The following is a 56,701-nucleotide window of genomic DNA, read 5'->3' as shown; positions in this document are numbered from 1 at the left end:
GGGCCGTGGCGCAGTTCGCCTACCGGCACTCGGTCATCGGCGTACTGATCTCGCTCGTGCTCCTGACGCTGCTGCTGCGCCACCGGCGTGAGTTCGCGGCGCTGCCCGACCCGCGCAGCCGCTGGCGTGCCCTGGCCAACTTCGTGCTCCTGGGAGCCGGTTCCATCCTCCTGGGCCTGATGATCGTCAGCGTCCATCCGCGCAGGGTCATCGGGGACCCGAGCATCACGGACCGCCTCGCCCACGTCCTGTACGGCCTGTTCGGCCTCGAAGGCCCGGTCGACTACTACGGGCGGACGTCCTGGACGGTCGCCTACTCCCTGGGCGCCCTCGGCCTGCTCACCGCGATCACCACCATCTACCTGGCCTTCCGCCCCGAACACCCGGCCGCGCGGCTCACCGAGGACGACGAGACGAAGCTGCGCGCCCTGCTCGACAAGCACGGCGCACGCGACTCGCTCGGCCACTTCGCGCTCCGCCGCGACAAGGGCGCGGTCTTCTCCCCCAGCGGCAAGGCGGCGGTCACCTACCGCGTCGTCTCCGGAGTGATGCTCGCGAGCGGCGACCCGATCGGCGACGTGGAGGCGTGGCCCGGCGCGATCGAGCGCTTCATGGACGAGGCGAAGGCGCACTCCTGGACGCCCGCCGTCATGGGCTGCTCCGAGACCGGCGGCGAGGTCTGGACCCGCGAGACGGGCCTCGACGCCCTCGAACTGGGCGACGAGGCGGTGGTGGATGTCGCGGATTTCTCCCTGTCCGGGCGTGCGATGCGCAACGTACGCCAGATGGTCAAGCGGATCGAGCGGGGTGGATACGAGACGCGCGTACGGCGCGTGCGTGACCTCGGGGAGCGCGAGCTGGAGCGGATCCAGCGCGCCGCCGACGACTGGCGCGGCACCGACACCGAACGCGGCTTCTCCATGGCGCTCGGCCGCATAGGGGACCCGGACGACGGCGACTGTCTGATCGCGACCGCCCACAAGGCAGACGACGAACCGGGCCCCTACGGAGACCTCAAGGCCGTCCTCCACTTCGTCCCCTGGGGCAAGGACGGCGTCTCCCTGGACCTCATGCGCCGCGACCGCGCCGCCGACCCCGGCATGAACGAGCTGCTCATCGTGGCCGCTCTCCAGGCCGCCCCGAAGCTCGGCATCGCGCGCGTGTCCCTCAATTTCGCGATGTTCCGCGCGGCACTCGCACGCGGCGAGAAGATCGGCGCGGGGCCGGTGCTGCGCGCCTGGCGCGGACTGCTCGTCTTCCTGTCGCGCTGGTTCCAGATCGAGTCCCTGTACAAGTTCAACGCGAAGTTCCGCCCCCGCTGGGAGCCCCGCTTCGTCGTCTACCGCTCCTCCAAGGAGCTCCCCCGCATCGGCTTCGCGGCCATGCAGGCAGAGGGCTTCGTGACCTTCGCGCCACCCCGCTTCCTGCGCCGGGGGAGCGCACAGCGCCGCCCCTGCCCCCACCGCACGGCGGAGCGCGAGGTCCGGGCGGCGTAGACCCCGCCCGCACGGGCCTAGGCTGGAGGCATGAGTACGTTGCGCGGGCGGGGAACGGTCGAGGGGCTGCCGGAGTGGGGCCGCTGCGCGGTCATGGGGGTCGTGAACGTGACCCCGGACTCCTTCTCCGACGGGGGCCGCTGGTTCGACACCACGGCCGCCGTCAAGCACGGCATCGACCTGGTCGCACAGGATGCCGACCTGGTGGACGTGGGCGGTGAGTCGACCCGTCCCGGCGCCCCGCGCGTCGACGAGGACGAGGAGCTGCGGCGTGTGATCCCCGTCGTGCGGGGCCTCGCGTCCGAGGGCGTGACGGTGTCCGTGGACACGATGCGCGCCACCGTCGCCGAGCAGGCGCTCGCCGCGGGCGCCGTCCTGGTGAACGACGTCAGCGGCGGCCTCGCCGACGCGCGCATGGTCCCCGCGGTCGCCGCCGCCGGGGCGCCCTTCGTGGTCATGCACTGGCGCGGCTTCCTCACCGACATCCACGCCAAGCCCGTCTACGAGGACGTGGTCTCCGAAGTCGTCGCCGAGCTCCACGCGCGCGTGCAGGCCGCCATCGAGGGCGGCATCGCCCCCGAGCGCATCGTCATCGACCCGGGCCTCGGCTTCTCCAAGGACGTCGAGCACGACCTCGCGCTCCTCGGCCGCCTCGACAGCCTGCGTGAGCTCGGCCACCCGATCCTGGTCGCCGCCTCCCGCAAGCGCTTCCTCGGACGCGTCCTGGCGGGCCCCGAGGGCGCGCCGCCGCCCGCCCGCGAGCGCGACGCGGCCACCGCCGCCGTCTCCGCCATCGCCGCCCACCAGGGCGCCTGGGCGGTCCGCGTGCACGAGGTGCGGGCCACCGCCGACGCCGTCCGTGTCGCACACGCCGTGACGAGCGCGGCGGGCGGTCCTCAGTGACCGGGGCCAGGACCGACGCGGAACAGGTCGAGGCGGCCAACACGGCTTTCTACGAAGCTCTGGAGCGCGGCGATTTCGACGAGCTCTCCGACCTCTGGATGGACGGGGACGTGCCCCTGGAGCCCGAGGACCCCGACGGCCGGGACGACGAGGACATCGCGCAGGACGGCGACGAAGCCGCGATCTCCTGCGTCCACCCCGGCTGGCCGGTCCTGACGGGCCGCGGCGAGGTCTTGAGGTCGTACGCGCTGATCATGGCGAACACCGAGTACATCCAGTTCTTCCTCACCGACGTGCACGTCGGGGTCGCCGGTGACACCGCCCTGGTGACCTGCACCGAGAACATCCTCAGCGGCGGCCCGCCCCCCGAGGGCGGCGGCGAACTCGGCCCGCTCGTCGGCCAGCTCGTCGTCGCCACGAATGTGTTCCGGCGCACAGTGGACGGATGGAAGCTCTGGTCGCACCACGCCTCACCCGTACTCGCCGAAACCGACGACGAAGAGGGCGAGGAGTCACCCTCCTGAGTGGGTAGGGGCGGTTGCAGGAGCCCCCACGGGCAAGGACTGTCAGTGCGCGCAGGTAGATTCGGTCGAGGCTGGTGTGCCGACCGCATTCGGTGCAGGCCTGCCGATACCGACGATTGCAGGAGTGATTCGCGTGGATCGTGTCGCGCTGCGCGGCCTCAAGGCCCGTGGGCACCACGGTGTCTTTCCGCGGGAACGCGAAGAGGGCCAGACCTTCATCGTGGACCTGGTAATTGGCCTGGACACCCGTGCGGCCGCCGCCGACGACGACCTGGCGAAGACCGTGCACTACGGCATCGTGGCCGAGGAGGTCGTGGCCGCCGTCGAAGGTGATCCCGTCGACCTCATCGAAACGCTTGCCGAGCGCATCGCCCAGACGTGTCTGAAGCACGACGGAGTCCTGGAGGTCGAGGTGTGCGTCCACAAACCGGACGCCCCGATCACCGTCCCCTTCGACGATGTGACCGTCACCATCACCCGGAGCCGAGTATGACCGCGTTTTCCACGCAAGGGCAGAGCGATCCGACCGTCCAGCCGGTGCCCACCGCCGTGGTGGAACAGGTCGACGCAGCCGACACCACGCTCTCCAACCCCAAACGCGCCGTGATCTCCCTCGGCAGCAATCTCGGCAACCGCCTGGAGACGCTGCAGGGCGCGATCGACGCCCTGGAGGACACCCCCGGCCTGCGCGTCAAGGCCGTCTCTCCCGTGTACGAGACGGAGCCCTGGGGCGTCGAGCCGGACACCCAGCCGTCGTACTTCAACGCGGTCGTCGTGGTGAAGACCACCCTGCCGCCCTCCTCGCTCCTTGAGCGGGCGCACGCCATCGAGGAGGCCTTCCACCGCGTACGGGACGAGCGCTGGGCCGCCCGCACGATCGACGTCGACATCGTGGCGTACGCCGACGTCGTCTCGGACGACCCGGTCCTCACGCTCCCCCACCCGCGTGCGCACGAGCGCGCCTTCGTCCTCGCCCCCTGGCACGACGTGGAGCCCGAGGCGCAGCTCGCCGGGCGCGGCGCGGTCGCCGACCTGCTCGCCAAGGTCACCCGTGACGGGGTCGCACCCCGTGTCGACCTGGAACTCCGGCTGCCCGAATAGTCGTTAGGGTCTATCGGACCCGCACGACGAAAACGGGTCCGTACGACGACGAAGGCGACGAAGGGTCATCGTGGATCAGCTGCGCATCAGGACGCTGGCCGGCGTCTTCGTGGTGGCCGGAGTGCTGTCCTGGGCGGGCGCCCGGCTGTGGGACTCCGTGGGCACACTGCCGCGGGTCCCGCTGGCCGCGCCCATCGTGCTCGCGGTGATCGCCGCTGTGCTGCTCGCCACGGCGCTCTCGCTGCGCGCCCGACTGCGCGCGCAGCGCGAGCGGCGTCCCGGGGCGAAGGGCGTCGAGCCGATGATGGCCGCACGTGCGGTGGTCTTCGGTCAGGCGAGCGCCCTGGTCGCAGCCCTGGTCGCCGGGATGTACGGCGGCACGGGCGCCTTCCTCCTGGAGTACCTGGACGTCCCGTCCCGCCGCGACCAGGCGATCTACGCCGGCCTCTCGCTCCTGGCGGGCATCGCGGTGATAGCGGCGGCCTTCTTCCTGGAGCGGGTCTGCAGACTCCCGGAGGACGACGACGAACACGGTGGAACGGCCGCGGCGGCGTAGTGCCGACCCGCCCCGTAAGGGGCGCGGGGAACTGCGCGACCACCCCCCACCGGCCCGCAGCCCCATCACCGCACCCCCAGCGGAGCGTCACCGCGCCATGATCAGACTCATCGCCTCATTGCGCGTCGCGGGGTCACGGAGCTGACCCCGTACCGCCGACGTGATCGTCTTCGCGCCCGGCTTCCGCACCCCGCGCATGGTCATGCACATGTGCTCGCACTCGACGACCACGATGACGCCGCGCGGCTCCAGGATCTCCATCAGCGAGTCCGCGACCTGCGTGGTCAGCCGCTCCTGGACCTGCGGGCGGCGCGCGTACACGTCCACGAGGCGGGCGAGCTTGGACAGGCCGGTGATCTTGCCGTCGGTCGACGGGATGTAGCCGACGTGCGCGACGCCGTGGAACGGCACCAGGTGGTGCTCGCAGGAGCTCTGCACCTCGATGTCCTTCACCAGGACCATCTCGTCGTGACCGAGGTCGAACGTCGTCGTCAGGACGTCCTCGGGCTTGAGCCACAGACCGCCGAATATCTCCTTGTACGCGCGGGCCACGCGCCCGGGGGTCTCCCGCAGGCCCTCACGGTCCGGGTCCTCGCCGACCGCGATGAGCAGCTCACGCACGGCGTTCTCGGCCCGCTTCTCGTCGAACACGCCGATCGTGCCCTCGCCGTCCAGCGTCACGGGATCGGTCATGTGTGCCTCGTTCCTAGCGTTCCACGCATCAGCGCGTCTGTGCGTACGAAAAAACTGCGCCCCCCAGGCTAGAACCAGGGGGGCGCAGCTTCCATTCCGGGCCTGCTGAGGCGCCGGGGATCAGCTCCGGGAATCAGCTCTCGGGGCGATCTTCCTTCGTCACGTCGACGGGCGTTTCCGTCGGGCCTGCGGTCACCGCGGGCGTGGCGCCGTTCGCACCGTTCGTCAGCGACAGCTCCCGGGGGGAGAGCACCGGCGGGCGGGTCGAGGGCGTACGCCGCGAGGAACCGGTCCACGCCGGGCGCGCCGGACGCTTCACGATGCCTGCGAAGACCTCGGCGATCTGCTCCTTGTTGAGCGTCTCCTTCTCGAGGAGCTGGAGGACCAGGTTGTCGAGAACGTCGCGGTTCTCGACGAGGATCTCCCAGGCCTCGTTGTGCGCGGTCTCGATGAGCTTCTTGACCTCTTCGTCGACCAGCGCCGCGACCTCTTCGGAGTAGTCGCGCGGGTGACCCATCTCGCGGCCCAGGAACGGCTCGGTGTTGTCACCGCCGAACTTGATCGCGCCGAGCCGCTCGGTCATGCCGTACTGCGTGACCATGGCCCGTGCGGTCGCGGTGGCCTTCTCGATGTCGTTCGCCGCGCCCGTCGTCGGGTCGTGGAAGACGAGCTCCTCGGCCGCGCGCCCGCCCAGCATGTAAGCGAGCTGGTCGAGCATTTCGTTGCGCGTGGTCGAGTACTTGTCCTCGTCCGGCAGGACCATCGTGTAACCGAGGGCCCGGCCGCGCGACAGGATCGTGATCTTGTGGACCGGGTCCGAGTTCGGAGACGCCGCCGCGACCAGGGCGTGACCGCCCTCGTGATACGCGGTGATCTTCTTTTCCTTGTCGGACATGATCCGCGTCCGCTTCTGCGGACCGGCCACGACACGGTCGATCGCCTCGTCGAGCGAGTGGTTGTCGATCAGCTTCTTGTCGCCGCGCGCCGTGAGGAGCGCCGCTTCGTTCAGCACGTTCGACAGGTCGGCACCGGTGAAGCCCGGCGTACGCCGCGCCACCGCGCCGAGGTCGACGTCCGGGGCGACCGGCTTGCCCTTCTGGTGAACCTTGAGGATCTCCAGACGGCCCTGCATGTCCGGACGGTCGACCGCGATCTGACGGTCGAAACGGCCGGGACGCAGGAGCGCGGGGTCGAGGATGTCGGGGCGGTTCGTGGCGGCGATCAGGATGACGCCGCCCTTCACGTCGAAGCCGTCCATCTCGACGAGCAGCTGGTTCAGCGTCTGCTCGCGCTCGTCGTGACCGCCGCCCATGCCGGCGCCGCGGTGGCGGCCGACGGCGTCGATCTCGTCGACGAAGACGATCGCCGGGGCGTTCGCCTTGGCCTGCTCGAAGAGGTCACGCACACGCGACGCACCGACACCGACGAACATCTCGACGAAGTCGGAACCGGAGATCGAGTAGAAGGGGACGCCGGCCTCGCCCGCGACAGCGCGCGCGAGCAGCGTCTTACCCGTACCGGGAGGCCCGTAGAGGAGCACGCCCTTGGGGATCTTGGCTCCGACGGCCTGGAACTTCGCCGGCTCCTGGAGGAACTCCTTGATCTCGTGGAGTTCCTCGACGGCCTCGTCCGAACCGGCCACATCCGAGAACGTCGTCTTCGGAGTGTCCTTGGTGATCAGCTTGGCCTTGGACTTCCCGAACTGCATGACCCGGGAGCCGCCGCCCTGCATCTGATTCATCAGGAACAGGAAGACGACGACGATCAGTACGAAGGGGAGCAGGGAAAGCAGGATGCCGACGAACGGGTTCTGCTTCGACGGCGAGACGGTATAACCGTCCGGGATCTTCTTGTCCTGGTACTTGTTCTGCAAGGTCTTGGCGATGTCGACACCCTGGTTGCCGATGTAGCTCGCCTGGATCTTGCTGCTGTCCTTGACCTTCTGGCCATCCTTGAGTTCGACCTTGATGGTCGACTCGTCACCGGTGGTGAGCTTGGCGGATTCGACCTTGTCGTCGTTGATCGCCTGCACAACCTGGCCGGTGTCCACCGTCTTGTAGCCACCGGACGAACCGACGACCTGCATCAACACGACCACGGCAAGGACGGCCAGCACGATCCACATGACTGGCCCACGGAAGTATCGCTTCACGTCCATCCATACGGAGCGATGACGCCCCGTCCCTCCTGCCATAGTGAGTTTGATAAAGACTGTTCTTCGGACGGTACCCCAGCATTGTCACCCGAAGCCGCACGGGACGGCTGACAAACCCGTCTTCGCATGCTCCAACGCCGGGAAACGGGTGAGGGTTCCCGGCCGCCTCCGAGGAGTTGGCCGGGGAGCCGTCGGGGAGCCGGGTCTCAGCCGCCGTAGACGTGCGGAGCGAGGGTGCCGACGAACGGCAGGTTGCGGTACTTCTCCGCGTAGTCCAGGCCGTACCCGATGACGAACTCGTTCGGGATGTCGAAGCCGACCCACTCCACGTCGATCGCGACCTTGGCGGCCTCGGGCTTGCGAAGCAGCGTGCACACCTTCAGCGACGCGGGCTCGCGCGAGCCGAGGTTGGAGAGCAGCCAGGACAGCGTCAGACCGGAGTCGATGATGTCCTCGACGATCAGGACGTGCTTGCCCTTGATGTCGGTGTCCAGGTCCTTCAGGATCCGCACGACCCCGGAGGACTGGGTGCCCGCGCCGTACGACGACACGGCCATCCAGTCCATGGTGAGCGGGGTGGACAGCGCACGCGCCAGGTCCGCCATGACCATCACCGCGCCCTTGAGCACGCCGACGATCAGCAGGTCCTTGCCCGCGTACTCCGCGTCGATCTTCGCCGCCAGCTCAGCCAGCTTCGCGTCGATCTCTTCCTTGGTGATGAGCACCGACTGAAGATCGGTGCCCATGTCTTTCGCGTCCACCCGCATCACTTTCGGTCGTCCGTCACACCGGCTGCGCAGAGCCCGGGGGCCCCTCGGTCAACAGCCTTGCCGGATCACCAGTCTGCCACCCTGGCGCTGGGCGACGACTTTGCCCGGGAGATTGATGGCTCCCTGGCCGCGCCAGCCCGTGATCAGCCGGTCGACCTCTTCGAGGTGCCTGGCGAACAGCGCACCGGCCGGGGCGCCCGCATCAATGGCGGCGCGGCGCACGATCCGGCGGCGGACGGCAGGCGGGAGCGCGTAGAGCTTGGCGCACTCCAGGAGTCCCGCTGCGTCGCGCACGGAAGCTTCCGCCTGTGCGGCCCAGTGGTCCAGGGCGTCGGCGTCATCCCGGGACAACTGGGCCGTACGGGCGAGTGCTTCCACGACGCCCTTGCCGAGCGCCTTCTCCAGGGCGGGCAGACCTTCGTGCCGCAGCCGTGAGCGCGTGTAGGCGGGGTCGGTGTTGTGGGGGTCGTCCCAGACGGGCAGCGACTGGACCATGCAGGCCTTGCGGGCCGTCTGCCGGTCGATGTGGAGGAAGGGGCGGCGGTAGCGGCGGTCGGCGCCGGGGCCGCCGGAGACGGCGGCCATCCCGGACAGGGAACGGATGCCGGAGCCGCGGGCGAGACCGAGCAGGACGGTCTCCGCCTGGTCGTCGCGGGTGTGGCCGAGCAGGATCGCGGCGGCGCCGTGCCGGTCGGCGACGGCGTCGAGCGCGCCGTACCTCGCGTCGCGGGCCGCGGCTTCGGGGCCGCCGTCCCGTCCGACGTCGACGGCGACGGAGTCGATCGGGGCGAGGCCGAGCGCGGTGAGCCGCGCGACGACCTCGGCGGCGCGCAGATCGGACCCGTCCTGCAGTCCGTGGTCGACGGTGACGCCGCCGGCCCGGATGCCGAGTTTGGGGGCCTCGAAGGCGAGGGCGGAGGCGAGCGCCATGGAGTCGGCCCCGCCGGAGCACGCGACAAGGACGAGTGGCGACGTGGCCGGCTCGCGTGGAGGGTGGGGGTGAGCAGGGCTCGGGGGGACGTGCTCGGGGATGCGCTGTGCTTCGGGGCGCAGGGCGTCGGAGCGCCGCAGATCGGCGCTCGGGGCTTCGGTGCGCTGTACGTCGGTCAGTACGTCGTGGAGTACGCGGCGGACCGCCAGGCGTATCGCCGCGACCGCAGGATGGGGACCCATGTCCGGTTCCCTTCATGAAGTTCGGGGGTGAGCCTCGGACCTGTCACTCAGGACCACACTCAGGAGATCGGGCCTCAGACAGATCCCACGAGATTAGTCACTCAGAGTGTGTCGATGGTGACAGAGCCGAGCCGTTCCCCGAGCATTGCACGCCTACCCATGGCTCACGGTCCCTCGGACGGGTGATTGCGGAGGCGTTCTCCTGCCATCGGCCGCAACTCGCTCCTTTACTGCGCTCACTCCCCCTTACGGTGCACCCGCGCGACCCAGTCCGCCGGTTTGGCGATCTCCGACTTGGTGGGCAGCGTGTTCGGCGAAGTCCAGACCCGGTTGAAGCCGTCCATTCCGACCTCGCCGACGACCGCGCGTACGAAACGCTCGCCGTCGCGGTATTGGCGCAATTTCGCATCGAGGCCGAGCAGCTTGCGCAGGGCCTGGTCGAGGCGGCTCGCGCCGCGCGCCCTGCGCTGCTGAAACTTCTCCCGGATCTCGCCGACGGAGGGCACCACGTCGGGACCGACTCCGTCCATCACGAAGTCCGCGTGTCCTTCGAGGAGCGACATGACGGCCGTGAGGCGGGCGAGGATCTCGCGCTGGGCGGGGGTCTGCACCAGCTCCACCAGGGAGCGGCCCCCGTCGTCCTCCTCGGCCTCGGGGCGGCCGCCGGCGAGCGACTGGGCCGTTTCCCTGATGCGCTCCAGGACCGTCATCGGGTCGACCTCGGTCTCGGAGAGGAACGACTGGATCTCCCCTTCGAGGTGGTCACGCAGCCAGGGCACGGCCGAGAACTGGGTGCGGTGCGTCTCCTCGTGCAGGCAGACCCAGAGCCTGAAGTCATGGGGGTCCACGTCGAGTTCGCGCTCGACGTGCACGATGTTCGGTGCCACGAGGAGGAGCCTGCCGCCGCCGCCTTCCCCTGCCGGGAGGTCGCGGGTGGCCGGGGCGAACGTTTCGTACTGGCCGAGGACGCGCGAGGCGAGGAAGGAGAGCAGCATTCCCAGCTCGACGCCGGTCACCTTGCCGCCGACCGCGCCGAGCACCGCGCCGCCGGGGCCGCTGCGGCGGTCCTGCATCTTGTCCAGGAGGGGCTTGAGGATCTCCCGGAACCCGGCGACGTTCGCCTTGATCCACCCGGCCCGGTCGACGACGAGCACCGGGGTGTCGTGGATGTCGTCCGTGCCCATCCGCGTGAAGGAACGGACGTGTTCCTCCGAGGACTTCGCATGCTTCCGGAGCTCGGCGACGATGGCCCGCGCCTCGTCCCGGCTCACTTCTGGACCCGGCCGGACGAGCCGGGTCGCGGTCGCCACCGCGAGATTCCAGTCGACCATCTCCGCACCACCGATGCTCGTCATGCGTCAACGGTACGTGGTCGACCCCACCTACGGAGGGGGTTGACCCCCGAGATTGCCCTACTCCGGGCCCGTAGGGGTCTGCGGGGCCCCGTGGGACGCCGTGGGGCGCGGTGGAGTCCCGTGGGGATCAGCGGTGGGCTTCAGGGGTCAGCGGCAGCCGCACTTCGCTACCGCCGACGCCATTCCGTCGAGTGCCGACTGGGCCGCCTTGGGGTCCGTGGTGCCCGTGGTCATGAAGGCGAAGACCAGGAGTCGGCCGTCCGTGTCGACGACTGTGCCCGCGAGGGTGTTCACGCCCGTCAGGGTGCCGGTCTTGGCGCGTACGACGCCGGTGCCCGGTGAATCCTTGGGATAGCGGTCGACCAGGGTGCCGGTGAAACCGGCCACGGGCAGGCCCGTCACCACTGAGCGCAGCTCGGGATGGGCGGGGTCGGCGGCGCGGGCCAGGAGCGCGGCGAGCAGCTCGGCGGAGCTGCGGTCGGCCCGGTCCAGGCCGCTTCCGTCGGCGAACTTCGTCCCGGCGAGCGGCACCTCCGCCTTCTTCAGCTGGGCGTCGATCGCCCGGCCCGCGCCGTCGAAGCTCACCGGCTTCTTCGAGGCGAGCGCCGTCTGGCGGGCCAGCGCCTCGGCGATGTCGTTGTCGCTGTGCGTCATCATCCGCTCGACTAGAGCCGACAGCGGCGGCGACTCGACCTTGGCGAGGGACTCGGCCCGGTCGCTCGCCTTGGACGGGCCGGGTTCCGGATCCGCGTCCTTCTTGTCTCCCTCGCCCCCCTTGCCCTTCTTCCCGTCCTTGCCCGCCCCGATGTCGATGCCCTCGTCCTTGAGGAAGCCCGCGAACTTCTTCGCCGCGTCCGCCGCCGGATCGGCCGAGCGCGGCGCGGGACCGCTGGAGGAGTCGTCGAGGCGCCCCTCGTCGGCCATCAGCGCGCTGACCAGCGTGAGGTTCTCGTTCGGGCCGATGGGGTGCTGCTGCTCCCCCGAGTACAGCGAGGTGTCGTACGACAGGTTCACCTCGTCGGCGCCGCGGTCCTTCAGGGCGCGCGCGGTGTCCTTGGCCAGGTCACGCAGGCTCGCGGCGCTCGAAGAGTAGGGGCCGTCCTTGCGGGCGGTGAGCGTGGGGTCGCCGCCTCCCACCAGTACGACGTCGTTCGAGTCCGGCTCGACGACCGTCTTCGTGGCGATGCGGTGGTCGGCCCCCGCCGAGGTCAGCGCCGCGACCGCCGTGGCGATCTTGGTGGTGGACGCAGGCGTCAGGGCGTCACCGCCGCCCTTGCCGTAGACCCGCCGCCCGCTGCCCGCGTCGATGACGACCGCCGAGCGCTCGGGACCCAGCGCCTTGTCCTTCAGGAGCGGATCGAGGATGCCCGCGAGCGCCTTGGTGTCCGGAGCGGGCGCGGAGCCGCCGTGCGAGGACCCCGCGGGCACGCCGAGCCCCCTGAGCACGGAAGGGGCGCTCGGGGCGGCCTCCGGCTCCCCGCCGGACGCGCCGCCGCCGTGATCTGTGCCACCCCCGGCCTCCTGAGAGGCCGCCCAGTCCCGCTCGGCCGTACGCTGACCGGAGGAGTCCCAGGGGCCGGCCGCGGCCGCCGCACCGGCCGCGATCGCGAGTCCGACGGTGGCGGCACCCGCCGTGAGCTGCCAGGTCTTGAGTTTCGCAGGAGCCTTGAGAGCGGCAGGGATCTTGGGAGCCGGAGGCTTGGGAAGCTGCCGCAGCAGCTTCCCGACTTGCTGCCGGGTCTGCTGCCAAGGCTTGAGCTCAGGCACGACGACCAGCCCCTTTCGCGATCACACATCTGCGTGAGGGACACTTAACCACCCGAAGTATGTGCTGATCATGGAGGAGCCACCCGTGGAGTTCGACGTCACCATCGAGATTCCGAAGGGTTCGCGGAACAAGTACGAGGTGGACCACGAGACCGGCCGGATCCGCCTGGACCGTCGCCTCTTCACGTCGACCAGCTACCCCGCGGACTACGGATTCGTCGAGAACACCCTCGGCGAGGACGGTGACCCGCTGGACGCCCTCGTCATCCTGGACGAGCCGACCTTCCCGGGCTGCCTCATCAAGTGCCGCGCGATCGGCATGTTCCGGATGACCGACGAGGCGGGCGGCGACGACAAGCTGCTCTGCGTCCCGGCGTCCGACCCCCGCGTGGAGCACCTGCGCGACATCCACCACGTCTCCGAGTTCGACCGCCTGGAGATCCAGCACTTCTTCGAGGTCTACAAGGACCTGGAGCCCGGCAAGTCCGTCGAGGGCGCCGACTGGGTCGGCCGCGCGGACGCCGAGGCCGAGATCGAGAAGTCCTACAAGCGCGCGGAGGCGCAGGGCCACTGAGTGCACCTGCTGCACCCCTGACGGGCCGCGCGATCTTCACGGAGACCGCGCGGCCCGTTCGCGTATCTGTGCGCATACTGTTCGTACTGGAGGTGCACAAGGTACGTATGTATGTGGGAGCGAGGCAGTGAAAGTGGCTGACCAGGAGGCCGAAGACCGTAAACCGCAGTCGGACGAGGCACGGAGTGCGTTCACTCAGCCCACCGGCGTGCTGCCGCAGCCACCGGCACCCGAGGACGAGTCGCAGACGACGTCCGAATTCGCGATCCCGACCGGTCTGCCGAACCTCGCGACGCTGCCGGCCTCCTCGACCACTCAGGAGACCGAGAAGTCGGCGTTCACGACGCCGCACACGTACAGCGCCCGCAACGCGCCGCCCGCCTTCACTCCCCCGCAGGGCATCCCGCTGGTGAAGCTCACCAAGGAGACGCCCTGGCAGGACCAGATGCGCACGATGCTGCGCATGCCGGTGACGGAGCGGCCCACTCCGGAGGCCACGCAGAAGCACGAGGACGACGCCGGGCCCGCCGTGCCGCGCGTGCTCGACATGACGCTGCGTATCGGCGAGCTGCTGCTCGCGGGCGGCGAGGGCGCCGAGGACGTGGAGGCGGCGATGTTCGCCGTCTGCCGCAGCTACGGCCTGGACCGCTGCGAGCCGACAGTAACGTTTACTCTGCTCTCGATCTCGCACCAGCCGTCCCTCGTGGACGACCCGGTCACGGCCTCCAGGACGGTGCGCCGCCGGGGCACCGACTACACCCGTCTCGCGTCCGTCTTCCAGCTGGTGGACGACATCAGCGACACGGACATCGAGGTCTCCCTGGAGGAGGCCTACCGCCGGCTGGCGGCGATTCGCCGTAACCGCCACCCCTACCCCGGCTGGGCGCTCACGGCGGCCGGCGGCCTGCTCGCGGGCTCGGCGTCCGTGCTCGTCGGCGGTGGCGCCCTGGTCTTCCTGGTCGCGGCGTTCGGCGCCATGCTCGGCGACCGTCTCGCCTGGCTCTGCGCGGGCCGCGGACTGCCCGAGTTCTACCAGTTCGTGGGCGCCGCGATGCCGCCCGCCGCGATGGGCGTCACGCTCAGCCTCGTGCACTCCCAGGAGGTCAACGCGTCCGCGGTGATCACGGGTGGTCTCTTCGCGCTGATCCCGGGAAGAGCCCTGGTGGCAGGCGTGCAGGACGGTCTGACCGGCTACTACATCACGGCGGCGGCCCGTCTCCTGGAGGTCTGCTACCTCGTCGTGGGCATCGTCTGCGGCGTGCTGCTCGTCCTGTCGCTCGGCGTGATGCTGGACGCGACGAGCCTGCAGCCGGAGACGACGTTCGTGGCGGTCGACTCGCGCCCGGTGATCCAGATCCTGGCGTCGATGGCGCTGAGCCTCGCCTTCGCGATACTGCTCCAGCAGGAACGTCACACCGTGCTGATCGTGACCCTGAACGGCGGAATCGCCTGGGTCATGTACGGCGCCCTCGCGCAGACGTCCATCGAGCTCTCGCCGGTCGCGGCGACGGCCATCGCGGCCGGGCTCGTGGGCCTGTTCGGGCAGCTCTTCTCGCGCTACCGCTTCGCCTCTTCGCTGCCGTACGTCACGGCGGCCATCGGCCCGCTGCTGCCCGGTAGCGCGACGTACTTCGGACTGCTGGCCCTGGCCCAGAACGACATGACCACGGGCCTGAACTCGCTCACCAAGGCGGCGGCGACGGCGCTGGCCATCGCGATCGGCGTGAACCTCGGAAGCGAGGTCTCGCGCCTGATCCTCAAGGTGCCGGGCGCCACCACGGCGGCGAACCGCCGCGCGGCCAAGCGGACGCGCGGCTTCTGACGCCGTACGGGCTCTACGGGCTGTACGGGCCGAAAGGCTGACTACCGCTTGGCATGGCGGCCGCGCGACGACGGGGTCGCTCCGGGGGCCTCGCCCTCGGCCGCTGCCGCCTTCTTGGACTTGCTGCGCGCCCGCAGGAACTCGATCGCGATCGGGACCACCGAGATCAGGACGATCAGGATGAGGATCGCCTCGATGTTCTTGTGCACGAAGTCGATGTTGCCCAGCCACGCGCCGAGCATCGTCACACCGGCACCCCAGAGGATGCCGCCGATGATGTTGAACGTGATGAACGAGCGGTACCGCATGCCGCTGACGCCGGCGATGATCGGCGTGAACGTCCGCACGATGGGCACGAAGCGGGCCAGGACCAGGGACTTCGGGCCGTACTTCTCGAAGAACTCGTGCGCCTTGACCACGTTCTCCTGCTTGAACAGCTTGGAGTCCGGGCGGTTGAAGAGCGAGGGGCCGACCTTCTTGCCGAAGAGATAGCCCGCCTGGTCGCCGAGGATCGCGGCGATGCAGATGAGGACGACACAGAGCCAGAGCGGGAAGTCCAGCTGATTGGTCGTGATCAGCAGACCCGTCGTGAACAGCAGCGAGTCGCCCGGCAGGAAGAAGCCGATGAGCAGGCCCGACTCGGCGAAGACGATCGCGAGCAGACCCCAGACCCCGAACGTGTTCAGGAGGTAATCCGGGTCCAGCCAGCTTGGTCCGAGCGCAAGCGTCGTCACGGTTCCGGGCTCCTGAGGGTGAGGGGGCGATGCGGCGGGGACGGCCGCCCAAAGCTATCAACGCGAGGTGACGCGCCCAGGTTCCAGTGTTCTTCCCAGAGTGCACTGTGCGTGACCTGAGACATAGCTGTGTGCCGGGGGCATCGAAGAACTGGGCGGCCGGGAGTTCGCGTACACGGGAGTTCGCGTACAACAGGTTATCGGTGCGGACCCGGGCGCCGTGATCGCCCGGCACCGCACCGGCAGCAGTGGCCCGATCAGCTGTTGCGCACCGCGTTCGCCAGGATCGCGTCCCGCATGTAGACGGCGAGCCCGGGCCGGATGGCCTCGTAGACGGCCGTGAACCGCTCGTCCGCGACGTACATCTCGCCGAGGCAGGAGTGCAGCTCGTGCGAGCACTCGTAGTGGGAGCGCGTGATGGAGCGGCGGTGTTCCTCCGCGACGTCCATCGCCTCCCCGGAGTCGGCGGGCAGGCCGGCGGCGAGCAGGTCGGCCATGCGCGCGTGCACCGCGTTGAACTCGTCGTTGATCCGCTGCCAGTCCTCCTTGGTGTACGAGGCGGCCTTGCGCTGCGACTCCTTGTAGGCGTCGGTGTCGCCCCAGCGCCGCTCGACCTCCTCCGCGTACTGCTCGGGGTCGTGGTCCCCGAAGACCTCGAACTTCTCCTCGGGCGTGAGGTTGATGCCCATCTTCTTCGCCTCCATGGCGGTCTCGATGGCGGCGGCCATCTCCTGGAGCCTGGTGATCCGGTCGTTGAGGAGCGCGTGCTGACGGCGCAGATGTTCGCGCGGGTCCGCGTCCGGGTCGTCCAGGAGGGCCGCCACCTCGTCGAGCGGGAAGCCCAGCTCCCGGTAGAACAGGATCTGCTGCAGCCGGTCCAGGTCTCCGTCGCTGTAGCGCCGGTGGCCCGCGTGGCTGCGCCCGCCGGGCACGAGCAGGCCGATCTCGTCGTAGTGGTGCAGGGTGCGCACCGTCACCCCGGCGAAACCGGCGATCTGTCCTACGGAGTAGCCCATGTTTCCCGCCTCTCTCGGTACGCATCTCAGCCTGAGTCCTCACGTCACGTGAGGTGCAAGTGCAGACCCCGCCCGTCGGCCATATTCTCGCCAGCAGGTGACAAACAGGGACACCAGACCTCAGCCCGAGGAGACCGCCCATGCCGCGCCAGCACCCGGGCCCCGGCCCCGAGCAGCCCGCCAAGCGCACCCTCTCGGTGAACCCCTTCTACGGAGAGGCCAACCCGGTCAGCGGAATGTCCGAGGCGCCGCCCAAGCACCGCCTCCCGGACAATCCCCTGCCGCCCGCGACCGCCTACCAGCTGGTGCACGACGAGCTGATGCTGGACGGCAACTCACGCCTCAACCTCGCCACCTTCGTCACGACGTGGATGGAGCCGCAGGCCGGCGTCCTGATGGGCGAGTGCCGGGACAAGAACATGATCGACAAGGACGAGTACCCGCACACCGCCGAGCTGGAGCGGCGCTGCGTGGCCATGCTCGCCGATCTGTGGCACGCGCCGGACCCCTCGCTGGCCGTCGGCTGCTCGACGACCGGGTCGAGCGAGGCGTGCATGCTCGCCGGGATGGCGCTCAAGCGCCGCTGGGCCAACGCCAAGCGGAACATCGACCGCTATCCGTCCCCCACCGCACGCCCGAACCTCGTCATGGGCGTCAACGTCCAGGTCTGCTGGGAGAAGTTCTGCAACTTCTGGGAGGTCGAAGCGCGCCTGGTCCCCATGGAGGGCGACCGTTTCCACCTCGACCCGGAGGCCGCCGCCGAGCTCTGCGACGAGAACACCATCGGCGTCGTGGCCGTGCTCGGCTCCACCTTCGACGGGTCGTACGAGCCCGTGGCCGAGCTCTGCGCGGCCCTGGACGACGTGCAGGAGCGCACCGGGCTCGACATCCCCGTGCACGTCGACGGCGCGTCCGGCGCGATGGTGGCACCCTTCCTGGACGAGGACCTGGAGTGGGACTTCCGGCTTCCGCGAGTGGCGTCGATCAACACGTCGGGCCACAAGTACGGCCTGGTCTATCCGGGCGTCGGCTGGGCGCTGTGGCGGGACGCGGAGGCGCTGCCGGAGGAGCTGGTCTTCCGGGTGAACTACCTCGGCGGTGACATGCCGACGTTCGCGCTGAACTTCTCCCGCCCCGGCGCGCAGGTCGTCGCGCAGTACTACACGTTCCTGCGCCTGGGCCGCGAGGGCTACCGCGCCGTCCAGCAGGCGGCGCGGACCGTCGCCACCGGCCTCGCGGAACGCATCGAGGCGCTCGGCGACTTCCGGCTGATCACCCGGGGCGACCAGCTGCCGGTGTTCGCCTTCACGACGCTGGAGGACGTGAAGGCGTACGACGTCTTCGACGTGTCCCGGCGGCTTCGCGAGCGCGGCTGGCTGGTGCCCGCGTACACCTTCCCGGCCCACCGCGAGGATCTGGCGGTGCTCCGCGTGGTCTGCCGCAACGGCTTCACGGCCGACCTCGCGGAGCTCTTCCTGACGGACCTGAGCAGCCTGGTGCCCGAACTGCGCCACCAGCCGCACCCCTTGACGCGGGACAAGGACGCGGCCACGGGGTTCCACCACTAGCCGCATCCGGCGCCAGTACTTACTGAGCGCGCCGAACCTTACTTACTGAGCCCGCCGAACCTCCGTACCGCCAGCGGCATGAACACCCCGACGAGCACGACGGGCCACACCACGGCAAGCAGGCCCGCGTGCTCGGCGGCCCACGAAGTGCCCACCACTCCGGGGTCGTTGCCGAACAGATCGCGGACCGCTGTGGCCGTCGCCGACATCGGGTTCCACTCGACGGTGGCGCCGAGCCAGCCCGGCATGTTCTGCGGGACCGTGAAGGCGTTGGAGAGGAAGCCCACCGGCCAGACCAGGATCTGCACGGCCACGACCAGCTCCGGCTTGCCCGCGACCATCGCCAGGTGGATGCCGATCCACAGCATCGCGAACCGCAGCAGGAGCAGCAGACCGACCGCTCCGAGCGCCGCGCCGAACGAGCCGTGCCAGCGCCACCCGATCGCGAGGCCGACGCCGATCATGACGAGCAGCGAGGCGAGCGACTGGAGCATGTCCGCCACCGAACGCCCGACCAGGACCGCCCCGTTGGTCATCGGCATGGACCGGAAGCGGTCGATCACCCCCTTGTTGAGGTCCTGCGTGACCGCGACCATCGTCGCGTCCAGGCCGAAGGCCATGGTCAGCGCGAACATGCCGGGCACCAGGAACTCGGCGTAGTCGCCCGCGATGCCCTTTCCGCCGCCGATGAGGTAGTTGAACATCAGCAGCAGCATCACCGGGAAGACCAGGCCGACGAGCACCTGCACGGGCTGCCGGGCCCAGTGCGCCAGCTCGCGCCGCGTCATGGTCCAGGAGTCGACGGCGGCCCACTTGGCGGGCGTGCCGCCCGACACCGGTGTGCGGCTCGTCAAAGGCGTACGGCTGGTCGTCGTCGTACTCACACGGCCTCCTTCAGGCGTTCCTCGTCCTCCGTGCCGCCCGTCAGGCGCAGGAACACCTCGTCCAGGGTCGGCCTGCGCACCGCGATGTCCTCCGCGTCCACACCGGCGTCCCGCAGGGCCTGTACGACCCCGGTGAGCGCCTCCATGCGGTCCGCCACCGGCGCGCTCGCGAGGCGGCGGTCGGCGTCGAGGGTGGCGTCGCCCGGCAGCAGGCGTGCGGCGGTCTCCAGCTGGGCCGCGTCCCGCACCACCACGTCGATCCGGTCGCCGCCGGTCTTGGACTTCAGCTCGTCCGCCGTGCCGTCCGCGATGACCCGGCCCCGGTCGATCACCGAGATGCGGTGGGCGAGCTGGTCCGCCTCTTCGAGGTACTGCGTGGTGAGCAGCACCGTCGTGCCGCCGTCGACCAGCGAGCGCACCGCCTCCCAGACCTCCGTGCGGCCCCGCGGGTCGAGGCCCGTGGTGGGCTCGTCCAGGAACAGCACGTCGGGCTCCGTGATGAGCGAGGCCGCGAGGTCCAGGCGGCGCCGCATGCCGCCGCTGTACTGCTTGACCGCCTTGCGCCCCGTGTCCCCGAGCCCGAAGCGCTCCAGGAGCTCATCGGCCCGCACGCGCGCGTGCCGGGCGCCCAGGTGGTGCAGGCGCCCGAACATGTCCAGGTTCTGCCGACCGCTCAACTCCTCGTCGAGGGCGGCGTGCTGGCCGAGCAGGCCGATGCGCCTGCGCACCTCGTCCGGCTGCCGCCGCACGTCGAACCCGGCGACCTCCACCCGGCCCTCGTCCGCCCGCAACAGTGTGGCGAGCACCCGTACCGCCGTGGTCTTGCCCGCGCCGTTCGGGCCGAGCACGCCGTGCACCGTGCCGCGCCCGACCCTCAGGTCGAGGCCGTCCAGCGCCCACTTCTCCCCGTACCGCTTCCTTGCACCTTCGACGACGATCGCGTCCGTCATCCGTCTCCCTCCGAGCCCCTGCCGCCCCGTAGTCAAACTTGACTACGAGCTCGACGCGAAGGAAGGTATCCCCGAATCCGGGATTAGTCAAACTTGATCAGCCACCTGGATCTCTGGGTTCAGCGGTCGTCCCCCGCGTGCGTCTCGCCGGTTGCGTACGGGTTCTCCTCACCCTCGGCGAGGACACCCACGAAGGGCTCGCCCTCCCCCGCGAACGTGTACGCGCCGCCCTCGATCCGCTTGATCAGACCGCGCGTCCACTCCATGCCCCCGTCGGCCGTGTGGACCCAGAGGTTCATGATCTCGCCGATGTGCCCGAGCTGCTCGGGGCCCTCTTCGGGGGTGTAGTACTCGGTGACGGACCTGCGCCACTCCTCGATGCCCGCCACCCGCCGCTTCAGCAGCTCGACCGCCTCGCCGCGCGGCAGGTCGACCATGAAGCCGAGGGCCGCCGAGAGCATGTCGGGGCGCTGGTCGTACGAGACCAGGTTGGACCGGAGCAGGTTCAGGAACTCCTCGGTGCCGGCCTCGGTGATCTCGTACTCCGTGCGCGGCGGGCCGCCCGCCGTCGACGGGGCGATCTCGTGCGCGAGCAGCAGGCCTTGCTTGGCCATCTGCTTCAGCGCGTGATAGATCGAGCCGGGCTTGGCGTTGGACCACTCATGGGCGCCCCAGTACTCCAGGTCGTTGCGCACCTGATAGCCGTGGGCCCGCCCGTGCTGGCGGACGGCGCCGAGGACAAGGAGTCGGATCGCCGACATCAAAGCCACCTCCTTCTAATCAACTTTGATTAGAGTAGCGGTATGGCCGAGACAATGATCCCCTTGTTCCCCTGCCACGCACTCGACGAGACCCTGGACTTCTACAAAGCCATGGGCTTCGAGGTGACCTTCTACCAAAAGGCGCCCAATCCGTACGCCGTGGTCCGGCGCGGAGACATGGAGCTCCAGTTCTTCCAGCTCAAGGGATACGACCCGCAGGCCTCCTACAGCACCTGCTACGTCGTCACCGACGACGTGGACACCCTCCACGAGGCCTTCCGGACCGGCCTCAAGCAGACCCTCGGGCGGATACCGACCCGCGGCCTGCCCCGGATAGGCGCCGTGAAGGACATGAGTTACGGGGTGCGGCAGTTCCTGATGACGGATCCGGCGGGCAACTGCGTCCGGGTCGGGCAGCCCATCGCCGACTCCTTCGAGCACGCCCCGGTGCCGAGGGAGCGGTACGCGCGCGCCCTGCACCAGGCCACCCTCCTCGGCGAGTCCAAGCAGGACCACGCGGCCGCCCTGCGCATCATCGACCGCGCCCTCGCGGCCGACGGCACCCCCACCCCCGAACAGCTGCGGGAGCTGCACGCCCTGCGGGCGGAGATGGCCGCGCAACTCGAACCCGGAGAGGATGCCTGAACCCCCGGCCCTGGCCCCGACCCTGCTCTGGCCCTAGCCCCAGCTCTCCCCGCGCTCCAGGGCCACCAGCTCGAACGCCGTCTTGCCGTCGAGGGATTCGCGGATGATGTCGGCGTGGCCCGAGTGCCGGGCCATCTCGCTGATCAGGCGGAGCAGCACCCAGCGCATCGACACGTCCTCCTTCGGGAACCACGGCTCGTCGGGGAGCGCGAAGGTCTGGTCGAGGGTGGGCAGGGAGCGGATGAACTCCGTCGTACGGTCGGCCACCCGGCCCCAGTACGCGAGGACCGACTCGACCGTCTCGCCCTCGATCAGGCGGAAGCACTCGTCCCAGTTCGCCTCTGTGCGCTCGACCGCCGGGGCGACGCCCTTCGCCCGCGAGATCCAGCCCTCCTCGACCTCCGCGACATGCTTGAGCAGCCCGGAGAGCGACAGCTCGCTGGCGCTGGGCTTGGTGCCCGCCTGCTCGTCCGTCAGGCCGAGCAGAGCCCGCCGGATGCCGCCGCGTTCGGCGTCGAGGAAGGCGAGCAGGGCGCCGCGCTCGTCGCCGGGGGTCTCTGCGTTGACGTGAACGACCATGGTGTCCGCCTCTGGGAGCCTGTGGAGCCTGCCGGGCTTTCCGACACCACTGACGTTACGGACCCTTGCGGTCAGGTTCTGTCCGCAAGGGTCCGGAAGTTCTCGGCGCCGTTCATGGCGCACGCAGAAACGGGCTCAGAAGGGGAACTGGGTCCGGCCGTGCTGCACCGAGATCCACTTCTGTGTGGTGAACGCGTCCACCGTCGAGTCGCCGTTCAGGCGCCCGACGCCGGAGTGCTTCTCGCCGCCGAAGGGCACGATCGGCTCGTCGTGCACGGTGCCGTCGTTCACGTGGAACATGCCGCTGTCGATCCGCCGCGCGAACCGCACGCCGCGCTCGATGTCGGCGGTGTGGACGGCGCCGCTGAGACCGTACTGGGTGTCGTTGGCGATGCGTACGGCCTCTTCCTCGCCGTCGAAGGGCACGAGGAGCGCCACGGGACCGAAGATCTCCTGCTGGAGGGCCGGGGAGTCGGCGGGCAGGTCCGTCAGGACGGAGGGAGCGACCAGGTTGCCCTTGGTGCGGCCGTGCAGCAGGGCCTTCGCGCCCGCGGCCACCGTCTGGTCGACGAGCTTCGTCACCGCGTCGGCCTGCGAGGAGTTGATCAGCGGGCCGATGTGGGTCGCCGGGTCCGCCGGGTCGCCGACGTTCAGGGACGCGACCTTGGCGACGAACTTCTCGGTGAACTCCGCCTGCACCGACTGGTCCACGAGGATGCGGTTGGCGGCCATGCAGACCTGCCCCTGGTGCACGAAGCGGCTGAAGACCGCGGCGTTCACGGCGTAGTCCACGTCCGCGTCGTCCAGGACGACCAGCGCGCTGTTGCCGCCGAGCTCCAGGATCGACCGCTTGAAGTGCGAGGCGCAGACCGTGGCGACATGGCGTCCCACGCGGTCCGAGCCGGTGAAGGAGATGACCTTCGGCACCGGGTGCTCGATGAACGCGTCGTTGATCTCGGCGATGTCGGTGATCACCACGTTCAGCACACCGGCCGGCAGACCCGCGTCCTCGAAGACCTTCGCGAGGATGCCGCCGCCCGTCACCGGCGCGTTCTGATGGGGCTTGAGCACCACCGCGTTGCCCAGGGCGATCGCCGGGGCGATCGTCTTGGTGGACAGGAGCAGCGGGAAGTTGAAGGGGCTGATGACCCCGACCACGCCCACCGGCTCGCGGTAGAGGCGGTTCTCCTTGTCGTCGCCGGGCGACGGCAGGATGCGGCCCTCGGGCAGCAGCGCGACGTTCACGGCCTCGCGCAGGAACTCCTTGGTGAGGTGGAGCTCGAAGCCCGCCTTGAGCCGGGTACCGCCCAGCTCGGCGACGATGGCCTCGGATATCTCTTCCTCACGGTCCTCGATGATGCGCAGGGCACGCTCGAAGACGGCACGCCGGGCGTAGGGGCTCGTCCGGCCCCACTCCTTCTGCGCGCGGTCGGCCGCTCGGTAGGCCTGGTCCACCTCGTCGGCCGTCGCCACGGTTATCGACGCCAGCTTCTCCCCGTTGTACGGATTGAAGTTGATGATGTCCCAGGAGCCGGAACCGGCCTTCCACTCACCGTCGATGTACTGGTGAGCCAGGTCAGTGAAGAAGGACATGAGACCCCTAGCCGCAGACTGTGGTTACAACTGTGGTGACACCTGAGTTCACGTCATCCTACTGACGAGTTAGATGAGTTGGAGCAGACCACGGAGAAGGTCGCGACTATCGGCCGGATTAGGGCTGTCGCGCTGCAGTTCGCTGACCACCCGCTCGTACTGGCCGACTTCCTCGGCCTTGTCGAGGTACAGGGCTCCTGTCAGCTGCTCCACGTACACGACGTCCGAGAGGTCCGATTCCGGGAAGCGCAGCATGGTGAACGCTCCGCTCTCGCCCGAGTGCCCACCGAAACTGAACGGCATGACCTGGAGGGTGACATTCGGCCGTTCGGAGATCTCGATCAGATGCTGGAGCTGACCCCGCATCACATCCCGGTCTCCGTAAGGGCGTCGCAGCGCGGCCTCGTCGAGTACGCAGTGGAAGCGGGGAGCGCGCTCGGAGATGAGCAGCTTCTGGCGTTCCAGGCGCAGGGCGACACGGCGGTCGATGTCGGCCGCGCTCGCGTCCTGCATGCCGCGGGCGACGACCGCGTGCGCGTACGCCTCGGTCTGCAACAGGCCGTTGACGAACTGGACTTCGTAGGTCCGGATCAGCGAGGCGGCACCTTCGAGCCCCACGTATGTTTGGAACCAGCCAGGCAGGACATCCGAGTAACTGTGCCACCAGCCCGCGAGGTTGGCCTCTTTGGCGAGCGAGAGCAGCGCGACGCGCTCGGCCTCGTCGGTGACGCCGTACAGCGTCAACAGGTCCTCGACATCTCTGGACTTGAAGCTCACCCGTCCCAACTCCATGCGGCTGATCTTCGATTCGGAGGCTCGGATCGAGTAGCCGGCCGCTTCCCGGGTGATGCCGCGCGATTCCCTCAGGCGCCTGAGTTGCGAGCCAAGGAGCATGCGCCGTACGACCGAGCCGCTCGACTCCCCTGCGGTCACTTCGCTCAACCCTCCCCATCACTTGGAAGCCAGCAGTCTGCCATTAAACGCTTCAAGGCGTACTCGTTCGGTTACAGAAACGGAAAGCCTTCGACAGGTCTCCACAAGAAGTCGTAGGAAGAAATGGGCAAGAAGTGGCACGGGAACCATCAAGTCCGGCGCGTGCACGTGCATCTGCCCTTGCATCTGCTGTACGCATTCGGAACCATGGTCCGCACGACACTGCACTACCGCACCACAGCACCACCGCTCCATCGCTATGTACCGCGAAACCGGGGAGTGCCTCGCATGGGGACGAATGGATCGACCATGCTCGAGCCGTTACGGCAGGGGCTTCCCCCACTCGACCCCTCAGCCGTCTCCAGCGCCGCGTCCTGCTCCCTGCCCGCCCGCTACGAAGCAGTGGGCAGCGCACGGCAGTTCACCCGCACGACGCTGAGCCAGTGGGGCCTTGACGAACGTTTCGACGACGTCGCCCTCGTCGTCTCCGAGCTTGTCACCAACGCCCTGCGGCATGCCCTGCCGTCGGACACCCCGCGCGACCAGGGGCCGCCGGTGCGGCTGCACTTGATGCGCTGGACCTCGCGCCTGGTGTGCGCGGTGCGCGACCCCAGCGACGAGAGTCCGGTCGCGCGCGAGACGGACGACGACTTCTCCGCCGAGTCGGGCCGCGGCCTGTTCCTGGTGGACTCGTTCAGCGACAGCTGGGGCTGGCACCCGCTCGCGGGCGCGCTACGGGGCAAGGTCGTGTGGGCACTGTTCCAGCTGGCCCAGCCGGCGTAGCTCCCAGTCGGCATAGCTGACCCAGTCGGCACAGCCGGCTCGGAACGCACCGGCCCGGAGTCGGTGCGAACCCGGCCCGGAAGGGGTCCGACCGGCCCGGAAGGGGACTAACCGCCGATCAGGTGGTCGAACTCCCCGTCCTTCATCCCGAGCAGCATCGCCTCTATCTCGGCGCGCGTGTAGACCAGCGCCGGACCGTCGGGAAAACGCGAGTTGCGCATGGCGACATCGCCGCCCGGCAGCTTCGCGAACTCCACGCAGGCACCCTGCGAATTGCTGTGCCTGCTCTTCTGCCAGACCACCCCGTGTAGCTCCGTGGCGGCCATGCCGTTAAACACGTCGTGCACAGTCGCTCCCCGGTGGTGCAGTGCCTGGTGTGGCTCTAGACGGCTCTAGATGCAGTGGTCAACTGTCCCGGATCATAGCTGTGTTCACATGCCGATGCATGGGCAGATGCACGTGCACGCGGGGTGTTGCCTTGATTACAGCTTTGTCAGCACCTGCCCAACTCCCCGCATGCCATGCGAATGCCTTCCAGGTCGAAGCGTGCCCGCTTGTTCGCGTACGTGTTTGTGTACGTGCTCGCGTACGCGCTCGCGCCTTGTTCGTGTACTAGATAGAGACGCACAGGAAGCCGTTGGTGTTCCAACGTTTACGCGATGGCCTGATGGCGAGGTGATGGCCGAAAGACGGCCACCCGGTTCAGCGGGCCGAGCCGTACGGCAGCAGCGCCATCTCCCGCGCGTTCTTGATCGCGCGGGGAGCAGCCGCTGCTGCTGGGCGCTGACCCTGGTGACGCGCCGGGAGCGGATCTTCCCCCGGTCCGAGATGAACTTGCGGAGCAACTCCGTGTCCTTGTAGTCGATGTACGTGACTTTCGCCTGGTCAAGAGGGTTGGGGCGCGGCTTCTGGTCGCGCGCGGACGGCTTGCGGGGGGACAATTCAGACCTCCAGGAGGTTGTTGAAGGCGGGCGGCAGTTGCTTCCAGGCGTCACGCCCGGCGGCGTACTCCTCGTCGGTCAGCAGGCAGGACTCCAGAACCTCTTCGAGACCGTCGCGGTCGAGGCCCGGCGAGATGAAGACCAGGTGCTGGCAGCAGTCGCCGTGCTCCGGATGCCAGTCGAGCGCCGCCGCGGCACGCCGCACCGGCGGCACCATCTCCCATGCGGCGTCCGGCAGCGAGACCAGCCAGGGCCCCGCACTCTCCACGCAGAGCGCACCCCCCGCCGCGTCCCAGCCGAGCAGCGTGTCCGGATGGTCGGCCAGCCAGAACCGGCCCCGGCTGCGGGCAGCCGCGCAGGTCAGGTCCTCCAGGGCCTGATAGAGCCGCTCCGGGTGGAAGGGCCGGTCCCGGTGCCATACGAGGGTGGCGACCCCCGCCTCGTCCGCGTCGGTCGGCAGCAGCGCGCAGGACGGATGCTGGGCCGCGGCGGCCGCATCGACGTCGAATCCGCCGAGCGCGGCGCCCGCCAGGTCACCGTGACCGCTGATCGGGACCTGGCGGGCAGTCGGGTGGAGCTGGGCGAGGAGCGCGCGGTCCTCGTCGTCGGCCTCGGGAGAGTCCGCGACGGCGAGCACCGGGGCGTACTCGAGCTGGCGGGCCCACGTGTCGGCGACCGTGCGCTGATCCGTGGCGGCAGCGGCGAGACCGGCCTCCATCAGGTCGTCGCCGTTGCCGAGGTACGGCAGGAGGAGCGCCGGATCGACGGCCGTGATCACGCCGCTCAGCCGCAGCCCTTCGCGTACATGCGCCGTGATCACCTCGGCCATCGCCTTGGGCTCCACGGAGTCCCACAACTCGACGACCGCGAGCCGCGTGAGACCGGAGTCCGCGAGCCGTTCCAGCTCGGGCACCAGATCCTCGCGCAGGGCACAGCACGCGCAGTCGTTGACCAGCGGCGCCTCACCGGTGGAGAGCACCCCGGTGGCATCGCGCACCGTACGTACGACTGTGCCGTGCGCGGCCGTCGCCAGGTCGTGATGGAGCGCCACGCTGCCGGGGACGGTGGCGAGGAGCCGCTCGACTGCCTGCCTGCGGGCGTCGGAGTGCAGCCCGCCGACGATCGCGATGTCCATCGATCGTGTCGATTCCATTGAGCTCATCGCTGGCCGTAGCGGCGCTCGAAGCGCTCCACGCGGCCCGCGGTGTCCAGGACCTTGGCCGTGCCCGTGTAGAAGGGGTGGCTCGCGGAGGAGACCTCGACGTCGATGACGGGGTAGGTGCGCCCGTCCTCCCAGTCGACCGTCTTCTCGCTGGTCATGGTGGACCGGGTGAGGAAGGCGAAGCCGGCGGACTTGTCGCGGAAGACGACGGGCCCGTACGGCGGGTGGATGTCCTTGCGCATGGTGATCAGCGCTCCTCTCGGAAATCGACGTGCCGACCGACGACCGGGTCGTACTTGCGCAGCGTCATGCGGTCGGGGTCGTTACGGCGGTTCTTGCGGGTCACGTACGTGTAGCCGGTTCCGGCAGTGGACCGGAGCTTGATGACCGGGCGGATTTCGTTGCGAGCCATGGCGCTAGTGTATGAAAATGAATCCCGTTTTCAAAACGGTTCCGCAGGGGACCCCGTCCCCACGACCGAGAGGTGCGTCACCATGTCCGCCCACTGCCAGCTGACCGGCGCCACGCCGGGCTTCGGCAACCAGATCTCCCATTCGCACCGGCGCACGTCACGCCGGTTCGACGTCAATGTCCAGCGCAAGCGCTACTGGCTGCCGAGCGAGGGCCGCTTCGTGCGGCTGCGGCTCAGCGCCAAGGGCATCAAGACCGTCGACTCCATCGGCGTCGAGGCGGCCGTCGCCAGGATCCGTGCGCGTGGGGTGAGGGTCTGATGGCCAAGAAGAGCAAGATCGCGAAGAACGAGAAGCGACGCGAGACCGTCGCGCGGTACGCCGCGCGACGGGCCGAGCTGAAGGAGATCATCCGCAGGCCCGGCACCGGGGACGCCGAACGGAGCTCTGCTCAGGCCGAGTTGGCCCGCCAGCCGCGGGACGCGAGTGCGACGCGCGTACGCAACCGGGACAGCGTCGACGGTCGTCCGCGCGGATACGTGGGGAAGTTCGGCCTCTCCAGGGTCAAGCTGCGTGACCAAGCGCACGCCGGATTTCTCCCCGGGGTGCGCAAGTCGTCCTGGTAGCTTGGCGCGCGATTCACTGACCTCGTTCGAGTGTCGTATATGTGTTGAGCAAGCGTCGTGTAGGGGGACTTCAGTGCGGATGCGCGTCCGGAACGTACGTATCGGTGCCGCGGCGGCGGGCCTTGTCGCCGCCCTCGTCCTGACCGGTTGCAGCAGTGGCGGCGGCGACGGTGATGACGAGGGCAAGGACAAGGGCTCGGCGGGATCCTCCGCCGGGGCCGAGGGTTCCGGCGGGTCCGAGACGCCGGACGAAGGCGACTCCGGCTCGGACTCCGGTGCGGAAGGCGGCAGCTCCGAGGGCAGCTGGGTCGCCACCTCCGGCGGGAATCCGCTCGCGCTCGTCATCGCGGGGAATCAGGCGACGCTGCTCGGCGAGAACGTCCTGTGCAGCGGTACCGCCGGGGGCGACAAGATCGCGCTCAAGTGCGCCAAGGGTGAATCCGATCGCACCAACGGCACGGTCGAGTCGGTCAACGGTACGTCGATGACGGTGTCCTGGCAGGGCGCGGGCAAGGACCAGTTCACGAAGACCGAGGGCGGGAAGCTGCCGGAGGGGCTGCCTACGGCGGGGCTTCCGCAGTCCTGAATCTCCCTTCCCGGCTGTGCCGGGTGGTGTTGTGCGGCTAGCGGGCCGCGGGGCCTTGTTCGGGGTCCTGCGGCCCGCCTTCCTTTTCCTTTTCCTTTTGGGGGCCGGTTTCCGGTTCCTTTTGGGGGCCGGTTTCCGGTTGGGCGCCCGTTTTCGGTTGCGCGCCTGTTTCCGAGCCGTCCACCAGCATCGGCGGGGGTGCCGTGTCCAGGGCGTCCGAGAGTTCCTCCAGGGTCGTGAGGAGGAGGCCCGCTCCTCGACGTACGACCCGGTCGGGGACACCCTCGCCGTCCCACTCGTCCAGTGCCTTGCGTACGGCTTCCCACTTCGGGACGCGGCGTTCGCGTACGGCCTTCGCGCCGTCCTCGGTCGACTTGCGCAGGGCCTCCGCTAGGCGGGCGGCAGCGGGGACAGGGGTCGCGTCGCGGTCCGGCAGGTGGGCCTCCATCAGCATGGCCACGCGGCCCAGTTGGGCGAGGGCGTCCTCGGCGTCGGCGGCCGAGGCGCGGGAGAGGCCGCGGTGGCGCACCGGTTCGTGCTTGGCGCGGGCGGCGGCTTCCTGCCAGGCGATACGGGCGTCGCGGGCGGCGAGGAGCGCGCCGCGGACGTCCGGGCAGGAGCTGCCCTCGGGGTCGGCGTAGCGGCTGACGACGGCTGCGGCGTAGCGGCCGTCCGCGACCAGCCAGTCGGCGAGGCGGTTGCGCAGGCGCGGGGTCTCCCAGGCCGGGTACACGGCGTACGCGATCATCGCGAGGATGCCGCCGAGGAGGGTCAGGACGACACGCTCCGGCACCGTCTGCGTCCACTGCTCGCCGCCCATGCCGAGCAGGAACACGACGTACGCGGCGACGCAGGCCTGGGCGGCGACCTGGCCCGTGCGCATCAGCAGGTACATCATTCCGGCGCAGAGCACGGCGAGCGCCGCGGAGAGCCCGGTGCCGGGGCTCGCCAACTGCACCAGGCCCGTGGCAAGGGCGACACCCACGAGGGTGCCGCCGAAGCGTGCGACCGCTCGCGAGTACGTCTGCGAGAAGTCCGGGCGCATGATCATGACGGAGGCCATGGGGGCCCAGTAGCCGTGGCCGAGGGGTAGCCAGGTGCCCAGGAGATAGCCCGCCGCGGCCACCGCGGTGACGCGGATCGCGTGGCGGGTGACGGGCGATTCGTGGCGGCGGCGGAGTTCGGTACTCATGGCGCGGATGGCCATGGGGAGCAGGGCGGGGAAGGTGGGGCGGAGGAGGGGGGAGGGAGTGGGGGTGGGGGTGGGGGTGCTGGAGGAAGTGGAGGGGGTGGAGGGGGCTGTGGTGGCTCCGGTTTCTGGTGTGGCGGTGAGGGCGGCGGCCTTGTCGGGGGGTTTGCCGGCGGTTTCGACTACGTCGCGCAGCAGCGCCGCCAGGCGTTTCGCCGCTCTCTGGGCCGGGCCCGTGAGGATCGCCCCGGTGTCCGGGCTCTGCAGGGTGGCCACGGCCGCGGGCGGGATCTTCAGCGGTTCGCCCTGCCGGATCGCCCTGGCGGCCGCGTCCAGGATCGTGCCCGCCGCGGCCAGGATCTCGCGTACGCGGTCGCGTTCTTCGCCCTCTTCCGGTACGCCCACCGCCGGGTCGGCCAGGGAGGCGAGCACCGGGCGGATGCGTTCGGCCAGGCCGCGGGTGCCGCGGAGTTCGGCGGGGCGCGTGCGGGCCTGGCGCGGGGTGATGGTCGCCGCGTCGCGGGCCGCCATCAGGGGTTCCGGGTCGAAGTCGGCGTGGGGGTCGTGGCGCAGGCGGCGGGCGTAGTCGGCCTCGGCGGCGAGCGCGTCGGCGAGGGCGTCCCGGTGGGCGCCCCATCTGCGTACGGGGAAAAGGACCACGAGGGCGGCCTGGACCGCGCCGCCCACCACCATCATCGCGGCGTGCCCCGCGGCGGCGGCCAGGGAGCCGGGGAGGGTGACCGTGACCAGCATGATCGCGACGTTGGACGAGGCGATGATGCCGATGGTCGGGCCCGCGGCCCAGCTCAGGCCCGAGAGGAAGGTCCAGAGGGCGAGGAGGGCGAGGAAGAGGAGGGTGTGGGAGCCGGTGAGGTAGCCGAGGAAGGTGGAGACGGCGAGGCTCGTGCCGGAGGCGAGGGCGAGTTCCGGGCGGGGGCGCCAGCTGCGCTGGAAGGTGGCGATGGCTGCCTGGAAGGCGCCGAACGCCGAGCTGGCGGCTACGGCGGGGCCGAAGAGGGTGAGGCTGACGCCGATGATGATGGCGAGGCCGGCGGCGCCGCGGAGAGCGATAAGGGGTTCGAGCCGCTTCCGCTCGACGGTCAACCCCGAGCGGGTGGTCTCCTTCAGCGCCCGAAGCCAGGTCACTCTGTGATGATACGGGGCATATCGGACTGCGCCGGGGTGGGGGGCGGGGCTGTTGCGGGGCAATCGGGCGGGTGGGCGGGAGAGCTCGTTCGGTCAGGGGGACGCGGGGCAATCGGGTGGGTGGGCGGGAGAGCTTGTTCGGTCAGGGGGGATGCGGGGTGATCGGGCGGGTGGGTGGGAGAGGCCTGTTCGGCCGGGGTGGATGCGGGGCAGTCGGGCAAGCAGGCCCAGGGGCCCGCTACCGCTGACGGAGGCGAGGCCGACCGGGGCCCACGTTCGCCTCGTCCGCCGCCGCAGCGCCCTGCGCCCAGCCCTCGTAATCCGTCACACCCCGCACCCGCGTAGTAGACGTCTCCGGAAACATCCGCTCCGTGTGGGACGTGACGGCCACGTCACGCGCGGCCAGGACCGGCAGCAGCTCCCCCGCATCAGGGGACCCCGCGGTGACATCCTCCGCCGCCACGGCAAGCCGCGCGCCGATGCGGTTGGCGTACGCGAGGAGGAACGCCTGACGGAACGTCTTCGTACGCTTCCGGCCGCCCGCCCGCTGCCCCGCCTCCGCCTTCGTCATCGCCGCCGTGCCCTGCACGAGGAGGGAGGTGTGGAGGAGTTCGACCACTTCCAGGTCGGGCTCGAAGCCGACGACGGTCGAGAAGCCGTACGTCTCGTTCCACACCGCACGGCAGCGGTTCGCGGTGGCCACCGCGTCCAGGAGGATCGCCTTCGCCGTCTCGTACGGGGCGTCCACGCCGATACGGCAGGCACCGGGGGTGTCCTTGGCGTGGCTGCGCGAAGCGAGCAGCGCCTCGTCGATGGTGTGCCTGGCCATCAGCTCCTGCGCCTTGGCGGTGAGCGCCTCCGCCTCCTCGGGGAATCCGGTGGCCTCGGCCTTGGCAAGCAGGGCGCGGATACGGGTGAGGATGCGGGGCTCTTCGTGGCCGGGAGGCGGCGGCGTGTGGAGCGGAGAGCCGGGAGCGGGGCCCACCGGCTCGACCGCGGGCAGCCGCAGGAGGAGGCGGTAGAGGGCGAGGACGGTCGTGGCCCGCGAGAAACGGTCCGGCTTCGGGCCCCCGGCCTGCGGGGCAAGTTCGGCCGGCTCGGCCAGCTCGGCGAGCTGCGCCTGCCAGCGGGGCGGAAGGGTGTCCCCGTACCGCCTGGTCTCTGTGGTGATCAGCTCGGCGGCCAGTTGTGTCTGCTGGGCGCGGTCGGTCCCGTGGGTGATGTCGTCCCGGGCGCGGCCGACCATCCGTATGACGTCCGCGGGCTGCCACCCCCGCCCCCAGGCGCGGCACACCAGCTCCTCGCCCCTGCGCCACAACTCCGCGTCGGCCTCCGGCGCGGCCGCGAGGAGGGACGCGCCGGTGTCGAGGCCCTCGTCGCCGTCCGCGTACAGCGCCGCCGCGAACGCCTTGTCGATCACCTCGGTCACCGGATCCATACGTCAAGGGTATGGCTGGCCATACCCCTGGAACTCCCTCCAATGGTCGTGCCCGGCGCGGACCCGTGCGGTTTGATCGAGACATGACCTCAACTGCCGTACGGCTCACCGCCGTCCGCCGCACTTACCGCGATGTGACCGCCCTCGACGGCGTCGACCTCGCGATACGTGCGGGCACCTTCACCGCGATCATGGGCCCGTCCGGCTCCGGCAAGTCGACGCTGCTGCAGTGCGCCGCCGGGCTCGACCGGCCCACGTCCGGGACGGTCGAGGTGGGCGGTACGGAGCTGACGGGGCTGAGCGAACGGCGGCTGACCCTGCTGCGGCGGGACCGTATCGGCTTCGTCTTCCAGTCCTTCAACCTCCTCCCGTCACTGACGGCCGCCCAGAACGTCGCCCTGCCGATGCGGCTCGCGGGCCGCAGGCCTTCACGTACACAGGTGCGCGAGGCACTGGGACACGTGGGCCTCGCCGACCGGGCGCGGCACAGGCCGGGGGAACTCTCGGGCGGCCAGCAGCAGCGGGTGGCGCTGGCACGGGCGCTCGTCACGCGCCCCGCAGTCCTCTTCGGCGACGAGCCGACCGGGGCCCTCGACACGACGACCAGCCGTGAAGTGCTTGTGCTCTTGCGGAAGTTGGTGGATGAAGAGGGGCAGACCACGGTGATGGTCACGCATGACCCGGTGGCGGCGTCGTATGCGGACCGGGTGGTGTTCCTGGTGGACGGGCGGGTCGCCGACGAGGTGCTCGCGCCGGACGCGGGAGAGGTGGCCCGGCGGATGGCAGGGCTGGAGTCGGGGGCGGGGTCCGGCGGCGCCGGTTCCGCGGTCGCGGGCGACGAGTCGATGATCGCGGGTGGTCGGTGATGTTGTTTGCCTCTCTTCGCAGCCGCTGGGCCGGGCTGCTCGGTGCGTTCGTCGCTGTCGCGCTGGGTGTGGCGCTCGTCGCCGCGATGGGGCTCGGCCTGGCCTCGACGTTCAGTGCGCCGGAGCGGAAGCCGGTGCGGTTCGCCGGGTCGCCCGTGGTCGTCATGGGGCAGAACACGCTGACCGTCCAGGTGAAACGAGGGCCGGGCACCGCCCACGTATCGAAGCCGCTTGCCCATCCACACCCTGTGGATATCGAACTTCTGCGCGAGCTTCGACGCCTCGGGCCGGTTCAGCTGGACGGGTCGAAAAAGGACGCGGTGGGCGTGGATGCTCCGGCCGCGGAAGTGCGGAGGGTCGTCGAGGCGCGGAACGCCTCTGCCGGAGAGCGGGCCCGGGTTCTGACCGGTGGTGACCGGCGGCTCGCCGATCCGGAGCCGGCGCAGGACGCGGAGGCGATGGTGGCGGTGAACTCGTTCCTGGGGACGGCGGGCGGAGTGTCCGCGTTCGTCTCCGTCTTCGTCACCGCTTCCACCTTCGCCTTCGTGGTGGCCCTGCGGCGCAGGGAATTCGGACTCCTCCGGATGGCCGGAGCGACGCCGGGGCAGGTACGCAGGACGCTGCTCGCGGAAGCGCTCGTGGTGGGGGTCGCGGCCTCCGGCGCGGGGTGTGTGCTGGGGGGCCTGGGCGCGCCGGTGCTGGCCGAGATGATGGTCGACGCGGAAATCGCTCCGGAGTGGTTCGCCATCGGCGAGGCCGCCTGGCCGTACCACCTCGCGTTCTGGGTGGGCGTGTCGGTCGCCTTCTCGGGTGCGTGGCTCGCCTCCCGCCGGGCGGGGCGCGTGGGTCCCACCGAGGCACTGCGGGACGCGTCCGTCGATACCGGCGTCATGCCGTGGAGCCGGCGGATCGTGGGCGGCGCGCTGCTGGCGGCGGGGCTCGGGATGCTCGCCCTGACCCTGTGGAGCGATCCGTCCGCGCTGATGAAGCGGAAGACGTACACCACCCAGCCGATGATCCTGATCACCGCACTCGCCGCGCTCACCCCGCTTCTCGTACGACCCGTCCTGCGCGCCGTACGACTGCCCGGCGCCATCGGCCTCCTGGTCCGGGAGAACTCCGCCGCGTCGGTACGACGCACGGCGGCCGTCGCCGCGCCGGTCCTGGTGACGGTGGCTCTCGCGGGCTCGCTGCTCGGCTCCGCGGAGACGGCGGGAGAGGCGCGGGCGGTGGAGGCGCGGGAGCGTACTGGAGCAGAACTGGTCGTAACAGGCGACAACTTGAGGAAGGCTGGTGCTGGTGCTGGTTCCAGTCAGGCGGGCGGAGTCTCTGTGGCCGCGGCGTCCGCGTCCACGGCCGTGTTCGTACGGGAGGAAGGCACCGCGCTGATCCGGTCGGAGGCACGCGCGGTGAGCGATCCGGCGGCGTTCGCCTCGGTGTCACGGCTTCCGGTGGTGGCGGGGGACGTTCGCGACCTCGACGACCGTTCGATCGTCGTCAACGAGGAGTGGGAGAAGCGGCGGGTGGGCGAGCGGGTCGACGTCTGGCTCGGCGACGGCAGGCCCGCGCGGCTGCGGATCGTCGCGGTCCTCGCACGGGGTACGGGGGACAACGGGGCGTACGTCACGTCGGCGAATGCCGCTGCCGCACCGGTCGACCGCATCGACGTGGCGCTGCGGGCCGGGGCGGACCGCGACGAGGTGGCGGGAGCACTGCGGGCGGAGGCCGGCGGCGGGGGCGGCGGGGATGTGCGGGTGCGGTCGGCGGAGCAGTGGCTGGCGGACACGTACCCGGCGATGAAGCCGCAGACGCGGCTGGGGCTGCTCGTGCTGCTGGGTATCGCCCTGGTCTACACGTCCATCTCCCTGGCGGGAACGCTTCTGATGGCAACGTCGATACGGGGCCCCGAACTCCGCTCGCTCCGGCTGGCCGGGGCTACGGGGGCGCAGGTGCGGATGGTGGTCGCCGGGGAGTCACTGCTGGCGGTGGCGGTGGGCACGTTCCTGGGCCTGGCGGTCACAGCACTGAACCTGGGCGCCCTGAGCACGGGCCTCGCAAGGCTTTCGGCGCCGGCGGGGGTCGTGGTGCCGTGGGAAATGGTGGGGCTGGCCGCGGGAGTCTGGGTCGCGGCGGGGGTGGCGGGGGCGCGGGGACGTTAGACGCGGGGCAATCGGGCGGGCGGGAGAGGCTCGTTCGCCCAGGGATGGACGCGGGGCAATCGGGCGGGCGGGCGGGAGAGCCCGTTCGGCCAGGGACAGACGCGGGGCAAACGGGCGGGTGGGTGGGAGAGCCCGTTCGGGCCCCGACGCAGCCGGGGGAAAGGTCACCGCGCGCCCGTGCCCGCCAGGCAGGTCGTACGCCCTCAAGTGCTGGCCGGGGCTGACGTGCTTGCGCTCCTCCCAGGCCAGGTAGTTGGGGAGGTACAGCTTCCGGTGGGAGTGGAGGAGCCGGCCGTCCGCGTAGTACGCGGAGGTGTTGTACGCGCGCAGACTCGTGTGCTCGTGAAGGCCCACGATCACGTCCGGGCCGAGAGAGGACAGCTCCCGCAAACGGCTGTCCGACACTTCCAGCGACGTGTCCCGCCGCAGTCCGCCCAGGTGATAGCCGTGCAGACTCAGCTCGGGGAACACGACGAGGTCCGCTCCCTGCGCCGCCGCCCGGCCGATCTGGTCGCGGGCCTCCGCGAGGTTCTCGTCCACCTCGCCGAGGACACAGTCGGTCTGCGCAAGGGCCACTCTCATGGCTCCGAGCCTCGCAGCGCCGGGCGCCCTCCGCATGCCGGGGACACCCGTACGCGGGTCCCGGCACAACAAGACCCCGACACCCCCGCCCAAGCCCAAGCCCAAGCCCAAACCCAAACCCAAACCCAAGCCATCAGCAGGATTGTCAGTGCCCCCTGACAGACTCACCCGCATGACCGAAAGGTGGGCCCTCGCCGCCACCGAGTCCGGCGGCGCCACCCTCGCCCCCCTCGGGGAAGACGGCCTGCCCGCAGGACAGACCCTGCACGAGCCGGACCTCGCCGCGGCCGTCCGCGCCCGACCCGACGTGGCCCGCTGGGTCTGGCGCTCCACCGCGGAGATCTACCCCGCGCTGCTCGCCGCGGGCGTCCGCGTGGACCGGTGCTATGACATCGAGGACGCCGAGCTCCTCCTCCTCGGTCACGAGGGCCGCCTCGGCGAACCCCGCTCGGCCGCCGCCGCCTGGGCCCGGCTGCACAACGCCCCCGTACCGAACGACCCTCCCCCCAGAGCCGCGGCCCCCGGCGCCCAGGACTCCCTCTTCGAGCCATCCCCCGTGACGTCCCTCCCCTTCGACGCCCTCCTGGAGGTGTATGCGGCCCAGCAGCGAAGACACGGGGCCGCCGAGCACCCGGGCAGGATGCGGCTGCTCACGGCGGCCGAGTCGGCCGGGATGCTGGTGGCCGCGGAGATGAACGTGGCGGGCCTGCCCTGGCGCGCGGACGTCCACCACGCCCTGCTCACCGAACTCCTCGGCGAGCGCTATGCGGGCGGCGGCAGGAACGCGGGAGCGGCGGAGCCCCGCCGCCTCGCCGAGCTCGCCGACGAGATCTCCGCCGCCTTCGGCCGTCGCGTCCGCCCCGACCTGCCCAACGACGTCATCAAGGCCTTCGCGCAGGCCGGTATCAGGGTCAAGTCCACCCGGCGGTGGGAGCTGGAGGAGATCGACCATCCGGCGGTGCGGCCCCTCATCGAGTACAAGAAGCTGTACCGGATCTGGACGGCACACGGCTGGAGCTGGCTCCAGGACTGGGTGCGCGACGGCCGCTTCAGGCCCGAGTACACCCCGGGCGGCACCGTCAGCGGACGCTGGACGACGAACGGCGGCGGCGCGCTGCAGATCCCCAAGATCATCCGCCGTGCGGTCGTCGCCGACCCCGGCTGGCGGCTCGTCGTCGCCGACGCCGACCAGATGGAGCCGCGGGTCCTCGCCGCGATCTCCCGCGACCGGGGCCTGATGGAGGTCGCCGGGAGCCACGAGGACCTCTACACGCGCCTCTCGGACCGCGCGTTCTCCGGCGACCGCGACCACGCCAAGATCGCCCTGCTCGGCGCGGTGTACGGGCAGACGTCGGGCGACGGCCTGAAGAACCTGGCGGCGCTGCGCCGCAGATTCCCGGCCGCCGTCGCGTACGTCGACGACGCCGCGAAGGCGGGCGAGGACGGCAGACTCGTACGGACCTGGCTGGGCAGGACCAGTCCCCCGGCGGCCGGAGCGGAGGACTTCGACGAGGCGGGCATCCCGCAGGACGACCCGGCCGATCCCCCTTCCCAGAGCGGCGAGTTCACTCCGGGGTACGCCCCGGGGTACGCCTCATCCAACACCCGCGCCCGCGGCCGCTTCACCCGTAACTTCGTCGTCCAGGGCAGTGCGGCCGACTGGGCCCTGCTAATGCTGGCCGCCCTGCGCCAGTCCATGGCCGCGGCCGGTCTCCGCGCCGAACTCGTCTTCTTCCAGCACGACGAGGTGATCGTGCACTGCCCGCAGGAGGAGGCCGAGACGGTCGCGGCGGCGATCCGCGAGGCCGGTGACCTGGCGGGACGCATCACCTTCGGCGAGACGCCGGTGCGTTTCCCGTTCACCGTCGCCGTGGTGGAGTGCTACGCGGACGCGAAGTAGCCCCCCGTTTCAAGAGGGTGATTCAGCCCGCCAGCAAGCCCGCCAGCAAGTCCTTCAGCTCGCCGACCACCTCGCTGCTGTCCGTGCCGTCCAGGGCCGCGAGCGCCGACTTCCACTGCGCGTACGCCTCTTCGGCACGCCCCTCCTCGTACAGGAGGAGCCCGTGCTGATGGCGGGCAAGCCCCGCCATGTGGGCGTCGGCCCGCTGCTCCGCACGCTCAAGGAGATCCGCGCACTCGCGCGCCGCGTCGCCCGGGCGAGACACCTCGCGCAGGGCGCGGACCATGCCGAGGCGCACCTTGGACTCGTTGTGCCAGTCCTCGGCGACACCGTGGATGCGCAGGCTCTCCTCGAAGTGGGTGAGGGCGGTGTCCGGTTCGTCGAGGAGGAGATAGCTGTAGCCGATGTCGCAGTGGGCTTCCTGCCGGACGCCCGCGTGGCCGAGGGACTCGCCGATCGCCAGGCTCCGCTCGTGGTGCTCGATCGCCTTGCGCACGTCGGTGTGCTCGTAGACGTTGCCGAGGTGGGAGAGGGCGAACGCCTCGCTCAAGGGATCGTTCATGGCTTTGGCCAGCTCCAGGCCGTGCCGTAGCGACTCGGCGGATTCCTCGTAGCGGCCGAGGGCTTCGAGGAGGAGGCTGCGATTGAATACGGCGCGGTGCACGCACGTCACGAGGTCGAGCTCCCGCCACAGATCGAGCGCCTCGTCGATCAGGGCCAGTGCGGTACCGCTGCGCCCCGACACGTAGTTGAGGCCCGCGAGGTCGGTGAGGGCCTGCGCCTCGGCGGCGGTGTCGTTCCAGCGGCGGGCCGCGGTCACCGCGAGCCGGTTGAGCAGATCCGCCTCGGCGAGCCGGCCACGGCGCTTGAGGTACGAGAAGAAACAGCGGACAAGGACGGGCAGCAGAACGGATCCGCGGCCGTGGCGGTCGGCGAGGGCGATGACATTGGTGAGTTCCGTGTCGCCCCAGGAGAAGGCGTCGTCGGAGGACATCGGCGGCACGGCGGGGACCGGGGAGCCGGCGGCTGTGTGCCGGGTCCGCAACCGGTCGTCGACGCCCATCATCCGGTCGTCGAGGTCCATGCCCTCCGGCATGATCGCCACCACGGTCTGCCGCGCCGACTCCGCGTACCAGTGGAGCGCCGATTCCACGACGTCCGCCGCACCCGCCGCGTCCTGGTGGGCGGTCTCCCGTGCGAAGTCGCGTACGAGATCGTGCGGGGCGAAGCGGCCGTAGGCCGTCTCGTCGAGCAGCGCGACGTCGACGAGCCGGTCGAGGGCGGCCCCCGCGCGCCACTCCTCCACTTCCAGCAGGCGGGCCACGAGCGGCACTCCGTACGCCGGGAGGTCAAGGGCGCCGATCGCGGCGAGAGCGGCGGCGGCGTCCCGGTCGGACTCGCGCTCCGACGTACGAAGGGCGTCCAGGGCCACGGCGAGCGAGCGCCGCACGCTGAGGTCGTCGTGCTCCAGATGACGCAGCCGTCCGCCGCTTACGGTGAGCAGCTCGGCGAGGGCGTCAGGGGTGAGCGCGCGGCGCGCGGCGAGGCGGGCCGCGATGATCCGCAGGGCCAGCGGGAGGCGCCCAGCGAGGTCGACCAGGGGGTGCCCCGCGTCGAGCCCCGCCCGCCCGGAGACGGCGCGCAGCAGGGCGATGCTGTCCCCTTCGGAGAGCGGCTCCAGCGGGAAACGCCCCGCGCCGTCGAGCGCGGTGAGCGAGGAGCGGCTGGTGACGATGACCGCGCAGCCGGGCCCTGCGGGCAGCAGCGGCCGTACTTGCGCGGCTGTCGCGGCGTCGTCCAGGACGAGGAGGGTGCGGGTGGGCGCGAGCAGCGAGCGGAGCAAGGCGGCCGCGGCGTCCGGGTGTTCGGGACTGTGCTTCGACTCGACCCCGAGATCCCGGAGCAGGGCGGCGAGGGCCTGCTCGGGCGTGAGGGGCGTCATTCCGGGAGTGGCCCCGCGCAGATTGACGTAGAGCTGCCCGTCGGGAAAGTGCTCGCGCAACCGGTGCGCCACGTGCAGGGCAAGCGCGCTCTTCCCCACACCCGCCATACCGGACAGCACGGCAACGGGCGGTACGACACCACTATCGCCCCCATCCGCCCTGGTCAGGAGCCGCGCCAGGGAGCGCATGACGTCTTCGCGTCCGGTGAAGTGGGGCGGGGAGGGCGGGAGTTGGGCCGGGCGGGTGGAGGGGAATGCGGGGGCGGGGGCGGATTCCGTCGCGGGTTCCGTCGCGGGCTCCGGCGCGGCACCGGCATGGGGTGCCGGGGCATCGGGACGCGACGACGAGGACGATGGTGAGGGCGACGGTGAGGGCGAGGGTGACGGTGACAGCGGGTGCGAGGGCGAGAGCGGGTGCGAGGGGGCCGCCTCGGTCGTCGGGGGCCCGCCCGACACCGCCCCCGCAGGCTCCTGCAGCACCTCGCGGTGCGCCGCCCGCACCGAGGGGCCGGGCTCCACGCCCAGTTCCTCCACCAGCCTGCGCCGCAGCTCGCGATGGACGGCGAGTGCCTCTGCCTGGCGGCCCGTACGGTGCAGCACCAGCATCAGCTGGCGGTGGAACGTCTCCCGCAGGGGGTACTCGGCGACCAGTTCCGCCAGCTCCGGCACGAGCCCGCCACCGGCCCCCGTCGCCAGTTCCGCGTCGTAGCGCAGCTCAAGTGCGAGGAGCCGCGCCTCCTCGAGGCGCGGCACGAGCGCGTGGCCCGCGGCGTCGGCGGGCAGCCCGCCCAGCGGAGTCCCGCGCCACAGGCCGAGCGCGGCGGAAGCGGCGTCCGCGCAGAGCCGCCAGTCCCGTTCCGCGTGCGCGGCCCTGGCCTGCGTGACCAGCTGCTCGAAGACCCGTACGTCCAGCTCGCCGTCGGCCACCCGCAGCCGATACCCCGGAGGCACGGCCCGCAGTCGCTCCGGATCGTCCAGGAGCCGGCGAAGGCGCGTCACGTGGTTCTGCAGCGAGGCGTGCGCGGAGGCGGGCGGTGCGCCGCCCCAGAGTGCGTCCTTGAGGGCGTCGACGGAGACCACCCTGCCCGGTTCGAGCAGCAGCGCGGCCAGCAGGGCGCGGCCCTTGGCGCTCTGTACGGGCTGCGGCTCGCCATCGGCGTCGTACACGGCAGGCGCGCCCAGAAGCCCGAACCGCAACCCCTCGCACCGCACGTCCACGCCATCTCCCGCCAACTGTTGGCCACATGTTAGCGATCGGTTGGCGACCCCTGATGGGATCAATACATCGGGCCCGGCCCCGCCGGTACTCGCGCCAAGCGCGTAACTCGGGGGAGTGTCACCGTTGCGGCCGGGCCCGCTCAGTTTCTGCGAGGCATTCTCAACTTCCTGACGGGGTGGGGAAGTTGAGATGCTCGCGGAATCGGGGCCACCGCCCGCGAGTCACGGCGCCCGCCAGTCGGCCCCCGTACCCACGCGGAATGCGCCGTTCCACGATCTTCGACGATCTTCGGCGACACGCATCCGGTCCCGGATTCCGGCACCAGGTACTCACCGATCACCCACCATTCGCTCACGTCGACGGACCTCCCCGCGCCGGCGTCCCGCGGTAACGCCCGCCCTCAATCCGTCGACACCCGCACCGTGAACACCGCCCCCTCCCCCGGCGTACTCCGCGCCGTCACCGTCCCGCCGTGCCCCTCCACCAACTGCCGCACGATCGCGAGACCGAGCCCGCTGCCGCCCGTCGCCCGCGTACGCGACTTGTCCGCGCGCCAGAAGCGGTCGAAGACATACGGCAGATCCTCGGGGTTGATGCCGCTGCCGGTGTCGGTCACCTCCACCACCACCGCGTCGAGCGCGGTCCGGCAGCTGATCGTGACGCTGCCGCCCGCCGGGGTATGGCGGATCGCGTTCGAGACAAGATTGCCGATCGCCTGCCGCAGCCGCAGCGGATCGGCGGTGAAGCAGGGGTCGCCGAGCGTCGTGGCGCTCAGCCGTACGCCCGCCGCCTCGGCCCCCGCCTGGTGCGCCGCCGCGACCTGGTCCACGATGTCGGACGCGTGCACGGGCTCGCGGTGCAGCCGGAGCGTACCGGCGTCGGCGGCGGCGAGATCCTGCAGGTCATTGACGATGTGCTGGAGCAGCACCGCCTCTTCGAGGAGCGAGGTGACCAGCTCCGGGTCGGTGGCGACCACGCCGTCCTCCGCCGCCTCCAGCCAGCCGCGGATATTGGAGAGCGGCGTACGCAGCTCGTGCGCGACGTCGCTCACCATGGCCTGACGCTGGTCCTCCAGAGCCTTGCGGTGGGCGGCCATGTCGTTGAAGGCGTCGGCGAGCTGGCGGATCTCCCCCGCGGAGCCCGCCGAGCGTGCCGTCACGGGCTCGGTCGCCTGGCCCGTCTTCATCCGCTGGGTCGCGGCGGTCAGCGCCCGCAGCGGCCGGGTAAGACGGGTCGCGGCGAAGGCGGTCACGGCGACCGTCACCGCGAGGATGCCCGCCGAGAACCCCGCGAGCCGGGTGGTGTTGGCCGCGGAGAGGCGGAACCCCTGGTTCGCGTCCGCGCGGGCCGCCGCGGCGCGCGAACCGTCGGAGCTGGTGACGAAGAGGAGCGCGGGCGCGGAGACGTACGACCCGAGCTGCTCGCGCCGTGCGCTGCCGACGCAGGCCGCGGTCTTGGTGTCGTACTCGTTGCCGACGCGGGTGACACCCCCGGACGGATCGACGGGGGCCTGCGATTCCGCAGGGGTGCTGGTGGGCACGGGCGGCGCCTTCCGCGCGGTTTCCGGCTCCGCGGGCACGGCCCCGCCCCGGCCGCCCACCGCCTCGGGCATGTCCGCCTCGCTGGGCACGCCCGTCTCGGTGGGGACGTCCGTCTCGGTGGGGATGTACTGCCCGGAACGGCGGTCGAACACCCCCACCGACTGCCACCACGTCAGGTCGAGCCCGACCTTGACGGGCGGGGCGTCCCCGCGCCGCAGGCATGCGTTGGTGAGTTCGTTGAGCCGCTCCAGCGCCTTGCTCTCGGTACGGGTGGGCATGTCGAGCCCGTAATCGCGGCAACTGGAGTCGAGGATCCCGGACGGGTCGTTGGGGGCCTCGACGCGTGGCCGCCCGCTGGGCCCCTCGACGGCGCGGGCGGAAACCCCGAGGTCGTGCATGCAGGCCACGACGCCCGCGGCCACCTTCGCCAGCTGTTTCCGTTCCGTACCCGGCAGCCGGAAGGGCCCCACCGCCCGCGGATCGATGCGGTCCTGTCCCCCGGCCTCGGCGTCCGTGCGCCCCCCGCCGGCGGTCAGCGTCCCGTCGACGGCGAGCGGATCGACGACGGCCGAGGCCTTGGACGGCAACTCGGCGCCGGCGGCCCCCTTGCCGCCCTTGCCGCCCTTGCCGTCCTCGCCCCCCTTGCTCCCCTTGCTGCGGGAGTCGGCGATGACGACACGGTCCCGGGTGGTCAGGGCGATCCGCCGCCCCGTCTGCTTGGCCAGCTCCCGCACGGTCTTCTGGGCATCCCGCCATCCGGGCGCGGCCGCCGCGAGGCCCAGCAACTCGTCGTAGACCCGCGCGTCATCGGCGAGGACCTGCCCCTGCTCCTGCCGGATCGCGCCGGACGTGGTCTGCGCGGCGAGCCAGGCGGTGGCGGCGATCGAGACCACGGAGACGAGCACGGAGACGGCGAGCAGCCGGGTCAGCAGGCTCTTGCGGAGCGGTATGTCACGCGCCACGTCGCGCCGCCACCCCGGAAGCCGCTCCGGGGGCCGCGCCGGAAGCCGCTCCGGAAGCCGCTCCGGGCGTCGCCCCGAGGGCCGCGCCGAAGGCCGCACCCGTGAGCTTGTATCCGACCCCGAAGACCGTCACGAGATGGCGCGGCCTGCGCGGATCGTCCTCGATCTTCTTGCGCAGATTGAGTACGTGTACGTCGACGGTGCGCACGGATATGTACCCGGACGACCCATGAATACGATCAAGCAGCTGGGGCCGAGTGAACACCCGCTCGGGCTCGGCGGCGAGGGCGGCGAGCAGCTCGAACTCCCCCGGCGTGCACTCGACGAGCCGCCCGTCGACGGTCACCTCGTGCCGCACCGGATCAACGGCGAGACCGCCCGCCCGCAGCACGAGCGGCACGGCGTCGGCGCCCTCGACGACCGGATGATGCGTACCGCGGGCGCGCCGCAGCAGCGTGCGGACGCGGGCCATGAGCTCGCGCGGACTGTACGGCTTGGTCAAATAATCATCGGCGCCGAGGTCGAGGCCGAGCAGCAGATCGTCCTCGGTGGTACGAGCGGTAAGCATCAAAATCGGAATCCCGGAAGCAGCAGACGTACCCCCGCTCCCACCCCTCAGAACACGCGTGACGCCGAGCCCGTCGACCCGCGGCATCATCACGTCGAGCACGAGCAGGTCCGGCGGCCTGCGCCGCACCTCGTCGATGGCGGCACGCCCGTCGTGGACGACGGCGACCGTGTGGCCTTCGTGCTCCAGGTAGCGGCGGACCAGCTCGGCCTGTTTCTCGTCGTCCTCCGCGACCAGGACAAATGCGCACATGGCGTTGAGCATAAGCGGACCGGTTCGCCGCTGACGGAATCCGGACAGCGGCCTAACAGGATCCTCATAAGTCTCAGAAGCAGCCCTACGCCCCACCTGTACGTGCCGCCCCCGCCCCCACCCCTAGGCCTCGTGCGGCACGACCACGACTACGCCTCGTGCGGCACGACCACGACCTGGAACTCGTCCTCGTAGACAACCCGCCCCGGATCGGACGACCGCACGGTCCGGCACTCGATGCCGTGGGCATCCAGAATCTCCAGATACCCGGGCACGCGCTCGATGAGATGCGTGGCGGTGACCTTGAACCAGGCCACGGCGCCGGGCATGACGTCGTTGTCGTAGACGGTGGGGTCGACCTTCGACGGGATCGGATAGGCGGTGTCGTACCAGTCGTTGTTGGCCCGCCGGAACCGCTCCTGCTCCGGCGTCAACTTCCCTTCCTTGGCGAGCCCGTTGACCAGAACGAAAACGCCGGGGAAATGCCCCCGCGGGTGACGGACGGGCGACTCGAAACGAACGTAGGCGGCAACACGGTCATCGCTCATCGCGGCATCCTCGCATGCGCCCCTCAGCGCTCCGGAGCCGAACCCCCGGGGCAGGATCGAGCCCCGGACCCGCTCGAGCAGAACGTGCAGGCGCGCCTAATCCGCGTCGGTGGCGGGATCCTCGGGGAGCAGCGGGCGCAGGGCCCCCACCGCGGCGCCGATGCATGTGTCGCGGAGTTCGGTGCGCGTGCAGGTCTCTTGGGTGAGCCAGTCCACGCAGAGCACCTGTACGAACACCAGCCATGCCTTCAGCGCGGCGGAGACGGCGTCGTGCATGCGCTCGTCGGCGAGCGGGAGCACGCCGAGCAGGCGTGAGCGCAGGGCGTCGAGTTCGTCCGTCATGATCGTCTGGATGACCGGGTCCCCGGCGAGGACCCGGTTCGCGGCCAGTACGGCGTGGCGGTTGGCGATGAAGTAGTCGAGATGGGCGTCCAGGCCCTGGGCGAGCTGCTCGACGAGCGAGGCTTCCGGATCGAACCGGGTCGCCGCCAGCAGCCGGTCGGCCGCCTCCTGGTACACCGCCGCGAAGAGGGCGCGCTTGCTGGGGAAGTACTGGTAGAGCAGGGCGCGGGACACCCCGGCTTCGTGGGCCACGTCCTCCATCAGCACGTCGTCGTACGGGGCAGCGGCGAAGAGGCGCGCACCGACGGCGAGCAGCTGGGCGCGGCGGTCGGCGGGATTCAGGCGTCGGCGGGGCGGCACACACGAACACTACTTGACACGCATCTACTAGCGGCACTTAGGCTGTGCCCCCTTAGTAGATGCGTGTCAAGTAAGGACGAGGGGGGCGAGGGGGAGTCATGGTCAAAGCACTCCGGATGTCCGCGTGGGTGATGGGCGTCGCATGTGTGGCCATCGGCCTGTTCCATGTGATCGGCGGCAACGCCGCGATCCCCGGCGAGGCCGACGCGGGCGCGACCCTCGACAGCCTGGGCCGGTTCTTCGGCGCGATCTTCGCCGGCTACGGGCTGGCCTGGCTGTGGGCGGCCCGGCAGGATCCGGTCCCGGCGCGCGTGGTGCGGTGGCTCGCTGCGGTGTTCCTGCTGGGTGGCGCGGGACGACTACTGTCCCTGGCCGTGCACGGCTGGCCACACCCGTTCCAGGTGGCCCTGACCGCAATCGAACTGGCCCTCCCGCCGATCTGGTTCTGGCTGGCCAACGCAGACGAGCGCGCTTCCCGGGAACGAGGCACGCGTGCACTTCACGCTTCACGGGCCCCCAACTCCCCGGCCGCGTAAAGCCGCACACCTCAAGCACACGCCCCAACCAACAGAAAACCCCAGCTCACGGCCTACGTGAACTGGGGTTCCAGCGGAGCCGCCTTCGGGATTCGAACCCGAGACCTACGCATTACGAGTGCGTTGCTCTGGCCATCTGAGCTAAGGCGGCACGCGTCCCGCACCTATGGTGCGATCAGCAGCGACGCCAAGTCTACACAGTTTCCGGGGGTGCTCCGTACACCCCCGGTGTGCGCCCCTCCAGCACCCGCTTCACCCCTGTGAGCAGCGCTTTCCGTCGTCCGGGGCCTTGCCCTCCAGCAAGTACGCGTTGATCGCCGAGTCCACGCAGTCGCTGCCGCGCCCGTACGCCGTGTGGCCGTCGCCCTCGTAGGTGAGCAGCTTGCCGGAGGAGAGCTGGTCGGCCAGGGACTCGGCCCAGCGGTAGGGGGTGGCCGGGTCGCGGGTCGTGCCGACCACCACGATCGGGGCCGCGCCGTCCGCCGTGATGCGGTGCGGCTTCCCTGTCGCCTTCACCGGCCAGTACGCGCAGTTCAGCGAGGCCCAGGCCAGGCCCTCGCCGAAGAGCGGCGAGGCCTTCTCGAAGTCCGGGACCGACTTCTGCACGTCGGCCGCAGTCTTGAAGGCCGGGGGCAGGTCCAGGCAGTTCACGGCGGCGTTGGCGAACATGAGGTTCGCGTACGATCCGTCGCCCTCACGCTCGTAGTAACTGTCCGAGAGGGCGAGCAGGCCCGCGCCGTCCTTGTCCTTCATCGCGGCGGTCAGCGCCGTGCGCAGCTGGGGCCAGGCGGCCTCGTCGTACATCGCGGCGATCACGCCCGTCGTGGCGAGCGCCTCGCCGAGCTTGCGGCCGTCGGAGTCGCCGGCGGGGATCGGCGCGCGGTCGAGTTCGCCGAAGAAGGACTTGAGGCGCTTGCCCGCGTCCTCCTCGCTCTCCGCGCCCAGGGGACAGTCCGCCTTGGCCACGCAGTCCTTCGCGAACGACTGGAACGCCGTCTCGAAGCCTGCCGTCTGGTCGCGGTTCATGCGGCGGGCCGGCAGCGACGGGTCCATCGCGCCGTCCAGGACGAGGCGCCCGACGCGGTCGGGGTACAGCCCCGCGTACGTCGCGCCCAGGAACGTGCCGTACGAAGCGCCCACGTAAGTCAGCTTCTTGTCGCCGAGCACCGAGCGCAGGACGTCCATGTCGCGGGCCGCCTCGACCGTGGACACGTGCGGCAGCACCTCGGCGGAGTTCTTCTCGCAGCCCGCCGCGAACTTCTTGAAGGAGTCCGAGAGGTCGGTGATCTCGCCCTTGTCGTCCGGCGTGATGTCCGTCTGCGTGTACGCGTCCATCTGCTTGCCGTCGAGGCAGGTGACGGGCTCGCTGCGGGCCACGCCGCGCGGGTCGACCGCGACCATGTCGTACTGGGCGCGGACCGCTTCGGGGTAGCCGAGGGCCGCGTACGACTGGAGGTAGCCGATCGCCGAGCCGCCGGGGCCTCCCGGGTTCACCAGGAGCGAGCCGAGGCGCTTGCCGGGGCCTGTGGCCTTCTTGCGGGAGACCGCGAGCTTGATGTCCTGGCCGCCCGGCTTCTCGTAGTCCAGCGGCGCCTTCATCGTGGAGCACTCGAAGCCGGGGACGCCGCACTCGCGCCAGTTCAGCTTCTGTCCGTAGTACGGCGACAGCTCCTTGGGAGTGGCGCGCGGCAGCGCGGCCATGGACGCGTCCGCCGTCGAGCCCCCGGCCGAGCAGCCGGAGACGAGCAGTCCGGCGGCCATGGACGCGGCCAGAAACGCGGTCGCGGGGGTGCGGAGTCCTCTGATGCGCATCAAACGAGACTAACGGTACGCATCGCATTGGTGACGCAATGTGCCCGTACGGGTTACTCCGTCAACCCCGCCGATTCGGTCCGTCAACCCCGCCGATTCGGGCAGCCGAGACCTCGGTCCGGGCCGCCGCACCTCTACCCCGCCCCCTACCCCGCCCGCAGCGCCACCGTCATCGCCTCCACCGCGAGCAGCGGCGCCACGTTGCGGTCCAGCGCGGTGCGGCAGGCGCCGATCGCCTCGATGCGGCGCAGCGTGGACTCGGGCGAGGTGGCGCGCGCCAGGCGCTCCAGCATGTCGAGCACCTCCGTGTTGGCCAGCGCCACGCGGGATCCCAGCTGCAGGGTGAGCACGTCTCGGTAGACACCGGTCAGTTCGATGAGCGCCAGGTCGAGGCTGTCGCGCTGGGTACGGGTCCTGCGCCGCTTCTGCCGGTCCTCGAGCTCCTTCATGGCGCCCGCCGTGCCGCGCGGCATCCGGCCGCCCTTCTCCGCGCCGAGCGCCGCTTTCAGGTCGTCCGTCTCCTTGACGTCGACCTCCTCGGCGACCTGCTTCGCGTCGTCGCCGGCCGTGTCGATCAGCTCCTGCGCGGCCCTGAGGCAGCCGCCGATGTCCTCCACCCGCATGGGCAGCTTGAGCACGGCGGCGCGGCGCTCGCGCGCCTTCGGGTCGGTCGCGAGGCGGCGGGCACGGCCGATGTGGCCCTGGGTGGCGCGCGCGGCGGCAGCGGCGACGTCCGGTTCGATGCCGTCGCGCCGGACGAGCACGTCGGCGACGGCGTCCACCGGGGGTGTACGCAGCGTCAGATGGCGGCAGCGGGAGCGGATCGTGGGCAGCACGTCCTCAAGGGAAGGCGCACACAGCAGCCATACGGTGCGGGGGGCGGGCTCTTCCACGGCCTTCAGGAGGACGTTGCCCGCGCCCTCGGTGAGGCGGTCGGCGTCCTCCAGGACGATGACCTGCCAGCGCCCGCCCGCGGGCGACAGCTGGGCCCGCCTGACCAGCTCGCGGGTCTCCTTGACGCCGATGGACAGCAGGTCCGTACGCACCACTTCGACGTCGGCGTGCGTGCCGACCAGGCTCGTGTGGCAGCCGTCGCAGAAGCCGCAGCCGGGGGCGCCGCCGAGCGCGCGGTCCGGGCTTGTGCACTGGAGCGCGGCGGCGAAGGCGCGGGCGGCGGTGGACCTGCCGGAGCCGGGCGGTCCGGTGAACAGCCAGGCGTGCGTCATCTTCGACGCCTCGGGCTGCGGGGCGCCCGTGGCCACGGCGGTGACCAGCGCGTCGGCGTCCCGGGCGGCGGCACCGAGCTGCTCGCTCACCCGCTCCTGGCCCACCAGGTCGTCCCATACGGTCATCGGTCACCGCCTCCGCCCTGCACACCTGCGTCGCACACGTCGCTCGTCACGCTGTCGAGTTCATTGTGGAGCACGCCACTGACAACGCGGGCCGGCCCCTGTCCCTGACAGGAGCCGGCCGTCCCAGCGGCGGCTCAGCGGCGGCTCAGCGCCCGTTGCGCCCCCGGCCGTCCTCGTCCTCGTCCCGCGAGCCCAGCAACTCGTCCGCCAGCGTGGGCAGATCATCCAGCGGAGTCTCCTCCGCCCAGTCCGAGCGGGGCCGCTGCCGGGGCTGGCCCTGCTCGTCGACCTGGGGCAGCTCACGGGTCCGGTCGTTCCCGCCGCCCTGCGACCGCGCGGGCCGCTCGTCGCGGAAGTACCCCGGCGGCACCTTGTCCTCCTGCACCGCGGGCAGCACGGCCGTCTCGTCGGCAGCCCCCGGAACGGGAGGCTGCGGCAGCACCTCGGTCTCCTCCGAGCCGAAGTGACCGGAGGACGTGTCCCGCACCGCAGGCAGCACCGCCGTCTCGTCCGCGGCGGAAGCCGGAGCCGCGCCCGCGCCCGGAGCCGCGCCGGGCCTCAGCGCGTCCGGATTCACGACGGGCGTGGGCACAGTCGTCTCGTTGTCCGGCACGGCGTCCGCAGGCGAACCGGACGGAGCCGAGTCCTGCTTCGGAGCCTGCCCAGAGGCTGACTTCGGGGCCTGCTTGGGCGCCGGCTTAGGAGCCGGAGTCGAGGCAGCCACAGACGTAGCGGTCGAAGCCGCCGCCGCGGCCGCCGCCGAAGCCGCGGCAAGGCGACGCGCCTCCTCGGCCCGCAACAGCGCCTCTTCGGCCTTGCGCTGCTTCTCGACCCGCCGCGCCTCGGCCTCGGCCCGCAGCCGCGCCTCTTCCTCCGCCTCGCGGCGGCGCCGCTCCTCCTCGGCCGCCCGCACCTTCTCCTCGGCGAGCAGGCGTGCCTGCTCCTCCTCGGCACGGCGCTTGGCCTCCTCGGCGCGCTGCCTGGCCTCCTCGGCCTGGCGCTCGGCCTCGCGGCGCTGCGCCTCCTCCAGCTCGCGGCGCTTGCGCTCCTCCTCCTCGGCACGGAGCTTGGCGAGCTGCTCCTGGCGCTCGCGCTCGACCCGCTCCTCCTCGGCCTTGCGGCGCGCTTCTTCCTCGGCCTTGCGGCGGGCCTCTTCCTCGGCCGCCTTACGGGCCTCCTCCTGCGCCTTCACCTCGGCCTCGGAGAGCGGCAGCATCAGGTCGAGCCGGTGCCGGACGACGGTCGTGACCGCCTCCGGCTCCTGAGCGGCGTCGACCACCAGGTACCGCCCGGGGTCGGCCGCGGCGAGCGTCAGGAAACCGGACCGCACGCGCGCGTGGAACTCGGCGGGCTCCGACTCCAGACGGTCGGGCGCCTCGGTGAACCGCTCGCGGGCGGCTTCCGGGGACACGTCGAGCAGCACCGTCAGATGCGGCACGAGCCCGTCCGTCGCCCACCGGGAGATCCGGGCGATCTCGGTCGGGGACAGATCACGCCCCGCGCCCTGGTACGCCACGGACGAGTCGATGTACCGGTCGGAGATGACGACCGCGCCGCGCTCAAGGGCCGGACGTACGACCGTGTCGACGTGCTCGGCGCGGTCGGCGGCGTACAGAAGTGCCTCGGCGCGGTGCGAGAGACCGGCGGACGACACGTCGAGCAGGATGGAGCGCAGCCGCTTGCCGACCGGCGTGGCGCCCGGCTCGCGCGTCACGACGACCTCGTGGCCCTTGGCCCGGATCCACTCGGCGAGCGCCTCGGCCTGCGTCGACTTGCCCGCGCCGTCGCCGCCCTCGAGGGCGATGAAGAATCCGGCGGCCGCGATCCCCTGCACGGGGTCGTCGCCGCCGCGCAGCGCGTCCCGCAGGTCGTGCCGCAGCGGCACGCCCTGCCGGTCGTCGATCTTGGCGAGGACCAGCGCGGCCACCGGCAGGAGCAGCGCGCCCACCAGCATCAGCGTGAAGGCGGCGCCTCCGTGGTCGAACACGAACTTGCCGTTGACGAAGCGGTGCGGGCCGATCGCCGCCGCGACCACGGGGGCCACGAGCGCGCCGACCGCGACAAAGAGGCGTACGACCGCCTGGAGATGTTCCGTCGTGCGCGCCCTGCGGTAATCCTCGACCTCTTGGTCGAGCAGCGCGTGCCCGGTGTGCGCGGCGATGCCCGCGGCCACTCCGGTGAGCACCAGGAGCAGCAGCACGGTCGTCAGGTCGGGCACGAGGCCCGCGGCGAGCAGCGCGACACCGGTGAGGGCGATCGCGAGCGCGAGCAGCCGACGGCGCGGGAGCGTGGGCAGCAGGGACGGCGCGGTGCGGATGCCGACGACGGTGCCGCCGGTCAGCGCGAGAACGATCAGGCCGTACGTGACGGGCCCGCCGTCCAGGTCCTTGGCGTGCAGCACGGCGACCGCCACGGCGGCGGCGACGGCTCCGGCGATCGCGGCGCAGGCGGCGACGAGCAGCGGGATCGCGCCGGTGCGGCCCTTGTCGGCGCCACTGCCGGTACGCGGCCTGCGCAGGCCCTCGAGCGGGCTACGCGCGCGTGGCGTCTGCGTGGCGGGAAGTTCGAGGAAGTAGACGATCGAGAGGGAGGCCGCGAAGAGGCCCGCGGCGACGAACGAGCCGAGCCCCGCCTGGTGCACCTCGAACCAGTCGAGTCCGGCACCCAGGAGATTGCCGACCAGGGTGATGGCGACGAGCGCGGCGGCCGCGATGGGCACCGCCACGAATCCCGTACGCAGCGACAGGCGCCGCAGAGCGTCCATGTGGTCCGGCAGCGGGCGCACCGTGGCGCCCTCCAGGGGCGGCGCGGGCAGCAGCGCGGGCGCCGCGCTCTCCCGGCAGACCGTCCAGAATCGCTCGGCGACACCGATCACGAAGGCGGTGACGAGCAGCATGGCCAGTGCGTTGTCCGGCGTCCAGTCGATCCACAGCGGCGCGACGATAAGCAGCGCGGCGCGCAGGCCGTCCGCCACGACCATCGTCCAGCGCCGGTCGAGCGGCCCGTCCGGTGACGTGATCGAACTCAGCGGCCCCAGAAGCACCGCCCCGAAGAGCAGCGTCGCGAGAACGCGTGCTCCGAAGACAGCGGTGACGGCGAACGCCACCCCTCGATAGCCGCCCCCGAACGCCCCCTCGGCGATGGCCGCTTGCAGCGCGAGCACCACCAGGACAAGGAGGGCGAGGGCGTCGCCGACACCACCGACGAGCTGAGCGCTCCAGAGGCGCTTCAGCTGCGGCACGCGCAGCAAGGCGCGGACAGCACGCTCTCGGGAATCTGCGACCAGGGCGTCGTCGGGGGCCGGGTTTCCGACCGTTGGCTGCTCGGCACGCGTCATCCGTCCAGCCTATCTGGACGGCCGGACACTCCGAAGGGGCGCCCGAACAAATGGACGCCCCTTCGGTTCACACGTTCACAGCGCCGTACTGAACGACGCGGACAGAACTACGCGTACGTACGCGTAGCAGCCGTCTACTCGGCCGCCTACTCGGCGTCGGACGCCTTCGCGGCCGAAGCGGCGGTCTTCTTGGCGGCCGCAGTCTTCGTAGTGGTCTTCTTCGCGGCCGTCGTCTTCTTGGCGGCCGTTTTCTTTGCAGCCGTCTTCTTTGCGGCGGTCTTCTTCGCGGGAGCCTTCTTCGCCGCCTTCTTGGCGGTCTTCTTGGCCGGACCCTTCGCGCGCTTCTCGGCGAGCAGTTCGTAGCCCCGCTCGGCGGTGATGTCCTCGACGCTGTCGGCTGCCCGCAGCGTCGCGTTCGTCTCGCCGTCCGTGACGTACGCCCCGAAGCGGCCGTCCTTGACGACGACGGGCTTCCCGCTGACCGGGTCCTCGCCGAGCTCCTTCAGCGGCGGCTTGGCGGCGGCCCGCCCGCGCTGCTTGGGCTGGGCGTAGATCGCCAGAGCCTCTTCCTGCGTGATGCTGAAGAGCTGCTCCTCGGTCTCGATGGACCGCGAGTCCGTGCCCTTCTTCAGATACGGGCCGTAGCGGCCGTTCTGCGCGGTGATCTCCACGCCTTCGGCGTCCGTACCGACGACGCGCGGCAGGGACATCAGCTTCAGGGCGTCCTGGAGCGTCACTGTGTCGAGCGACATGGACTTGAAGAGCGAGGCCGTCCGCGGCTTGACCGCGTTCTTGCCGGTCTTCGGGGTGCCCTCGGGGAGCACCTCGGTGACATAGGGGCCGTAGCGGCCGTCCTTGGCGATGATCTCGTGACCCGATGTGGGGTCGGTGCCGAGCGCGAAGTCACCGCTCGGCTTGGCGAGCAGCTCCTCGGCGTACTCGACGGTCAGCTCGTCCGGCGGCAGGTCGTCGGGCACGTCGGCGCGCTGGTGGCCCTCCGAGTCCTTCTCGCCGCGCTCGATGTACGGGCCGTAGCGGCCGACGCGCAGCAGGATGCCGTCGCCGACGGGGAAGGAGGAGATCTCCCTGGCGTCGATCGCGCCCAGGTCGGTCACCAGTTCCTTGAGCCCGCCGAGGTGGTCGCCGTCGCCGTTGCCCGCGTTCGATGCGGCACCCGCGTCGTCGCCCTCGCCGAAGTAGAACCGCTTCAGCCACGGCACGGCCTGCGCCTCGCCCCGCGCGATGCGGTCGAGGTCGTCCTCCATGCGTGCGGTGAAGTCGTAGTCCACGAGGCGCCCGAAGTGCGTCTCCAGGAGGTTGACCACGGCGAAGGACAGGAAGGACGGCACGAGGGCCGTGCCCTTCTTGAAGACGTAGCCGCGGTCGAGGATCGTGCCGAGGATCGACGCGTACGTCGACGGGCGGCCGATCTCGCGCTCTTCGAGCTCCTTGACCAGCGAGGCCTCGGTGTAGCGGGCCGGCGGCTTGGTCGCGTGGCCGTCGACGGTGATCTCGTCGGCGGACAGCGCGTCGCCCTCGCTGACCTGCGGGAGCCTGCGCTCACGGTCGTCGAGCTCGGCGTTCGGGTCGTCCGCGCCCTCTACGTAGGCCTTCATGAAGCCGTGGAAGGTGATGGTCTTGCCGGACGCGCTGAACTCGGCGTCGCGGCCGTCGGCGGCCGTGCCACCGATCTTGACCGTGACGGAGTTGCCGACCGCGTCCTTCATCTGGGAGGCGACGGTCCGCTTCCAGATCAGCTCGTAGAGGCGGAACTGGTCGCCGGTCAGGCCGGTCTCGGCGGGCGTACGGAAACGATCGCCCGAGGGGCGGATCGCCTCGTGCGCCTCCTGCGCGTTCTTGACCTTGCCGGCGTACGTGCGGGGCTTGTCCGGCAGGTAGTCGCTGCCGTAGAGCTGCGTGACCTGCGCGCGTGCGGCGGTCACCGCAGTGTCGGACAGCGTCGTGGAGTCCGTACGCATGTAGGTGATGAAGCCGTTCTCGTACAGCTTCTGGGCCACCTGCATCGTGGCCTTCGCGCCGAAGCCGAGCTTGCGGCTGGCCTCCTGCTGCATCGTCGTCGTACGGAACGGCGCGTACGGAGAGCGGCGGTAGGGCTTGGACTCGACGGAGCGGACCGCGAACCGGGTGTTCTCCAGGGCCGCGGCGAGCGCCCGGGCGTTGGCCTCGTCCAGGTGCAGGGTGTCGGACTTGAGCTGTCCGACCGAGTTGAAGTCGCGGCCCTGGGCGATGCGCTTGCCGTCGACCGTGGTGAGGCGCGCGACCAGCTGCGAGGGGTCGGACGCGTCGCCGGTGCGGCCGGTGCCGAAGGTGCCCGTCAGGTCCCAGTACTCGGCGGAGCGGAAGGCGATGCGCTCGCGCTCGCGCTCGACGACGAGGCGGGTCGCCACGGACTGGACACGGCCCGCCGACAGGCGCGGCATGACCTTCTTCCACAGGACCGGCGAGACCTCGTAGCCGTAGAGACGGTCGAGGATGCGGCGGGTCTCCTGGGCGTCGACCATGCGCTTGTTGAGCTCGCGCGGGTTGGCGACGGCGCCCTGGATGGCGGCCTTGGTGATCTCGTGGAACACCATGCGCTTGACCGGGACCTTGGGCTTCAGGACCTCGAGGAGGTGCCACGCGATGGCTTCGCCCTCGCGGTCCTCATCGGTGGCGAGGAAGAGTTCGTCGGAGTCCTTCAGCAGGTCTTTGAGCTTCTTGACCTGCGCCTTCTTGTCGGAGTTCACGACATAGATGGGCTCGAAGTCGTTCTCGACGTCGACGCCGAGACGGCGCACCTCGCCGGTGTACTTGTCGGGGACCTCCGCGGCGCCGTTCGGGAGGTCGCGGATGTGCCCGACGCTTGCCTCGACTACGTAGCCGGGGCCGAGGTAACCCTTGATCGTCTTCGCCTTGGCAGGCGACTCGACGATGACGAGTCGGCGGCCGCCCTTTGCGGTCTCGCTGGTCGGGGACAACTTCGCTCTTCTCTCCGGTCGGTACTCGGTGGCCGCGGTGCATGGCCTCGTGGCCGTGGTGCGTGGCCTCGCTCGGTGCGCTTGAGTTGCGCTGACGCTGCGGAGTGTGACGGTACATCCCGCCCCCGTGTCAAACGGGAAAAGCCCGCAACGGCCACTCGAACGGTAACCCGACTACCGCCATTCCTGCCGCCCGGAGTGGCGACCTGCCCTTTCACCACCGAGTTCACCACCGGCTCCGCCTCCGGCGCCGGGCCTACGGCCCGTACCCGCCCCGAGGCCGCCGACCCCTTCCGGTCACATGCGAGTGAAACACCACACTCCGAGCACCAGTGCGCCCGATCCGGCGAGCGCGGCGAGTGTCGCCGATGCGACAGGGTTCACACCGTCGGCGACGGGCGCGCGGTGCGCCACCCGTGCCCCGGTCCACAGCAGCAGTCCCGCTCCGAACAGCGCGAATACCGTGCCCGCGAAGATTGCTGGTCCGCTCTCCATGTCATTGCCTCCCCGTACCGAGTTCCCGGGTCAGGAAACTGACACGCCCGGAAAGCCGGGGCGCGAACCCCGGGTGAACAGAGAGCGCCCGGCCTGAATCACCGCCCGGCACCCGGC

General features: G+C 70.7%; 48 protein-coding genes, 1 tRNA gene and 2 pseudogenes (1 of these 51 cut by a window edge). 18 read left to right on the top strand and 33 right to left on the bottom strand.

Features of this window, described 5'->3' with window-relative positions; genetic code table 11:
* From ACWFR3_RS14325 to ACWFR3_RS14300, 6 genes are all read left to right on the top strand, one after another.
* On the top strand, positions 1–1,496 hold the 3' portion of the coding sequence (locus tag ACWFR3_RS14325; protein WP_453734853.1) for a phosphatidylglycerol lysyltransferase domain-containing protein. The gene continues 379 nt to the left of window position 1, outside the view; 1,496 of the gene's 1,875 nt are visible here — the last part of the coding sequence; its start codon lies beyond the left edge, outside the window; the stop codon is at positions 1,494–1,496.
* A 30-nt stretch (positions 1,497–1,526) separates the two neighbouring features.
* Entirely contained in the window at positions 1,527–2,399 is an 873-nt protein-coding gene (gene folP / locus ACWFR3_RS14320) for a dihydropteroate synthase (protein ID WP_453734852.1), read from the top strand.
* Complete coding sequence (locus tag ACWFR3_RS14315; protein WP_453734851.1) at positions 2,396–2,923, top strand: nuclear transport factor 2 family protein; 528 nt, start codon at positions 2,396–2,398, stop codon at positions 2,921–2,923. The genes folP and ACWFR3_RS14315 overlap by 4 nt, the downstream gene beginning before the upstream one ends.
* 133 nt (positions 2,924–3,056) lie before the next feature.
* Entirely contained in the window at positions 3,057–3,416 is a 360-nt protein-coding gene (gene folB, locus ACWFR3_RS14310; protein ID WP_361191074.1) for a dihydroneopterin aldolase, read from the top strand.
* Positions 3,413–4,024, top strand: a complete 612-nt coding sequence (gene folK / locus ACWFR3_RS14305; protein WP_453734850.1) for a 2-amino-4-hydroxy-6-hydroxymethyldihydropteridine diphosphokinase — start codon at positions 3,413–3,415, stop codon at positions 4,022–4,024. The genes folB and folK overlap by 4 nt, the downstream gene beginning before the upstream one ends.
* 70 nt (positions 4,025–4,094) lie before the next feature.
* Positions 4,095–4,580 (top strand): DUF3180 domain-containing protein, encoded by a 486-nt coding sequence (locus ACWFR3_RS14300; protein ID WP_453734849.1) that lies wholly within the window; start codon positions 4,095–4,097, stop codon positions 4,578–4,580.
* An 87-nt stretch (positions 4,581–4,667) separates the two neighbouring features.
* Here ACWFR3_RS14300 and folE read toward each other — a convergent pair whose 3' ends face one another.
* From folE to dacB, 6 genes are all read right to left on the bottom strand, one after another.
* Positions 4,668–5,273 (bottom strand): GTP cyclohydrolase I FolE, encoded by a 606-nt coding sequence (gene folE / locus ACWFR3_RS14295; RefSeq protein WP_453734848.1) that lies wholly within the window; start codon positions 5,271–5,273, stop codon positions 4,668–4,670.
* A gap of 133 nt (positions 5,274–5,406) precedes the next feature.
* On the bottom strand, positions 5,407–7,431 hold the full coding sequence (gene ftsH / locus ACWFR3_RS14290; protein WP_453734847.1) for an ATP-dependent zinc metalloprotease FtsH: 2,025 nt from the start codon (positions 7,429–7,431) through the stop codon (positions 5,407–5,409).
* A gap of 203 nt (positions 7,432–7,634) precedes the next feature.
* Positions 7,635–8,195, bottom strand: coding sequence for a hypoxanthine phosphoribosyltransferase (gene hpt / locus ACWFR3_RS14285; RefSeq protein WP_135330538.1), 561 nt, complete (start codon positions 8,193–8,195; stop codon positions 7,635–7,637).
* A 51-nt stretch (positions 8,196–8,246) separates the two neighbouring features.
* Entirely contained in the window at positions 8,247–9,371 is a 1,125-nt protein-coding gene (gene tilS / locus ACWFR3_RS14280) for a tRNA lysidine(34) synthetase TilS (RefSeq protein ID WP_453734846.1), read from the bottom strand.
* 236 nt (positions 9,372–9,607) lie between these two features.
* Complete coding sequence (locus tag ACWFR3_RS14275; RefSeq protein ID WP_453734845.1) at positions 9,608–10,726, bottom strand: zinc-dependent metalloprotease; 1,119 nt, start codon at positions 10,724–10,726, stop codon at positions 9,608–9,610.
* A 147-nt stretch (positions 10,727–10,873) separates the two neighbouring features.
* The gene (gene dacB, locus ACWFR3_RS14270; protein ID WP_453734844.1) at positions 10,874–12,493 is read right to left on the bottom strand and encodes a D-alanyl-D-alanine carboxypeptidase/D-alanyl-D-alanine endopeptidase; all 1,620 of its coding nucleotides are present in this window, start codon (positions 12,491–12,493) and stop codon (positions 10,874–10,876) included.
* Positions 12,494–12,578: 85 nt separating this feature from the next.
* Here dacB and ACWFR3_RS14265 point away from each other — a divergent pair, with 85 nt between their 5' ends.
* Positions 12,579–13,067, top strand: a complete 489-nt coding sequence (locus tag ACWFR3_RS14265; RefSeq protein WP_135330561.1) for an inorganic diphosphatase — start codon at positions 12,579–12,581, stop codon at positions 13,065–13,067.
* Between the two features lie 133 nt (positions 13,068–13,200).
* Positions 13,201–14,889: a threonine/serine ThrE exporter family protein gene (locus tag ACWFR3_RS14260; protein WP_453734843.1), complete on the top strand. Its 1,689-nt coding sequence runs from the start codon at positions 13,201–13,203 to the stop codon at positions 14,887–14,889.
* A 41-nt stretch (positions 14,890–14,930) separates the two neighbouring features.
* Here the strand turns inward: ACWFR3_RS14260 and ACWFR3_RS14255 are convergent, their stop codons facing one another.
* A complete protein-coding gene (locus tag ACWFR3_RS14255) occupies positions 14,931–15,623 on the bottom strand; it encodes a DedA family protein (protein ID WP_453734842.1) in 693 nt (230 codons plus the stop codon).
* Between the two features lie 257 nt (positions 15,624–15,880).
* Positions 15,881–16,639, bottom strand: coding sequence for a MerR family transcriptional regulator (locus ACWFR3_RS14250; RefSeq protein ID WP_453734841.1), 759 nt, complete (start codon positions 16,637–16,639; stop codon positions 15,881–15,883).
* Positions 16,640–16,779: 140 nt separating this feature from the next.
* Between ACWFR3_RS14250 and ACWFR3_RS14245 the strand changes: the two genes are divergently transcribed.
* Positions 16,780–18,207, top strand: coding sequence for a glutamate decarboxylase (locus ACWFR3_RS14245; RefSeq protein WP_453734840.1), 1,428 nt, complete (start codon positions 16,780–16,782; stop codon positions 18,205–18,207).
* A gap of 38 nt (positions 18,208–18,245) precedes the next feature.
* Here the strand turns inward: ACWFR3_RS14245 and ACWFR3_RS14240 are convergent, their stop codons facing one another.
* The 3 genes from ACWFR3_RS14240 to ACWFR3_RS14230 form a co-directional block, all read right to left on the bottom strand.
* The gene (locus tag ACWFR3_RS14240) at positions 18,246–18,995 is read right to left on the bottom strand and encodes an ABC transporter permease (RefSeq protein ID WP_453734890.1); all 750 of its coding nucleotides are present in this window, start codon (positions 18,993–18,995) and stop codon (positions 18,246–18,248) included.
* A gap of 92 nt (positions 18,996–19,087) precedes the next feature.
* A complete protein-coding gene (locus ACWFR3_RS14235; protein ID WP_453734839.1) occupies positions 19,088–20,041 on the bottom strand; it encodes an ATP-binding cassette domain-containing protein in 954 nt (317 codons plus the stop codon).
* 119 nt (positions 20,042–20,160) lie between these two features.
* Positions 20,161–20,802: a PadR family transcriptional regulator gene (locus ACWFR3_RS14230; RefSeq protein ID WP_453734838.1), complete on the bottom strand. Its 642-nt coding sequence runs from the start codon at positions 20,800–20,802 to the stop codon at positions 20,161–20,163.
* A gap of 42 nt (positions 20,803–20,844) precedes the next feature.
* Between ACWFR3_RS14230 and ACWFR3_RS14225 the strand changes: the two genes are divergently transcribed.
* Complete coding sequence (locus ACWFR3_RS14225; protein ID WP_453734837.1) at positions 20,845–21,447, top strand: bleomycin resistance protein; 603 nt, start codon at positions 20,845–20,847, stop codon at positions 21,445–21,447.
* A gap of 33 nt (positions 21,448–21,480) precedes the next feature.
* Here the strand turns inward: ACWFR3_RS14225 and ACWFR3_RS14220 are convergent, their stop codons facing one another.
* The 3 genes from ACWFR3_RS14220 to ACWFR3_RS14210 all read right to left on the bottom strand — a co-directional run bounded on the left by ACWFR3_RS14220 (position 21,481) and on the right by ACWFR3_RS14210 (position 24,552).
* Complete coding sequence (locus ACWFR3_RS14220) at positions 21,481–22,026, bottom strand: DinB family protein (RefSeq protein ID WP_453734836.1); 546 nt, start codon at positions 22,024–22,026, stop codon at positions 21,481–21,483.
* Positions 22,027–22,161: 135 nt separating this feature from the next.
* Positions 22,162–23,619, bottom strand: a complete 1,458-nt coding sequence (locus tag ACWFR3_RS14215) for an aldehyde dehydrogenase family protein (RefSeq protein WP_453734835.1) — start codon at positions 23,617–23,619, stop codon at positions 22,162–22,164.
* A 69-nt stretch (positions 23,620–23,688) separates the two neighbouring features.
* The gene (locus ACWFR3_RS14210) at positions 23,689–24,552 is read right to left on the bottom strand and encodes a helix-turn-helix domain-containing protein (protein ID WP_453734834.1); all 864 of its coding nucleotides are present in this window, start codon (positions 24,550–24,552) and stop codon (positions 23,689–23,691) included.
* 288 nt (positions 24,553–24,840) lie between these two features.
* Between ACWFR3_RS14210 and ACWFR3_RS14205 the strand changes: the two genes are divergently transcribed.
* The gene (locus ACWFR3_RS14205; RefSeq protein ID WP_453734833.1) at positions 24,841–25,335 is read left to right on the top strand and encodes an ATP-binding protein; all 495 of its coding nucleotides are present in this window, start codon (positions 24,841–24,843) and stop codon (positions 25,333–25,335) included.
* A gap of 107 nt (positions 25,336–25,442) precedes the next feature.
* Here ACWFR3_RS14205 and ACWFR3_RS14200 read toward each other — a convergent pair whose 3' ends face one another.
* The 5 genes and pseudogenes from ACWFR3_RS14200 to rpmG form a co-directional block, all read right to left on the bottom strand.
* Positions 25,443–25,682, bottom strand: a complete 240-nt coding sequence (locus ACWFR3_RS14200) for a DUF397 domain-containing protein (RefSeq protein WP_453734832.1) — start codon at positions 25,680–25,682, stop codon at positions 25,443–25,445.
* Positions 25,683–26,037: 355 nt separating this feature from the next.
* Positions 26,038–26,276: pseudogene (gene rpsR, locus ACWFR3_RS14195) on the bottom strand (30S ribosomal protein S18).
* Between the two features lies 1 nt (position 26,277).
* Positions 26,278–27,429 carry a CobW family GTP-binding protein gene (locus ACWFR3_RS14190; RefSeq protein WP_453734831.1) on the bottom strand — a complete coding sequence of 384 codons (1,152 nt, stop codon included), beginning with the start codon at positions 27,427–27,429 and terminating at the stop codon, positions 26,278–26,280.
* A 5-nt stretch (positions 27,430–27,434) separates the two neighbouring features.
* Positions 27,435–27,680 (bottom strand): type B 50S ribosomal protein L31, encoded by a 246-nt coding sequence (locus tag ACWFR3_RS14185; protein WP_453734830.1) that lies wholly within the window; start codon positions 27,678–27,680, stop codon positions 27,435–27,437.
* Positions 27,681–27,685: 5 nt separating this feature from the next.
* A complete protein-coding gene (gene rpmG / locus ACWFR3_RS14180; protein ID WP_365858894.1) occupies positions 27,686–27,850 on the bottom strand; it encodes a 50S ribosomal protein L33 in 165 nt (54 codons plus the stop codon).
* 82 nt (positions 27,851–27,932) lie between these two features.
* Between rpmG and rpmB the strand changes: the two genes are divergently transcribed.
* The 3 genes from rpmB to ACWFR3_RS14165 all read left to right on the top strand — a co-directional run bounded on the left by rpmB (position 27,933) and on the right by ACWFR3_RS14165 (position 29,060).
* Positions 27,933–28,169 (top strand): 50S ribosomal protein L28, encoded by a 237-nt coding sequence (rpmB, locus tag ACWFR3_RS14175; protein WP_361191030.1) that lies wholly within the window; start codon positions 27,933–27,935, stop codon positions 28,167–28,169.
* A complete protein-coding gene (gene rpsN, locus ACWFR3_RS14170; protein ID WP_453734829.1) occupies positions 28,169–28,474 on the top strand; it encodes a 30S ribosomal protein S14 in 306 nt (101 codons plus the stop codon). The genes rpmB and rpsN overlap by 1 nt, the downstream gene beginning before the upstream one ends.
* Before the next feature lie 79 nt (positions 28,475–28,553).
* Positions 28,554–29,060 (top strand): hypothetical protein, encoded by a 507-nt coding sequence (locus ACWFR3_RS14165; protein ID WP_453734828.1) that lies wholly within the window; start codon positions 28,554–28,556, stop codon positions 29,058–29,060.
* Between the two features lie 37 nt (positions 29,061–29,097).
* Here ACWFR3_RS14165 and ACWFR3_RS14160 read toward each other — a convergent pair whose 3' ends face one another.
* Together ACWFR3_RS14160 and ACWFR3_RS14155 are read right to left on the bottom strand one after the other, a co-directional pair.
* Complete coding sequence (locus ACWFR3_RS14160; protein ID WP_453734827.1) at positions 29,098–31,395, bottom strand: FUSC family protein; 2,298 nt, start codon at positions 31,393–31,395, stop codon at positions 29,098–29,100.
* A 238-nt stretch (positions 31,396–31,633) separates the two neighbouring features.
* Positions 31,634–32,824 (bottom strand): DUF2786 domain-containing protein, encoded by a 1,191-nt coding sequence (locus ACWFR3_RS14155; RefSeq protein ID WP_453734889.1) that lies wholly within the window; start codon positions 32,822–32,824, stop codon positions 31,634–31,636.
* 92 nt (positions 32,825–32,916) lie between these two features.
* On the opposite strand from ACWFR3_RS14155, the gene ACWFR3_RS14150 reads away from it, so the two are divergent.
* Together ACWFR3_RS14150 and ACWFR3_RS14145 are read left to right on the top strand one after the other, a co-directional pair.
* Complete coding sequence (locus tag ACWFR3_RS14150) at positions 32,917–33,699, top strand: ABC transporter ATP-binding protein (protein ID WP_453734826.1); 783 nt, start codon at positions 32,917–32,919, stop codon at positions 33,697–33,699.
* Positions 33,699–35,858: an FtsX-like permease family protein gene (locus ACWFR3_RS14145; RefSeq protein WP_453734825.1), complete on the top strand. Its 2,160-nt coding sequence runs from the start codon at positions 33,699–33,701 to the stop codon at positions 35,856–35,858. Before ACWFR3_RS14150 ends, ACWFR3_RS14145 begins: the two co-directional genes overlap by 1 nt.
* A 198-nt stretch (positions 35,859–36,056) precedes the next feature.
* Here the strand turns inward: ACWFR3_RS14145 and ACWFR3_RS14140 are convergent.
* Positions 36,057–36,440 (bottom strand): annotated as a pseudogene (locus tag ACWFR3_RS14140) (nitrilase-related carbon-nitrogen hydrolase); the annotation flags it as partial.
* Between the two features lie 172 nt (positions 36,441–36,612).
* On the opposite strand from ACWFR3_RS14140, the gene ACWFR3_RS14135 reads away from it, so the two are divergent.
* Positions 36,613–38,340: a bifunctional 3'-5' exonuclease/DNA polymerase gene (locus ACWFR3_RS14135; protein ID WP_453734824.1), complete on the top strand. Its 1,728-nt coding sequence runs from the start codon at positions 36,613–36,615 to the stop codon at positions 38,338–38,340.
* A 22-nt stretch (positions 38,341–38,362) separates the two neighbouring features.
* Here ACWFR3_RS14135 and ACWFR3_RS14130 read toward each other — a convergent pair whose 3' ends face one another.
* The 5 genes from ACWFR3_RS14130 to ACWFR3_RS14110 form a co-directional block, all read right to left on the bottom strand.
* Complete coding sequence (locus ACWFR3_RS14130) at positions 38,363–41,494, bottom strand: BTAD domain-containing putative transcriptional regulator (protein ID WP_453734888.1); 3,132 nt, start codon at positions 41,492–41,494, stop codon at positions 38,363–38,365.
* Positions 41,495–41,901: 407 nt separating this feature from the next.
* Positions 41,902–44,004 (bottom strand): sensor histidine kinase, encoded by a 2,103-nt coding sequence (locus ACWFR3_RS14125; protein WP_453734823.1) that lies wholly within the window; start codon positions 44,002–44,004, stop codon positions 41,902–41,904.
* Positions 43,994–44,824, bottom strand: a complete 831-nt coding sequence (locus ACWFR3_RS14120; protein ID WP_453734822.1) for a response regulator transcription factor — start codon at positions 44,822–44,824, stop codon at positions 43,994–43,996. The genes ACWFR3_RS14125 and ACWFR3_RS14120 overlap by 11 nt, the downstream gene beginning before the upstream one ends.
* A 149-nt stretch (positions 44,825–44,973) precedes the next feature.
* Positions 44,974–45,372 carry a hypothetical protein gene (locus ACWFR3_RS14115; RefSeq protein ID WP_453734821.1) on the bottom strand — a complete coding sequence of 133 codons (399 nt, stop codon included), beginning with the start codon at positions 45,370–45,372 and terminating at the stop codon, positions 44,974–44,976.
* A gap of 96 nt (positions 45,373–45,468) precedes the next feature.
* The gene (locus ACWFR3_RS14110; protein ID WP_453734820.1) at positions 45,469–46,074 is read right to left on the bottom strand and encodes a TetR/AcrR family transcriptional regulator; all 606 of its coding nucleotides are present in this window, start codon (positions 46,072–46,074) and stop codon (positions 45,469–45,471) included.
* Between the two features lie 98 nt (positions 46,075–46,172).
* Here ACWFR3_RS14110 and ACWFR3_RS14105 point away from each other — a divergent pair, with 98 nt between their 5' ends.
* Complete coding sequence (locus ACWFR3_RS14105; protein WP_453734819.1) at positions 46,173–46,610, top strand: DUF4345 domain-containing protein; 438 nt, start codon at positions 46,173–46,175, stop codon at positions 46,608–46,610.
* Positions 46,611–46,687: 77 nt separating this feature from the next.
* Here ACWFR3_RS14105 and ACWFR3_RS14100 read toward each other — a convergent pair.
* From ACWFR3_RS14100 to ACWFR3_RS14075, 6 genes are all read right to left on the bottom strand, one after another.
* A tRNA-Thr gene (locus tag ACWFR3_RS14100) sits at positions 46,688–46,761 on the bottom strand.
* Between the two features lie 101 nt (positions 46,762–46,862).
* Positions 46,863–48,422, bottom strand: a complete 1,560-nt coding sequence (locus ACWFR3_RS14095; protein ID WP_453734818.1) for an alpha/beta hydrolase — start codon at positions 48,420–48,422, stop codon at positions 46,863–46,865.
* A gap of 146 nt (positions 48,423–48,568) precedes the next feature.
* Positions 48,569–49,774, bottom strand: coding sequence for a DNA polymerase III subunit delta' (locus tag ACWFR3_RS14090; RefSeq protein ID WP_453734817.1), 1,206 nt, complete (start codon positions 49,772–49,774; stop codon positions 48,569–48,571).
* A gap of 145 nt (positions 49,775–49,919) precedes the next feature.
* Positions 49,920–53,111: a dTMP kinase gene (tmk, locus tag ACWFR3_RS14085; RefSeq protein ID WP_453734816.1), complete on the bottom strand. Its 3,192-nt coding sequence runs from the start codon at positions 53,109–53,111 to the stop codon at positions 49,920–49,922.
* Positions 53,112–53,257: 146 nt separating this feature from the next.
* Complete coding sequence (gene topA, locus ACWFR3_RS14080; RefSeq protein ID WP_453734815.1) at positions 53,258–56,089, bottom strand: type I DNA topoisomerase; 2,832 nt, start codon at positions 56,087–56,089, stop codon at positions 53,258–53,260.
* A 297-nt stretch (positions 56,090–56,386) separates the two neighbouring features.
* Positions 56,387–56,584, bottom strand: a complete 198-nt coding sequence (locus ACWFR3_RS14075) for a hypothetical protein (protein ID WP_190084028.1) — start codon at positions 56,582–56,584, stop codon at positions 56,387–56,389.
* Positions 56,585–56,701 lie beyond the last annotated feature (117 nt).

It is taken from the genome of Streptomyces sp. NPDC055189 (assembly GCF_053606765.1).
This window is presented reverse-complemented; position numbering and strand designations above follow the sequence as displayed.

Bases quoted from the DNA above. Each gene is read 5' to 3' on its own strand.
- folP (WP_453734852.1), top strand. From the start codon at position 1,527: ATGAGTACGTTGCGCGGGCGGGGAACGGTCGAGGGGCTGCCGGAGTGG.
- folK (WP_453734850.1), top strand. From the start codon at position 3,413: ATGACCGCGTTTTCCACGCAAGGGCAGAGCGATCCGACCGTCCAGCCG.
- folE (WP_453734848.1), bottom strand. From the start codon at position 5,273: ATGACCGATCCCGTGACGCTGGACGGCGAGGGCACGATCGGCGTGTTC.
- ftsH (WP_453734847.1), bottom strand. From the start codon at position 7,431: ATGGACGTGAAGCGATACTTCCGTGGGCCAGTCATGTGGATCGTGCTG.
- hpt (WP_135330538.1), bottom strand. From the start codon at position 8,195: ATGCGGGTGGACGCGAAAGACATGGGCACCGATCTTCAGTCGGTGCTC.
- tilS (WP_453734846.1), bottom strand. From the start codon at position 9,371: ATGGGTCCCCATCCTGCGGTCGCGGCGATACGCCTGGCGGTCCGCCGC.
- ACWFR3_RS14275 (WP_453734845.1), bottom strand. From the start codon at position 10,726: ATGACGAGCATCGGTGGTGCGGAGATGGTCGACTGGAATCTCGCGGTG.
- ACWFR3_RS14250 (WP_453734841.1), bottom strand. From the start codon at position 16,639: ATGGGCTACTCCGTAGGACAGATCGCCGGTTTCGCCGGGGTGACGGTG.
- ACWFR3_RS14245 (WP_453734840.1), top strand. From the start codon at position 16,780: ATGCCGCGCCAGCACCCGGGCCCCGGCCCCGAGCAGCCCGCCAAGCGC.
- ACWFR3_RS14240 (WP_453734890.1), bottom strand. From the start codon at position 18,995: ATGACGCGGCGCGAGCTGGCGCACTGGGCCCGGCAGCCCGTGCAGGTG.
- ACWFR3_RS14235 (WP_453734839.1), bottom strand. From the start codon at position 20,041: ATGACGGACGCGATCGTCGTCGAAGGTGCAAGGAAGCGGTACGGGGAG.
- ACWFR3_RS14230 (WP_453734838.1), bottom strand. From the start codon at position 20,802: ATGTCGGCGATCCGACTCCTTGTCCTCGGCGCCGTCCGCCAGCACGGG.
- ACWFR3_RS14225 (WP_453734837.1), top strand. From the start codon at position 20,845: ATGGCCGAGACAATGATCCCCTTGTTCCCCTGCCACGCACTCGACGAG.
- ACWFR3_RS14220 (WP_453734836.1), bottom strand. From the start codon at position 22,026: ATGGTCGTTCACGTCAACGCAGAGACCCCCGGCGACGAGCGCGGCGCC.
- ACWFR3_RS14215 (WP_453734835.1), bottom strand. From the start codon at position 23,619: ATGTCCTTCTTCACTGACCTGGCTCACCAGTACATCGACGGTGAGTGG.
- ACWFR3_RS14205 (WP_453734833.1), top strand. From the start codon at position 24,841: ATGGGGACGAATGGATCGACCATGCTCGAGCCGTTACGGCAGGGGCTT.
- ACWFR3_RS14190 (WP_453734831.1), bottom strand. From the start codon at position 27,429: ATGGAATCGACACGATCGATGGACATCGCGATCGTCGGCGGGCTGCAC.
- ACWFR3_RS14185 (WP_453734830.1), bottom strand. From the start codon at position 27,680: ATGCGCAAGGACATCCACCCGCCGTACGGGCCCGTCGTCTTCCGCGAC.
- rpmG (WP_365858894.1), bottom strand. From the start codon at position 27,850: ATGGCTCGCAACGAAATCCGCCCGGTCATCAAGCTCCGGTCCACTGCC.
- rpmB (WP_361191030.1), top strand. From the start codon at position 27,933: ATGTCCGCCCACTGCCAGCTGACCGGCGCCACGCCGGGCTTCGGCAAC.
- rpsN (WP_453734829.1), top strand. From the start codon at position 28,169: ATGGCCAAGAAGAGCAAGATCGCGAAGAACGAGAAGCGACGCGAGACC.
- ACWFR3_RS14165 (WP_453734828.1), top strand. From the start codon at position 28,554: ATGCGCGTCCGGAACGTACGTATCGGTGCCGCGGCGGCGGGCCTTGTC.
- ACWFR3_RS14150 (WP_453734826.1), top strand. From the start codon at position 32,917: ATGACCTCAACTGCCGTACGGCTCACCGCCGTCCGCCGCACTTACCGC.
- ACWFR3_RS14145 (WP_453734825.1), top strand. From the start codon at position 33,699: ATGTTGTTTGCCTCTCTTCGCAGCCGCTGGGCCGGGCTGCTCGGTGCG.
- ACWFR3_RS14135 (WP_453734824.1), top strand. From the start codon at position 36,613: ATGACCGAAAGGTGGGCCCTCGCCGCCACCGAGTCCGGCGGCGCCACC.
- ACWFR3_RS14120 (WP_453734822.1), bottom strand. From the start codon at position 44,824: ATGTGCGCATTTGTCCTGGTCGCGGAGGACGACGAGAAACAGGCCGAG.
- ACWFR3_RS14115 (WP_453734821.1), bottom strand. From the start codon at position 45,372: ATGAGCGATGACCGTGTTGCCGCCTACGTTCGTTTCGAGTCGCCCGTC.
- ACWFR3_RS14105 (WP_453734819.1), top strand. From the start codon at position 46,173: ATGGTCAAAGCACTCCGGATGTCCGCGTGGGTGATGGGCGTCGCATGT.
- ACWFR3_RS14095 (WP_453734818.1), bottom strand. From the start codon at position 48,422: ATGCGCATCAGAGGACTCCGCACCCCCGCGACCGCGTTTCTGGCCGCG.
- ACWFR3_RS14090 (WP_453734817.1), bottom strand. From the start codon at position 49,774: ATGACCGTATGGGACGACCTGGTGGGCCAGGAGCGGGTGAGCGAGCAG.
- tmk (WP_453734816.1), bottom strand. From the start codon at position 53,111: ATGACGCGTGCCGAGCAGCCAACGGTCGGAAACCCGGCCCCCGACGAC.
- ACWFR3_RS14075 (WP_190084028.1), bottom strand. From the start codon at position 56,584: ATGGAGAGCGGACCAGCAATCTTCGCGGGCACGGTATTCGCGCTGTTC.